Below are 43,433 nucleotides of genomic sequence, written 5' to 3' on the forward strand. Positions count from 1 at the left end.
AAACAATGGGTAGGTTTTTAAGGCTGGCCTTAAGCAGGCAATGTGTTGGCAATCAGCGTAGTGTTAATGGGCGGTGCAACACGCAAAAATGCATTTGAACACGTTACCACCCCTCTCACTAAAGTTTAATGCACGAGCTTGTTCCTGGCGCCGACGGTGAGGCCTTCTTATTTCTTACCGACAGAATTGTGCGTCTTCTGCTCAATGCCAGGCAGTCAGCGCATGAAACCGGAAAAATCGTACCTGCGCAACGTCACACGCCGCACGCGTGCTTTATTTTTGATTTTTTGAGGCAGAACCATTAAACGGCATGTACATCGAATTGGCGCTAACGCTATCCAAACAGATATGCATTCCTATCTGAAATGCATCTGTATCTCAAATACAAAATAGCAAAATAATGCATATTAATCATCTAGAAAAGATATCTATAGCCCTTTTCACCGCCCATAATATGAATTATATTGCCATTAAAAATAGAATGTGGGATTATATTTCAATACTGCAATGTTGACTCTGCCGAATCAATAATATGAAGCAGGCATCAAAGAGGAGTTGAACGCGATTGCGTCAGCGAGGAAGAATATTGACGAAAATCTCGGACAACTTGACAGATTGCTGTCGACACCGAAAAGCAAAGAGATATTTAATGCGATTCAGTCTGCGCGCGACAAGTATCGCGCAGGGCAAGAAGAATTCATCCGGTTGGTTGCTGACGGTAAAAAGCCGGAAGCGACAAGCGACGGCGCCGGCGCCGGCAGCAACGCTACACACGGTCACGGCTCGCGCCACGCCACAGCTGCACTGGCGAGCGTAGCGACGAATGGGAACAGTTCGAGTCGCTCCGATCACTCGCCACCAACCAGGATGCGGGCGTAGGGCACTCCCTAATCGCCTTGCTTGTGGCATGACGGACGTGATTGTGAGCCAGCGCCGTCGCAATAGCTTCACGGTGGATTATTGGATAGCCCGTTTCGTGGCTATTATAGACAGAGATTCGGCATGCGAAATCTAGATGAAACAGTTCAAGTCATTACCGAAAAAATCGGATTGACACAGGATGAAGTCGCACAGCGTAAGTCATTCCTGGAATTTAACCAAGACGATGCCGACCTGTTGCGCCACATCCATCCGCTAATCTCACAGCGGCATCATGGATATGCGGATAATTTTTACAGCCATCTGCTCACGTTTCCGGCGCTCAGGAAGCTCCTGCCAACCGCCGAGGCGGTCAGCCACTTGAGGCACGCACATGATCGCTATTTCAACCAGCTTACCGAAGGCAAGTACGATCAGGACTATATTCATGATCGCGTGCGGGTCGGGGTCGTGCATCGGCATATCGGACTCGAAGCGAAGTGGTATATCGGTGCCTATCGGAAGTACCTGTCCGCCATGGCGCCGGTAATATGGGAATTGCTGGAGCGGCACCCGGAAGAGTTTCTCTCGACATTTGACGCATTGCTGAAGATCGTGTTCCTGGATATGGGTTTGGCGCTCGAATCCTATTTCGAGATCGATCGCCAGACCATCTTGCAGCACAAGAATTTCGCCGAGCAGATCATCGCTACGATGCCGTCGGGAGTGATGGTACTCGATGCCGAGCAGCGTGTGCGTTCGATTAACGACGTCATGTGCCAAATATGCGGGATAGAGTCCGATGCAAGCACCGTGCTGGGTCAGCACTGGCATAACCTGGTGCAGTATCCACAACTGTTGAAAAACATTACACCGACATTCGTCGCGCAAAAGCTGATTCTGGCCTTGCCCATAGCGACAGGGTTGCGCCATATTGAATTTACCATTTCAGAGACTGTACTGGAAGGCGAAAGCCTGTGGTTGCTGGTTGCGCAAGACATCACGCAGCGCATGCGCGCGGAAGAAGAATGGAAGCAATTCCGACTTGGCATGGAGCGCTCCACCGACGCCGTATACGTGATTGACCGTGCCGATATGCGCATCGTGGATGTCAATGAAACCGCATGCGACATGCTCGGCTACAGCCGCGACGAAATGCTGAAGCTGAGCCCTCATGAAACCCGGATCGGGGTCAGCAAGAAGAGGTTGGCGGAATACTACGATGAGATCATCTGCAGCGTCGATAAGCGTGCGTTTACAAAGACTCTGCTAAGGCACAAGGATGGTTCCCATCTGTCGGTCGAAGTCAATCTGCAGGCATTGCAACCGGCGGGCCGACATACACTGGTCGTGCTTGCCAAGGACCTGACCGAGCGACTGCAGGCGCAGGCCGCCTTACGCGACAGTGAAGAGCGCTTCAGTGCCACATTTAATCTGGCGGCGGTCGGCTTGGCGCATGCCACGATCGACGGTCGCTGGACGCGCGCCAACCGTAAACTGTTGGAAATCACCGGATATGGCGAGGAAGAACTGTTACAGCTGACGGTATTCGAGATACTGCATCCGGATGATCTGGATGCGACGCGGGAGTCGATTGCGCGTACGGTGCGTGGAGAAATCAAAGATTACTCCAGCCACAAGCGGTATCGGTGCAAGGATGGAAATTATGTCTGGGTCGCAGTTTCGGTATCACTAGCATCCGACACACAGGGAAGATTAGGCTATTTCATTGTTGCGGTGGAAGACATATCACCGCGCAAGAGGATGGAAGAAGAGTTGCGGCATTCGGCGTGCCACGATGCACTAACTAACCTGCCTAACCGCATGTTGCTGCAGGATCGGTTGTCGCAGGCGATTGTGTATGCCCATCGAGCGGGAAGGCATGTCGCGGTAATGTTAATCGATCTGGATCACTTCAAGGATATCAACGATAGTCTGGGCCATGATGCCGGAGATCAAATGATCATTGAATGCGGCCGACGGCTAAGTCGCAATACCCGAGATGGCGATACCGTGGCGCGCCTGGGGGGCGATGAATTTGTGGTGATTCTGGCCGATGTCGGGCACGAGGAAGATGTTGCGCGCCTGGCTCAGCAAGCACTTCTGGCGCTGGCCGAGCCGATTGTCATCATGGGGCAGGAACTCTATCCGCACGGCAGCATCGGGATTAGCCTCTATCCGAAGGATGGGCAAGTTGGCTCCAGCTTGCTGCAAAACGCCGACATGGCCATGTATCAGGCGAAGAGGCACGGAGGCAATAATTTTCAGTTCTATGCAGACGAATTGAATGCGCGCATATGTGAGCGCTTGAAACTGGGTGCGCGCTTGCGCCATGCGATTAAGCAGAATGAGTTTGTCCTCCACTACCAGCCGCAAGTCGATATCGCCACCGGCAGGGTCGTCGGCGTCGAAGCGTTGATTCGCTGGCAGTTGCATGACGGATCGATGGTCCCGCCAAATGATTTCATCCCCGTGGCAGAAGAAACTGGTCTAATCGTGCCGATTGGAGAATGGGTGTTGCGTACCGCATGTCTCCAGAGCCGCATGTGGCAGCGCGCCGGGTTGCCTATCCGGATTGCAGTGAACCTGTCGGCCCGACAGTTCGGGCAACAGGATATCGTCAAAATGGTGTCGCAAGTCCTGCATGAGACCGGTTGCAGTGCGGCCTTGCTGGAGCTGGAGATTACCGAAAGCATAATTATGGAAAACGCCGAGGCGGCCATTGAAACCCTGTATCGGCTAAGCGAGATGGGTGTCAGTCTGTCGGTCGACGATTTCGGTACCGGCTATTCGAGTCTAAGTTACTTGAAGCGGTTCCCAATTCACACGCTCAAAATTGACCGCTCCTTTATTGTGGATGTCACCAGCAGCAAGGTCGATGCGGCGATCGCCAAGGCGGTGATCCTGCTGGCCCATAGCATGGATTTACAAGTGATTGCCGAAGGGGTCGAGACCAGCGAGCAATTAGCATTTCTGCGTGCACATGGCTGCGATCAGATGCAGGGATATTACTTCAGTCGTCCGCTTCCGGCTGAAGAGATCGAAAGCTTGCTTAATGCACGGTGAATTTGTTCTAACCGCGCCAAGAGCGCAGCCAGCTTATTTTTGTCGCGGCATGCATATAGAAATCAATTACTTACACGGAGCAGGGTCAGCGCCGGATTAGCGGCAGCGGAATGGTTCGAAGCCATCGTTGCCTTTCGCGGGCGATATTCGGTGTTTTGGGCGCTAGTTTTGGCGCGGGTTTCGCTATAGGGCAGGCTGCCCGATCTTGCGCTGCTGCCGGCTGCGATGCGCCTGCCACAAGCCTTCGGCCGAATACACGGCCAGCGCGGCCCAGATGGTGACGAAGCCGGCCAGGCGTGCGCCGCCGAAGGGCTCGCGGTACAGCCAGACGCCCAGCAGCAGTTGCAGCGTCGGCGCAATGTACTGCAGGAAGCCGAGGGTCGAGAGCGGAATCCGGCGCGCGCCGGCGGCAAACAGCAGCAAGGGGATGGCGGTGATCGGGCCGGACGCCGCCAGCAGCCAGCGGGTCGCGCTGGACGCGCCGTGGAAGGTGTTCTGATCCTGCGCATTCAGCAGCGCCAGATAGCCCAGCGCCAGCGGCACCAGCAGCAGGGTTTCCAGCGTCAAGCCTTCCAGCGGCCCCAGCGCGGCGGTCTTGCGCAGCAGGCCGTAGGTGCCGAAAGTGGCGGCCAGCAGCAGGCCGATCCACGGCAACTGGCCGCCCTGCCAGGTCAGCCAGCCGACGCCCGCCGCAGCCAGCGCGATGGAGGCCCACTGCAGCGGCCGCAGCTTTTCCTTCAGCAGCAGATAGCCCAGCAGCACGTTCACCAGCGGGGTGATGAAATACCCGAGGCTGGCATCGACCACCCGGCCGCCATTGACCGCCCAGATATACAGCAGCCAGTTGCTCGACAGCAGCAGCGCGCTGACGCCGAAACCCAGCAGCACCCGCGGCTGGCGCAGCACCTTCCGCAGCCACTGCCACTGGCGCCGCCAAGCCAGCGCCGCCAGCACGAAGGCGAGCGACCAGATAATCCGGTGCATCAGAATCTGCGGCGCGGCAACGCCTTGCAGCAACTTGAAATACAACGGAAACATGCCCCACAAAATGTAGGCAGTAGCGGCAAAAAACATGCCAGAGCGCATCGTGTGCAATCGCGTGAAGTGGATCGATTCTTTCCGTGCGATTGGCTGCAAACGCACGGAAGAGAGGAGTTACAGCAAGTCGTAATTATCGCAGCTTGCGCCAAAGCGTGCTGCGCAGCGGCCGGGGCGATGCGCTGGCAGGGCTTTTCGCATTAAATATACGGCGTAGTGTATTTTATATATGCGCAATAAAAATATAGGTAAATGCCATAGTTTATGCATATACCCGCTGTTTTTTTGATGTTGCCCGGGCCGCCAGCTACGGTTTTTCCGCTGATCGCGGGCGTTCATTGCGATCCGGGAAAATCTCAAGCCCCGCCCTCAATGACGCTTTCAGGCGCGTGCGGATGCCGGTACACGTGATAAATTCCGCCGCGAAATTCCATTTCCCGTTCCATCGCAGCACCCACCGCGATGGCCAACCTGATCGAAGCTTGATTCTCGCAGTGAATCAGGCTGATCAAGTGCAGTTCCGGCATATGGCGTGCCGCCATCGCCTGGACGGCGCGGGCAGCTTCCCCGGCATATCCGTTTCCCCAGTGTCTTCGGGCCAGGGCCCATTTGATCTCCGGCTCCGGCCACTCCTTCGGATACCAAAGGCCTGCGATCCCCAGCACGGACCCGGTTTCTTTTTCTTCGATGACGTAAGGCCCATAGCCATGCCGCTGCCAATGCCGGCTGAAGCTGCCCACGGTGCGCCGGCTTTCGTCCTCCGACAATGGATGCTGTGTAGTGTATTTGATGCATTCCGCATCGGAGTAATACTCGTACAAAGCGGACCAGTCGTCATCCTTGACCACTCTCAGGCAAAGGCGAGCCGACTCGAGCGACTCTGGTATCAGGAATTCCATAGGGTTTGTCTCCAGCGTTATTATTCATTGCATGATTATGCATCCGCTATTGCGGGGCGAACAGGGCCGCGCATCACCGGCATTGATCAGTGCATCCGCAACCGGAAAGGCAGGTCAGGAACATGAAATTCATCTTCGAAGTGCGCATGAAACCTGGTTATACGGTGGAACAGTATGCGGCGGCGTGGGTATGCGCCAGCGAGATCATCCAGCGCGCGCCCGGCGCGCGCGGCACCTATCTGCACCGGAAAATCGGCGCCCCCGATACGTTGCTGGCGATCGCCCACTGGGACTCGAAGGCGCAGCGGGATGCGAAGGACGACCGCAGCAACGAAACCGTGCGCGCGATTCTGGAAAAGCATGCGACCCATTGCGAAATCACGGTCATCGGGGAATTCGAGGAGCCGCAATGGGCGGTGCTGCCGGAGCCCCGTCATGACATCGAATAAGGCGGAGTATATTGACAACTCGCTTTATTTCATTGCGAAAATCGATATCAGCCGCATCAGTATATGAGAATTTCCGCTTAATTCCGATTGACCAGCAGGTCGCCTTCAACCGCCGCCGCGCCGGCCTTGGTCAGCTGCGCGACCGCCCATTGCGTCAGGGCCGGCAGCGGTTGCCGCAGGAAGCGCCGGTTGGCCTCCAGCACGATCGGCATCTGCGCCAGCAGGTGCGGCAGCTCGGCCAGCGCGATGCGCTGCCGCTCCAGCAGCAGGAATTTGAGCAGCACCTTGACCGCGTTTTGCGCATTGCGCAGCGGATCGGCGGCCAGGTAATCGAGCCGCGAAAACGCGCTGTCGAGCGCCTGCCGCACGCCGGCAAACGGGGCGCCGTGACCGGGAATCACCAGCCGGGCGTCGAGCGCGGCGATCAGTTCCAGCGTGGCGCGTACTTCGGCAAAGCCGGATTCGCCGGCCAGTTCAGGGAACACCACGCCGAAGCCGTTTTGCCACAGCGCGTCGGCCGAAATCAGAATCCGCTCGTCGGCGCAGAACAGGATCAGCGCATGCGGGTCGTGGCCGGGCGCGCCCAGCACTTGCCATTCCATGTCGCCCAGCGTCAGCGTGTCGCCGTGCGATAGCGTGTCGTCGAACGAGAAGCGCTGGCATTGCTGGCCGGTGGCGGCGAAACTCAGCGCATCCTCGTCCCAATCAGCGACTTTCTGCGCTTCCGAAGCCGGGATCGTGGTGCGGCAGCGATATGCCTGTTGCAGCACGGCGTTGCCGCCGCAATGGTCGGAATGCAAATGCGTGTTGATCAGCCGCTCCAGCGGCCGCCCCTGCAGGCCGGCTTGCACCAGCGCCAGGGTTTGCGCCGCATGCGTCTGGTAGCCGCTGTCGATCAGGGCGGCCGGGCTGCTGCCGCCGAACAGGATATTGTTGGACGACAGCCAGCCGCGCTCCAGCACTTGCATGGTGGCAGGCAGCCGCGCCGGCATTTGCCGGATATGCGCCGGCTGCGTCATTGGATGGCGGGGCCGGCTGGCGCGTGTTCGTGCTGGCAAAACTGGACGGTCATGGATTGTGGTCTCGTGGATAGCATGGATACGGGATTGTACGGCGCTGGATTTTCCGCCAGATCGCGCGCTTCTCGCTTTCGCCGGCCTGGCTCCAGGCGACGATCTCGGCAATGGTGCGGCGGCAGCCCTGGCACAGGCCGGAGGCTTGGTCCATCTGGCAGACGTTGATGCAGGGCGACGGCACCGGACCGATGTGGGTTTCAGGATCGAAATTCTGCATGGCGACTGAGGTGAAAGTAAGACCGGATTGCCGGCCGGGTCGGATGAAGAAGATTGTATTATGCACAGTTCTGCCGCGCGTCGGGCCCGCCTGCAGCCGGATATGCACATCGTGCGCTACCTGCTGGTCGCCGAAACAGCGCGCCGGGCATCGGGTTAGTGATAAAGTGCCAATCAGCGCTGGCGCACGCGTGCGCAATCGGTTGAATCAAGACGCCGGCGACGGCGTGAATGCGGAGGCCTATGGGCTGCAATTCTGGTATCGACGCGATGCTCCGTTTTGTCGGCATGGTCGGATTCTGCCTGCTGACCGCCGCCTGCGCGACGCTGCCCGAAGTGCGGTATCTGCGCAGTTCGCTGACAGCGCCGGCAAACCCGACGGTGACCAATGCGCAGGGCACCCTCAGCGCAACGAAATCGAAATCCCTGCTGGCCAGTCGCTGGCGCAATTCGCATGTGGATATTGCCGCACTGGCGGCGCTGGAAGAGGCCGCTACCGGCAGTCCCCTGATCGCCGGCAACAAGGTCACGTTGCTGTACGACGGCCCGCAGACCATGGCCGCGATGATAGCGGCGATCAGCACGGCCAGGGATCACATCAATCTGGAAACCTATATCTTCGACCAGGATGCGCTCGGCATCCGTTTTGCGGATGCACTGATCGAGCGCCAGCGCGCCGGGGTGCAAGTCAATGTGATCTACGATAGCGTCGGCACGATAGGCACGCCGCAAGCCTTCTTCGACAAAATGCGCGCTGCCGGCATCCGTCTGCTGGCGTTCAATCCGGTCAACCCGCTGCGGCTGCTCGGGCCGTGGCAGCCAAACAATCGCGATCACCGGAAAATCCTGGTGGTCGACGGCATGGTCGCCTTCACTGGCGGCGTGAATATCAGCAGCACTTATGCCAACAGCTCGCTGTTCCGCTCGAAAGCCAGGCGCAATGCCAAGGTCGGCTGGCGCGATACCCATATCAGGATCGAAGGGCCGGCGGTCGCCGCACTGCAGTGGGTATTCCTGGACAACTGGGCCAGTCAACAATCGCCCGATCTGCCTGACAGCAATTTCTTTCCGCCATTAAAGGAAGCCGGCAACAAGCTGGTGCGGGTTCTGGCCAGCGCACCCGGTGGCGATTACGATATTTACAAGGCGTATGTGCTGGCGATCCAGCAGGCCAAGAACAGCATCCACATTACCAGCGCCTACTTCGTGCCGGATGCACAGATGCTGCAAGCCCTGAACGATGCGGCGCGGCGTCGACGTCAAAATCATTTTGCCCGGAGTGACCGACAGCGGCCTGGTGTTCCATGCGGCGCAATCCTTTTACAGCGAAATGCTGGCCAGCGGCATCAGGATCCATCAGCTGCAAATCACGGTCCTGCACGCCAAGACCGCCGTGATCGACGGCGTGTGGGCGACGGTCGGGTCGACCAATATCGACACCCGCAGCTTCCTGCACAACTATGAAATCAACGCGGTGGTGCTGGGCGACGAATTCGGCGCTGCGATGGAAGATGCGTTTGCCGAAGACCTGCGCCATTCGGTGGAAATCACCCGGGAAATGTGGGAGCAGCGCCCGCTGGGCAACCGGTTCAAGGAATGGGCCGCCCGCAGGCTGGAGTACTGGCTATGAGGCGGCACGAGCTGCCTCGGAAGCGCCATCCTGCAATCCGGCGCGCCAGGCAGGCAAACGCTGCGCTGACCGATATCGATCGCGCAAGCCGCATCCGGCATCAGCGCCCGGGCAGCGCGATCGCCAGTTCGTCGGCCAGGGTTTGCACCAGTTGCGCCGCCGACAGCGTGCGCGCCAGGCCCGCGCCCTGTCCGGCCCAGAGCGACATCAGCTCCAGCTGTCCCTGTTTGGCCGCCGCCTGGCGGATGTCGGCGGTCAGCGCGTTCTGGATCGGGTACGGCGGCACGTCCTGCTCGAACGGGCGCAGCTGCTGCATGAAGTCGGTGACGATGCCGCGCGCGTATTTGCCCGAAAACACCCTTGTCAGGCGGGTGCCGTCGTCGCTGGTGTGCGCGATGCGCTGCTTCCAGCCCGGATGGATGCCGGCTTCCGGGCAGCACAGGAATGCGGTGCCGAGTTGCGCCGCCCGCGCGCCCAGGATCAGCGCGGCGGCGATGCCCTTGCCATCCATGATGCCGCCGGCCGCGATCAGCGGCACGTTTACTGCGCGTGCGACCTGCGGGATCAGCGCCATCAGGCCGATGCCGGATTGCTCGAAGTCGCCCAAGAAGGTGCCGCGGTGGCCGCCGGCCTCGATGCCCTGGATGCAGATCGCATCGGCGCCGACCGCCTCCCAGGCGCGGGCTTCGGCCACCGTGGTGGCGGTGCCGATCACCAGCGAGCCCTTTTGCCGGAATTGCGCCACCGTGTCGGCGTCGAGCAGGCCGAACGTGAAGCTGACCACCGGCGGCGCCAGTTCCAGCAGGGCGGCGATCTGGGCCTGGTTGTTTTCGCAGAATTTGGCCGGGCGCACTGCATCCGCCAGGCCGAGGGCGGCGCGGTACGGATGCAGGCGCGCCTGCGCCGCCGCCAGTCCGGCCTGGTCGACCACGGGCTCTGCCAGCACGAACAGATTGACATTGAACGGCCGCCCGGTCAGCGCGCGCACCTTTTGCACGCCCTCGATCATTGCCGCCGGCGACAGCGTGGCCGCTGCGAACGAACCCAAGGCGCCGGCATTGCTGACCGCCGCCACCAGTTCAGGCGTGGTGGCGCCGCCGGCCATCGGCGCCTGGATGATCGGATGCGCGATGCCGAACATCGACAGGAAATGCGACAGATAACGTGAATACATGATTGAGCGGCTCCCTGCGGTTGGATTAAATAGTCTGGGCTGAACGCAATATGCGCCGCTGCCATGCCGATGCGCGCGGCTGGTGCGGGCCAGGTTTTTCCACCGCACTGCAGTCTCATTATATTCATCTGCGCAATCCGCATCTGTCGGGCGCCAATGCGAGTATATTTATACTCATCCAACTGGCTGCATCTTTAATGTGACGAGAGCTAACCTGGAGAACGACATGCTAGTTCATGAATATACGCGCCGCAACGGACAGCGTCTGACCTATACCATCGTGTACGGCCAGGGTGAGTATTTTATCCAGCGCGACGGTCATATGAAAAAATCCGTGGCGGATGCCATCGTCGCCAGCGTCACTCCCCACGAAGCGAAACCTGAACTCATGCTGCGCATGGCGATAGCAGACATCGAAGGGTTGATCGGAATGGAAGAGTAGCCATAACGCCTGCCCGCCACCATTCCATTGCCGGGGAACCGCCATGCCATCCGAGACCGTGCGGGAATATGAAATCGCGTATTCCAGCGTCAAACTGCCCGACAGCGAACACTGGGGCGCGATGGTGACGATTTACGGCCCGTCTTCCAGTCCGATGCACAGAAACTGCGTATTCCCCGAGCAGCGGGTTTCCATCGACATGGTTTTCGACGATGCGGCCGCAGCCGAGACGGAAGCGCGTAAAGCGGCGTTGCGGATGATCGGGCAAGGCGAGCGGGATGCCTGAGCGTTCCGCTCACTTAGTCGGCCTAGCCGGATAGGGTTTGGTCGGCCAGTGCTTTTGTCAGCAGTTCGGCCACCACCTGGTTCATTCCGGTTGAGCGCGCCTGCGCCAGAGCCTGCAGTTGCGCCACCAGATCGCTGTGCAGCTTGACCGCAAACGGCACCAGGCCGAGCGCCTGATCCAGCTTGCGCTGGTCGCGCCGGTCCAGCGGTGCGGCGGCGTCCTGGCCGAACGGGGCGCTGGCGCCGGCTTGTTTCATCTTGCCGGTCAGTTTCATGGCTTTCTGCTTTTCCAGGCCGGATTTTTTCATGGCTGCATTCCTGTTGAGATTCAAGCAGCCCATTCTACGCAGGTGCAGCGGCGGCGCCGATTAGAACCCTGCGTTATCTCGAACGGCCCCTTCCGGCAGCTGCGGTATTTCAATGGATGCATGGGTATGCATAAAAACACTGCACTTTCCACAGAATTTATATGCGGGCATGAAAAATACACTGCAGTGTATTTTTCATGCCGTAGGGCTGACTCAGCCGGCCCGCTTGGCCGCCAGCGCATTGCCGGCGCGGCTGGCCGCCTTGCGGCCCAGATGCTGCGAGATGAACTGGCCGGCGTCGACCACCGCATCGAGGTCGATCCCGGTGGCGATGCCCAAACCCTGCAGCAGGAACAGCACGTCTTCGGTGGCGACGTTGCCGGTCGCGCCTTTGGCGTACGGGCAGCCGCCCAGCCCGGCCACCGAGGAATGGAAAATCGAGACCCCGACTTCGAGGCTGGCGTAAATATTCGCGATGCCCTGGCCGTAGGTATCGTGGAAGTGGCCCGACAGCTGCGCCAACGGGAATTCCTGCGCGGCGCGCTGCATGATCGCGTGCACGTGCAGCGGGGTGGCCACGCCGATGGTGTCGGCGATGTCGATCTCGTCGCAGCTGAGGTCGCGCATCCGGCGCACCACGTCGGCCACCGCATCGGCCGGCACTGCGCCCTGATACGGGCAGCCGAACGCGCAGCTGATGCTGCCGCGCAGACGCAGGCCGTGCTGCTTGGCGGCTTGCGCGACGTCGCGGAAACGTGCTATCGATTCGGCGATCGAGCAATTGATGTTCTTTTGCGAAAAGGCTTCCGAGGCCGAGCCGAAGATCACCACTTCGTCCGCTTTCGCCGCCAGCGCCGCCGCGAAGCCCTGCATGTTCGGCGTCAGCACCGAATACACCACGCCCCGCTGGCGCGCGATGCCGGCCATCACTTCGCTTGATGTCGCCATCTGCGGCACCCATTTGGGCGAGACGAAAGACGCCGCTTCGATGTTCTTGAAGCCGGCTTGCGTGAGGCGGTTGACCAGTTCGATCTTGACCGCGGCCGGGATGGTTTCCTGCTCGTTCTGCAGGCCGTCGCGCGGGCCGACTTCGACGATCTTGGCCTGTTTCGGCAAACTGCTGGATGGATTCATGGCAATACCCTTCTGGTGTATGGCTTTAGTAGCCTTTGCTTTGATCGACGATGCCGGCGATCGGTTCGCCGCGCTGCAGCGCCCGGATCTTGCCGGCGATCTGGTTAATGCTGTTTTCGCGCAGGGTCAGCGCAGAGATGTGCGGCGTGACGCTGATGCGCGGCTCCTGCCAGAACGGATGTTGCCGTGGCAGCGGCTCGTTGCGGAACACGTCAAGCGTCGCGCCGGCCAGATGCCCGGACTTGATCAGCGCCAGCAGGTCCGATTCAGCCACATGGGCGCCGCGTGCAATGTTGATCAGGTAAGCGCCCTTGGGCAGTTTTTCCAGCGTGCTGCGGTTGAGGATGTGCGTGGTTTCGGCGGTCAGCGGCAGCACGCAGACCAGAATCCGGGTGCCGCTTAAGAATTCGTCGAGCTCGCCGTCGCCGGCAAAACATGCGACCCCCGGCAAGTCCTTGCGGCTGCGGCTCCAGCCGCGCAGCGGAAAGCCGAAATGCTGCACCGCTGCGGCAATCCGGCTGCCGAGCACGCCCAGGCCGAGAATGCCGACGCTGAAATCGGCCTTGTCATTCGGTTTCAGAAAGCCCCATTGCTGCTGCTGCGCCTGCAGTTCGAAGTCGTCAAAGCGGCGGAAATGGCGCAGGATCGCATAGGTCGCGTATTCGGCCATCTGGACTGCCATGCCGGCGTCGTCGAGCCGCACCAGCGGCACGTTTGGCGGCAGCGCGTCGCCCAGCTGCAAAATCGCATCGACGCCGGCGCCGAGGTTGAAGATCGCCTTCAGTCCTGGATGGCCGGCCAGCATTGCGGCCGGCGGTTTCCAGGCCACGATGTAATCGGCCGGCTGCACGTCGGTTGCGGTCATGCCGTCCTGCCAGACCTGCAGGCTGGCTTCGGGTAAGGCTTGCGCCAGCCCGGCCAGCCAGGGTTCCGGCTTATTGTCGGGGCTGTAAAATAAAATTTGCATGAGAAAAATTAGAATGAAATTGAGTGCGGATTGCCAAGGAAATAATTATTGCCTCAAAGTAATATTCTAATGTCTTTTCAGTAACGCAGGCGCCCCTGCATTGATTATTTTATGCCTGCTTGAATGCCAGCAGCGGCGCCCCATCGGCGACCTGATCGCCGACCGCGTACAGCACGTCTTCAACCATGCCATCGCCCGGCGCGGCGATGGTGTGTTCCATCTTCATCGCTTCCATGATCACCAGCGGCTCGCCTTTTTTCACCTGCTGGCCCTTTTCGACCAGCACCGCCACCACTTTGCCCGGCATCGGCGCGGTCAGGCGGCCGCCATCGACTTCGGCGGCGCCGGCATGCGCGAGCGGATCGTTGTAATTGAGCGCGACATGGCTGCCGCCGCTGAAGACGTGGAACATGTCGGCGTCGCGCACCACCGAACCGCGCACCACGCGTCCGTCCAGCTTGAGCGTCAGATCATGCGCATCGTGCGCGCACAGGATCGCTGCCACCGATTCCGCGCCGAGCCGGATGTCCCAGCCGTCAGGCCGGTAGGCGACGGTGAGCGGCTGGGCCGGCGCGTTTTCCAGCGCGGCATCGGCAAACTGCAAGGTGCGCTGCAGCACGCCGTTCATGCGCCAGCCGCTGGTATCGGCGAACGGGTCGCTGGCGGCCGATTTTTCCGAGCTCACCAGAGCCACCGCGACCAGCGCCAGCGCCGGCAGGGTCACCGGTTGCGGCGGCGGGAACAGCGCGGCGGCGTTGCGCTCGATCAGGCCTGTGTCGAGATCGGCGCCGGCGAACGGCTGGCTTTCGATCAGGCGCTTCAGGAACGCGATATTGGTCGCCAGGCCGACGATCTGGTATTCGGACAGCGCTTGCGCCATGCGCGCCAGCGCCTCGGCGCGGTCTTCGCCCCAGACGATCAGCTTGGCGATCATCGGGTCGTAGAACGGCGAGATGGTGTCGCCGCCGCGCACGCCGCTGTCGATGCGCACCGCCGCCGGCACGCCGGCCGCGGCTTCACCTCCCAGCTCGAACGTGACCGCCGACGGCGTGCGCAGATGCCTGAGCGTGCCGATCGACGGCAGGAAGCCTTTTTCCGGGTTTTCCGCGTAAATCCGCGCCTCGATCGCATGACCGTGGATTTTCAGCTGGTGCTGCTGCAGCGGCAGCGGCTCGCCGGCGGCAACCCGCAATTGCCATTCGACCAGATCGGTGCCGGTGATCATCTCGGTCACCGGATGCTCGACCTGCAGCCGGGTATTCATCTCCATGAAGTAGAACGAGCCGTCTTGGTTGGCGATGAATTCGACGGTGCCGGCGCCGACGTAGCCGACCGCCCTGGCGGCAGCCACCGCGGCCTCGCCCATTGCGGCGCGGCGCTCGGCCGTCATGCCGGGCGCCGGCGCTTCTTCCAGCACTTTCTGGTGGCGCCGCTGCACCGAGCAGTCGCGCTCGAACAGGTAGACGCAGTTGCCGTGGGTATCGGCGAACACCTGGATCTCGATATGGCGCGGGCGCTGCAGGTATTTCTCGGCCAGCACGCGGTCGTCGCCGAAGGAGCTGATCGCTTCGCGCTTGCAGGACGCCAGCGCGGCCTTGAAAGCGCTTGATTTCTCGATCACGCGCATGCCCTTGCCGCCGCCGCCGGCGCTGGCTTTGAGCAGCACCGGATAGCCCATCTTGTCGGCCTCAAGCTGCAGGAAATCGGCATCCTGATTCTCGCCGTGGTAGCCCGGCACCAGCGGCACATCGGCTTTTTCCATCAGCGCCTTGGCGGCCGACTTGGAACCCATCGCGCGGATGCTGGACGCCGGCGGCCCGATGAAGACCAGCCCGGCCGCCACGCAGGCGTCGGCGAAATCGCTGTTTTCCGACAGGAAGCCGTAACCCGGATGGATCGCCTGCGCGCCGGTGGCCAGCGCGACCGCGATGATCTTGTCGGCGCACAGATAGCTTTCCTTGGCCGCCGCCGGTCCGATCAGCACCGCTTCGTCGCATACCGCGACATGCTTGGCGTCGGCATCGGCCTCCGAATACACGGCCACGGTCTTGATGCCCATCTTGCGGGCGGTGGCGGCAACGCGGCAGGCGATTTCGCCACGGTTGGCGATCAGGATTTTTGTGAACATGTGGATTCTTTCTGGTGGAGGCCGATTAATGGTGATTACCCAGCAGCGTCGTGAATGCTCCCCGATCCGAAGGGGAGAGGATCACGCGCGACTGAATAGGATTTTTTACCCGCCGCAACGCTCTTTCTGCGCTTCGGTCAGGGTCGAGGCATGGGTTTTCAAACCGAGTTTGGCCAGCAGTGCACGGTCGTCTTCCGCTTCCGGATTGCCGGTGGTGAGCAGCTTGTCGCCGTAAAAAATCGAGTTGGCGCCGGCCAGGAAGCACATCGCCTGCACTGCTTCGCCCATCTGGCGCCGTCCGGCCGACAGCCGCACCCGCGCCTGCGGCATCGTGATGCGGGCGACCGCGATGGTGCGCACGAATTCGAGCGGGTCGAGCGGGTCGAGGCCGTGCAAGGGCGTGCCTTCAACCTGCACCAGATGGTTGACCGGCACCGATTCCGGATACGGATTCAGGTTCGCCAGTTGCGCGATCAGGCCGGCGCGCTGCTGGCGCGATTCGCCCATGCCGACGATGCCGCCGCAGCAGACTTTCAGGCCTGCATTGCGTACCCGGCCCAGCGTATCCAGACGGTCCTGGTATTCGCGGGTCGAGATCACGTTGTCGTAGAACTCCGGCGCGGTATCGAGGTTGTGGTTGTAGTAATCGAGTCCGGCGTCCTTCAGGCGGTCGGCCTGGCCTTCTTCCAGCATGCCCAGCGTGGCGCAGGTTTCCAGGCCGATTTCCTTGACGCCGCGCACCATCGCCTCGACCTTGTCCATGTCGCGCTCCTTCGGCGAGCGCCAGGCGGCGCCCATGCAGAAGCGGGTCGCGCCGCTGGCCTTGGCTTCGCGCGCTGCGGTCAGTACTTCATCGATTTCCAGCAGTTTCTTGGCTTCGACGCCGGTGTCGTAGCGCGCCGCCTGCGGGCAATAGCCGCAATCTTCCTCGCAGCCGCCGGTCTTGATCGACAACAGCGTCGCCAGCTCGACATCGCCGTCGGGGAAATGCGCGCGGTGCACCTGCTGCGCCCGGTACATCAGGTCGTTGAACGGCAATTCGAACAGCGCCAGCACTTCATCGACCGGCCAGGTCGCGGAGGCGTCCGGAATCGCGATTCTGGTGGCGGAATGAAACGAAACAGCTTGCGTCATGATGGACAATCCTTTACTTCAAGATGGGATGTTGGAGCCGGAATCCAAATCGGAAGCCGGCCAGCCGGGCAGGCACGACAAATCCAGATAAGTCGCCGCCGCAGCCGCAGATGGTACCGCCAAACGCGGCACGCAGCCCAGCAGCGGCGCGCCGAATTGCGAGCACAGGCGGTCCGACAGGACCGCGACATTATCCTCTGCATAGGCCAGCGCCGGATCGATGCCGTTGGCGACCCAGCCGGCCAGCGTCAGGCCGCGCGCGGCAATCGCTTCCGCCGTCAGCAGGGCGGCGCTGATGCAGCCGAGCCGCAGGCCGACCACCAGGACCACCGGCAGCGCCAGTTGCCGCGCCAGGTCGGCGGTGTCGACATCGTCGGTCAGCGGCACCCGGAAGCCGCCCACGCCCTCGACCACCACCGCCTCCGCCAGTTGCGCGATCTGCCCAAAGCAGGCCAGGATGTGGGCCGGGTCGATGGCGACCCCGTCCAGCGCGGCGGCGATATGCGGCGCCGCCGGGGTGCGCAGCAGGTACGGCGTCGCCAGCTGCGGTGCCAATACGACACTGGCGGCCGCCGCCAGCGCATCGGCATCGTCGTTGTGCCAGACGCCATCAATCAGGCCGGCGCCGGCCGCGACCGGCTTCATGCCGGCGGCGCGCACGCCGCGCCGGCCCAGCGCATGCAGGATCGCGCTGGAGATCAGCGTCTTGCCGACCTCGGTATCGGTGCCGGTGACGAAACAGGCGAATTGCATTGTCATGCTTGCAGCACCTGTTCGAACACGGCGTGAGTGCGCAACGCCAGCAGGTCGATCTCGTCGTCGCTCAGGATGTAGGGCGGCATCAGGTACACGGTGTTGCCGATCGGACGCAGCAGCAATTCCCGCTCCAGCGCCGCGCTGAAGAAGCGGCGCGAGAATGTGGCCGAGGTCGTCGCCGCCGCGTCGTCGATCGCCGCATCGAAGGCCCAGATCATGCCGCGCTGGCGGAAGTTGCGCACCTTGTCATGCGCAGCCAGCGGCGCCAGCGCGGTTGTCAGGCGCTCGGCGCGCAAGCGGTTCCGGTTCAGCACGTCGTCCTGCTCGAAGATGTCCAGCGTCGCCAGCGCCGCGCGGCAGGCCAGCGGATTGCCGGTGTACGAATGCGAATGCAGGAAGCCGCGCGCGATATCGGTGCTGTAAAACGCCTGATAGATACTGTCGCGCGTCATCACCAGCGACAGCGGCAGGTAACCGCCGCTGATGCCTTTCGACAGGCACACAAAGTCGGGCCAGACGGCAGCCTGTTCGCAGGCGAAGAAAGTGCCGCTGCGGCCGCAGCCGACCGCGATTTCGTCGGCGATCATGTGGACCTGGTAGCGGTCGCACAGCGTGCGCACTTGTTGCAGGTAGGCCGGATCGTGCATCGCCATGCCGGTTGCGCATTGCACCAGCGGCTCGACGATGACGGCGGCGATCTGGCCGGAGCGCTGCTGCAGCAGCGTTTCCAGCTCGGCGGCGGCGCGGCGCGCGACGTCAAGCGCCGATTCGCCATCCTGCGCCTGCCGCGCATCGGGCGACGCCACCACGTGTGACTGCCGCAGCAGCGGGCCGTAGGCGTCGCGGAACAGCGCGACATCGGTCACCGCCAGCGCGCCGATGGTTTCGCCGTGGTAACTGCCCTTCAGGCAGACGAATTCCTGCTTGTCGGCCAGGCCGCTGTTGCGCCACGCATGGAAACTCATCTTCAGCGCGATTTCGACCGCCGAGGCGCCGTCCGACGCGTAAAAGCAGTGGCCGAGCACGCCGCCGGTCAGCTTCGACAGCCGCTCCGACAGCGCGATCACCGGTTCGTGCGTGAAGCCGGCCAGCATCGCGTGCTCCAGCTTGTCGAGCTGGTCCTTCAGCGCCGCGTTGATGCGCGGATTCGCATGGCCGAACAGGTTGACCCACCACGAGCTGATTGCGTCCAGATAGCGTTTGCCGTCGGCATCAAACAGCCACGCGCCGCGGCCGTGGCTGACCGCTATCAGCGGCACCGGGTCTGCTCCGGCATGGTGCTGCATCTGCGTGCACGGATGCCAGACGCTTTTCAGGCTGCGCTGGACCCAGTCGGATGGTGTGTTCGCTGTCAAAATCGCCCCAAAAATTGCTGTCCGGCACGATTTTCGCGCCTGAAATATACTGTCATGTGTATTTTATGTTCCGCAGTAAATGCATGTGGTAAATGCCTATTTAAACATATACCCCATTCTTTTCAGGCAATCACAGGAGCCAGTTCGGCTTGCGTTTTTCCAGGAAAGAACTCACTCCCTCGCGCCCTTGGTCCGACGCGCGGATCTGGGCGATGCCTTCCACCGTGTCGGCGATCAGCGCGTCGCTGATCGGCCGGCCGCCGACTTCGCGCACCAGCCGCTTCGCCTGCCGTACCGCGTTCGGGCTGTTCGATGCCAGCGCCTGGACGATGCCGTCGACGGTCGCATCCAGCGCGTGCAGGGCCACCACTTCCTGCACGAAGCCGATGCGCAGCGCTTCTTCGGCCACAAACCGTTCGGCGGTCAGGAAGTAGCGGCGCGCCGCGTTTTCGCCGATGGCCTTGATCACGTACGGCGAGATGGTGGCCGGGATCAGCCCGAGCCGGACTTCCGACAGGCAGAAATTGGCTTCGGTGACGGTCACCGCGATGTCGCAGGCGGCCACCAGCCCCATGCCGCCCGCGTAGCAGTCGCCCTGTACCTTGGCCACCACCGGCTGCGGGCAATGGTAAATCGCGCGCAGCATGGCGGCCAGCTGGGCCGCATCGGCGCGGTTTTCCTCAAACGTGTAGCCGGCCATCTTGCGCATCCAGTTCAGGTCGGCGCCGGCGCAAAAGGCCGGGCCGCGCGCCGCCAGCACGATGGCGCGAACGCTGGCGTCAGCGCCGAGTTCCAGGAAGGCGCGCGTGATCTCGGCGATCGTGGCCTCGTTGAAGGCGTTGCGCACCTCGGGGCGGTTCAGGATCACCGACGCGGCGTGGCCGTCGCGCTGCAGCTCTATGGTTTGATAGCTCATGGTTACATCCTGAACAGGCCGAATTTGGTATCGGGAATCGGCGCATTCAGCGCCGCCGACAGGCCGAGGCCCAGCACCATGCGGGTGTCGGCGGGGTCGATCACGCCGTCGTCCCAGAGCCGGGCGCTGGCGTAATACGGGTGGCCCTGATGCTCGTATTGCTCCTTGATCGGCTGCTTGAAGACGGCTTCCTCTTCCGCGCTCCAGGTGCCGCCCTTCTGCTCGATGCCGTCGCGCTTGACGGTGGACAGGACGCTGGCAGCCTGGTCGCCGCCCATCACCGAGATGCGCGCATTCGGCCACATCCACAGGAAACGCGGCGAGTATGCGCGGCCGCACATGCCGTAATTGCCGGCGCCGAAGCTGCCGCCGATGATCACGGTAAATTTCGGCACCGCGGCGGTCGCCACCGCGGTCACCATCTTGGCGCCGTTGCGGGCGATCCCTTCGTTCTCGTATTTGCGCCCGACCATGAAGCCGGTGATGTTTTGCAGGAACACCAGCGGGATCTTGCGCTGGCAGCACAGTTCGATGAAATGCGCGCCTTTCAGCGCCGACTCGGAAAACAGGATGCCGTTGTTGGCGATGATGCCGACCGGCATGCCGTGGATGTGCGCGAAACCGCACACCAGCGTGGTGCCGTAGCGCGCCTTGAATTCGTCGAAATCGCTGCCGTCGACGATGCGGGCGATCACTTCGCGCACGTCAAACGGTTTGCGGGTGTCGGTCGGGATCACGCCGTACAGTTCCCGGGCGTCGAACTTCGGCGCCACCGGTTCGCGCAGCGTCGTTGCATGCTTCTTCTGGCGGTTCAGGTTGGAGACGATGGTGCGCGCCAGCGACAGCGCATGCAGGTCGTTCTGCGCCAGATGATCGACCACTCCCGACAAGCGCGTGTGGACGTCGCCGCCGCCCAGGTCTTCGGCGCTCACAACTTCGCCGGTGGCGGCCTTCACCAGCGGCGGGCCGCCGAGAAAAATCGTGCCCTGGTTATTGACGATGATCGACTCATCGCTCATCGCCGGCACATACGCGCCGCCGGCGGTGCAGGAACCCATCACCACCGCGATCTGCGGTATGCCCTTGGCCGACAGGTTGGCCTGGTTGTAGAAGATGCGGCCGAAATGTTCGCGGTCGGGAAATACGTCGTCCTGGGTCGGCAGATTGGCGCCGCCGGAATCGACCAGATAGATGCAGGGCAAATTGTTCTGGTCGGCGATTTCCTGCGCGCGCAGATGCTTCTTGACCGTCAGCGGATAGTACGATCCGCCCTTGACGGTGGCATCGTTGCAGACGATCACGCATTCAACCCCGGCGACGCGGCCGATGCCGGTGATTACGCCGGCACACGGCGCGCCGTTGTGATACATGTCATAGGCGGCCAGTTGCGAGAACTCGAGGAACGGCGTGCCCGGGTCGAGCAGCATCTGGACCCGCTCGCGCGGCAGCAATTTGCCGCGCGCCACGTGCTTCTTGCAGGCCGCCTCGCCGCCGCCTTCGGCAATCTTGGCGACCTTGGCTTTCAGATCATCGACGATCAGCTGCATCGCCGCCGCATTGGCCTTGAAATCGTCCGAGCGGGTATTCAGTTTGCTAGTCAGTTCGGGCATTGCCGCATCCTTGGTTGTGTGTCGTGTCGTAACTATTCAGCAGGCAGGGCAGCTTGCGCCCGTCCTACGCCGAATCAAGCCGTTTTGGATTCGTCCAGTTTGAGCTCTTCCTTCATCACTTCGCGCATCTTGAATTTCTGCACCTTGCCGGTGACGGTCATCGGGAACGCATCGACGAAGCGCATGTAGCGCGGTATCTTGTAATGGGCGATCTGGCCTTCGCAGAAAGTCCGCAACGCCGCCGCGTCCAGGCTGGCGCCGGGGCGCAGCACGATCCAGGCGCACAGTTCCTCGCCGTATTTCGGGTCCGGCACGCCGACCACCTGCACGTCCTGGACCGCCGGATGGCGATACAGGAATTCCTCGATCTCGCGCGGGTAAATGTTTTCGCCGCCGCGGATCACCATGTCCTTGATGCGGCCGACGATATTGACAAAGCCCTGCGCATCCATGGTGGCCAGGTCGCCGGTATGCATCCAGCCGTCGGCGTCGATCGCTTCTGCGGTTTTTTCCGGGTCGCCCCAGTAGCCGTGCATCACCGAATAGCCGCGCGTGCACAGTTCGCCGGTGGCGCCGATGGCTACGGTGGCGCCTGCGGTGTTTCCTGAGTCGGGATCGGCGATCTTGACTTCCAGGTGCGGCTGCACCCGGCCGACGGTCGCCACGCGCTGTTCCAGCGGGGTATCGGCATCGCTCTGGCAGCTGACCGGGCTGGTCTCGGTCATGCCGTAGGCGATCGTCACCTCGGCCATGTGCATGTCGCGCACCACCCGCTTCATCACCTCGATCGGGCACGGCGAGCCGGCCATGATGCCGGTGCGCAGCGTCGACAGGTCGAACTCGGCAAAGCGCGGATGGTCGAGCAGCGCGATGAACATGGTCGGCACCCCGTGCAGGCCGGTGCAGCGCTCGTGCTGCACCGCCTGCAGCACCGACAAGGGCTCGAAGCCGTCGTTCGGATAGACGATGGTGGCGCCGTGCGTCAGGCAGGCCAGGTTGCCCAGCACCATGCCGAAGCAGTGGTACAGCGGCACCGGAATACACAGCCGGTCCTGTTCGGTCAGGCGCATCGCCTCGCCGACGAAGAAACCGTTATTCAGGATATTGCGGTGCGTTAGCGTCGCGCCCTTGGGAAAGCCGGTGGTGCCGCTGGTGAACTGGATGTTGATCGGATCGCGGGCATCGAGCGTGGCGGCGACCTGCGCCAGCCGCGCATCCTGCGCGTCGCCGGTGGCTATGAAGTCGGCGAAGCGCAGCATGCCGGGCACGCTCTGCTGGCCGAGGTGGATCACGGTTTTCAGGTCCGGCAGCCGGGCGCAGACAAGCGCGCCGGGCGTGCTGCCGGCCAGTTCCGGCGCCAGCGCCTGGATCATCTCGATGTAGTTGCTGTGCTTGAATTCCGGCATCGCGATCAGGGCCTTGCAGCCGACCTTGTTGAGCGCGTACTCCAGTTCCGCCAGCCGGTAGGCCGGATTGATGTTGACCAGCACCGCGCCGATTTGGGCGGTGGCGAGCTGGGTCAGCAGCCACTGCGCATTGTTGTGCGACCAGATGCCGATGCGGTCGCCGCGCTGCAGGCCCAGCTGCAGCAGCGCGCTGGCCAGCCGCCTGGTCTCGGTCTGCAGTTGGCGGTAGGTATACCGCAACTGTTGATGGCAGGAAACCAGCGCCTCGTGCTCCGGCAAGCGCGCCGCCATCGCGTCGAAAAAATCGCCGATGGTCTGTTCTATCAGGGGAATATCGCGGGCGCCCTGGTCCTGGCTGATGCTTAGATTTGTCATTGCGTTCGTCATTGCTGTTCAGTCACTCCGGAAAACTGCCATCAACATAAAACCAGCGCCCCTGCTCCCGCACGAAACGGCTGACCTCGTGCAGGCGATGGGCGCGGCCACCGCTCCTGTAGCGCGCGACGAATTCCACCGTATCGTTGTTCGCGCTGTCTGCGTCGGGATCACATTTTGCAGCATCTTTACGTTTACGTAAACGTAAAGATGATTTTATCTCGAGTCCGAGCCAAATCAAGCCGTCATCGTCATTGAACAAACCTGCGGCCGGCCGCGTGCCAGGGTGCCAGGTGGCAAGCAGATACGCTTCGTCGCGCAAGGCATAGGCGGTATACCGCGAGCGCATCAGCGCCTCGGCCGTGGGCGGCACCCGCGCGCCGCTCAGGAACGGCGCGCAGCAGTCGGCGAACGTGCCGCCGCCGCAGGGACAGGCGCCGGGCTTGGCGATGCGCTGTTTCACCGCTGTTTCACTTGAGGCGCGCGATTTCCGCTTTCCTTTTCTGCGGTCGGCGCGCCGGCCGCTTTCCATGCGGCAAAACCGCCGTCGATGTGCGCCACCGATTCCAGCCCCATGTCCTGCACGGTCTTGGTGGTCAGTGCGCTGCGCAAGCCGCCCGCGCAGAAGAAGATGAATTCCTTGGCCTCGCCGAACACCGGCTTGTAGTAGGGCGAGTCGGGATCGACCCAGAATTCGATCATCCCGCGCGGCGCATGGAAAGCGCCCGGAATGATCCCCTCGCGCTCCAGTTCCCGCACATCGCGCAGGTCGACCAGCTGCACGTTCGGATCGGTCAGTTTGGCTTGCGCCTGCTGCACCGTATACGTTCTGATCTCGGCCATTGCTTCATCGACCAGCGCCCGGTAGCCTGTTTTCATCGCGATTCCTTCCAGCGAAATGAGTTTCTATTGGAGTATATGTAAAAATACTGCTTTTTCCTCATATTATTCAGCGACATTGAAATATACAATGCCGTGTATATCTTTTTGACAATGCGCTGTGCCGCGCTTCAGATGGTGCCGTTTTTCAGCCATGCCTCGATCTGATCGAAGCGGTCGAAGCCCCAGAAGGATTCGCCATCGACGATGATGAACGGCGAGCCGAACACGCCGCGTGCCATTGCGGCATTGATGCTGTCCTTGAACTGCGCCTTGACGGCAGCGCTGCCGGCGGCATCGATCAGCGCCGCCGCATCGAGCCCGACCGCGGCAGCGATGCGGGCGACATTATCGGGCTCGCCGATGTGCACGCCATCGACGAACAGCGCGCGAAAAATCGCCCGGGCGAACGCAATCGCTTGCGCCTCGCCGTGCGTCGCCTGCACCCACAACATGCCGCGCGCAGCGATCTGCGTGGCGATCGGAAACGTCGGCGGGAAGCGATAGTCAATCCGGTGCAAGCGCGCAGTGCGTTCCATGTCGTGGATCGAATAGTCGCCCTTCATCGGCAGCGTGGTCAGCGGCGCGCTGCCGGTGGATTTGAAAATGACGCCGAGCGCCAGCGGGTGCCAATTCACGCTGCGGCCGTATTTGGCTGCCAGCGCGTCGATCCGCGTCGAGGCAAAGTAGCCGTAGGGCGAAGAAAAATCGAAATAAAAATCGATGGCGTCGGCCATGCCGGCCTCCTTTTGATGTGCGCGCCGCTTACGCCAGCGCGCGTCCGATCAGGATTTTCTGAATGTCGCTGGTACCTTCATAGATCTGGCATACCCGCACGTCGCGGTAAATCCGTTCGACCGGGAAATCGCTCACGTAACCGTAGCCGCCGTGGATCTGGATCGCGTCGGAACAGACCTTTTCCGCCATCTCGGAGGCGAACAGCTTGGCCATCGCCGCTTCCTTCAGGCACGGCAGGCCGGCATCCTTCATGCTGGCCGCGTGCTGGATCAGCTGACGCGCCGCTTCGATCTGCGTGGCCATGTCGGCCAGCCTGAACTGCACCGCCTGGTGGTTGAAGATCGGCTGGCCGAAGCTCTCGCGCTGCTTCGCGTACAGCAGCGCGGCCTCGAACGCGGCGCGCGCCATGCCGACCGCTTGCGAGGCGATGCCGATCCGCCCGCCTTCGAGCCCGGACAGCGCGATCTTGTAGCCCTGGCCTTCTGCGCCGATCAGGTTGGCGGCCGGCACCCGGCAGTTCTCGAACAGGATCTGCGCTGTATCCGACGAATGCTGGCCGAGTTTTTCTTCCAGCCGGGCCACGATGTAGCCGGGGGTGTCGGTCGGCACCCAGAACGCGCTGATGCCCTTCTTGCCGGCAGCCTTGTCGGTGACCGCCATCACGATCGCGACGTCGGCGTATTTGCCGCTGGTGATGAACTGCTTGACGCCGTTGAGCACGTAATAATCGTCGTCCGCCGTGGTGACCCGTTCGGCAGTGGTGCGCAGCGCGGCGGCGTCGCTGCCGGTATGCGGCTCGGTCAGGCAGAATGCGCCCAGCATCGCGCCGCTGGCCAGCGGCTTGAGAAATTGTTCTTTTTGCGCGTCGTTCGCGTACATCATCGCGATGCTGCACACCGGGCAGTTGTTGACCGAAATCACGGTCGAGGTGCCGCCGTCGCCGGCCGCGATTTCCTCCAACACCAGCGCCAGCGACACGTAATCGAGGCCGGCGCCGCCCAGATGCTCCGGCACCGCGACCCCGAACGCGCCGAGCGCGGCCAGTTCCTTCAGTTCTTCCTGCGGGAAATGATGCTCCTTGTCCCAGCGCGCGGCGTTGGGCAGCAGGCGTTCCTGTGAAAATGCGCGCAATGCGTCGCGGATCATTTGATGCTGTTCGGATAAGACCATGTCGGAAGCTGCCCTGTTAAATTCCTGAATTCTTGACGACTGCGCGCTCCCCGGCCGGCGGGAAGCGCGCTGTTCGGGTTGCCTTTGCCCTAATTTACGCCATTTCGATCGCCACCGCAGTCGCTTCGCCGCCGCCGATGCACAGGCTGGCGACGCCACGCTTGCCGCCGGTCTTTTTCAGCGCGCCCATCAGCGTGACGATGATGCGCGCGCCGGAGGCACCGATCGGGTGGCCGAGCGCGCAGGCGCCGCCGTGCACGTTGACCTTGTCGCGCGGAATGCCGTGTTCCTGCATCGCCGCCATCGGCACCACCGCGAACGCTTCGTTGATCTCGAACAAATCGACGTCGGCGGTGCTCCAGCCGACCTTCTTGTACAGTTTTGCGATCGCGCCCACCGGTGCGGTGGCGAATTGATTCGGCGCCTGGGCATGGGTCGCATGCGCCAGCACCCGCGCGATCACCGTGCAGCCGAGTTTTTTTGCGGTCGATTCGCGCATCATCACCAAGGCGGCTGCGCCGTCGTTGATCGACGACGACGAGGCGGCGGTGATGGTGCCGTCCTTCTTGAACGCGGGTTTCAGCGACGGAATTTTGTCGAGCTTGGCTTTCAGCGGACCTTCATCCTTTTCGACCACCACATCGCCGCCGCGCCCGGCCACCGTGACCGGCGCGATTTCCCACTGGAACGAGCCGTCGGCGGTGGCGGCCTGCGCGCGCCGCACCGATTCCATCGCAAACGCATCCTGCTGCTCGCGGCTGAACTGGTATTGCGCCGCGCATTCCTCGCCGAAAGTGCCCATCGAGCGGCCTCCGCCCTTTTCGTCCCTAGAGTACGCGTCTTCCAGGCCGTCGAGCATCATGTGATCAAAGATCATGCCGTGGCCGATGCGGTAGCCGCCGCGCGCCTTCGGGATCAGGTACGGCGCGTTGGTCATCGATTCCATGCCGCCGGCAACCACCACCTCGTTGCTGCCGGCGGTGATCGCGTCGAACGCGAAGATCGCGGCCTGCATCGCCGAGCCGCACATCTTGGACAGCGTCACCGCGCCGGCCGACAGCGGCAGGCCGGCCTTGATCGCGGCCTGGCGCGCCGGCGCCTGGCCTTGGCCGGCCATCAGGCAGTTGCCGAAATACACGTTTTCGACCAGTTCCGGATTGACGCCGGAACGCTCGACTGCGGCCTTGATGGCGACCGCGCCGAGTTCATTGGCGCTGACGGAGGAAAAGTCGCCCTGGAAGGCGCCCATCGGCGTACGTGCTGCACCGACGATTACGATTGGATCATGCATTTCAGACCTCTTTCTAAAAGTACGTTAAGACTGCTTTATACTAGACCGTGTGTTTTTCAACACCGCAATTGAATCGTGCTTAAATCGATATTTTTCAGGCATACTCCATGCATTTCAAAATATCATGAATAGCGGTTGATGAACCGGGCTTGGGCCGCATACGGAAAAACGTCGCTGTACTGGCCGGCCAGCAACTGGTCCTTGTAGCTCTGCCACATGGCCGGCTCGAAAAAATCCGGGTGGTGCTGCAGGAAGTACTTGCGCACCCGCGCGTCGCCCAGCAGGAAAGTGCGGTAGGTTTCCGGAAAAATGTCGTGCGGGCCGACCGTGTACCAGATTTCGCCGCTCATCTCCTCCTCTTCGTTGCGCGGCTGCGGCACCTGGCGGATCACGCAATCGGTCAGGTATTCGATCTCGTCGTAATCGTAAAACACCACGCGGCCGTGGCGCGTCACGCCGAAATTCTTGAACAGCATGTCGCCGGGGAAGATGTTGGCCGAAATCAATTCCTTGACTGCCTTGCCATACTCGATGATGCCATGCTCGACCTGCGCATCGGTGCCTTGCTGCAGCCAGATATTGAGCGGCGTCATGCGCCGTTCGATATAGCAGTGCTTGATGAAGACTTCCTGGTCGATGATTTCGATCTGCGACGGCGCATACGTTTGCAGTTCGCGGATCAGCGCGGGATCCATGCGCGCGAGCGGGAACGCGACATTCGAGAATTCCAGCGTATCGGCCATGCGGCCGCCGCGGTCATGCTCCTTGACCAGCTTGTACTTGGATTCGATCAGTTCGCGGGTGGTGTCTTTCGGCGGCGGGAAATAATCCTTGATCACCTTGAACACATACGGGAACGAGGCCTGGGTAAACACCAGCATGACCATGCCCTTGATGCCGGGCGCAATGATGAAATCGTCGCTGGAATGTTTCAGGTGGTGCAGGTAGTCGCGATAAAACAGGTTCTTGCCGTGTTTCTGCAAGCCCAGCGAGGTGTAGATCTCGGCCTTGGGCTTGCGCGGCATCAGGGTGCGCAGAAAATGCACGAAGGCCGAAGGGATTTCCATCTCGACCAGAAAATAGGCGTGGGTGTAGCTGAACACCACCGCCAGCTCCTGCTCGCGAAACAGCGCGGTATCGATGCGCAGCGTGCCGTTTTCACTGTGACGGATCGCCAGCGCCATCGGAATCACATTGTCGTCATTAATGATGCGGCCGATCACATAGGCGGTCTTGTTGCGGTAAAACAGTGAATTCAGCACATGGATCTGGAAATTCTGCGCCGCCGTGGTCGGCCCGAATTCATCTTCGAAGGCGCGCACCACCCAGCCGGCATCGCGCGCCAGGTCCTCGAACGGCGTGGTCAGCGCACAATTGTTGACGATGCGCTCAAAAGTTTTGGCAAAGCCGTCCTGGTTCGGGTAATAGGCGCGGTAGGTCGGGCGGCTGGCCGGCTCTTCGTTCTCGATGTATTCGGTGGCCACCGCCGGATGGAGGAAAATGAAATCGTTGTTGTAATACGAGCGGTGCATCATCCGGGTAAACACCGAATTGTAGAAAGTCTCGGCCAGTTCCGGCTTGAGATAGGAAGTCAGCAAGCCGATGTAATGCAGCTTGACTTGCTGCCAGATTTCGTCGTCCAGCGTGGCGGCGTCGTACTCGTCTTCCAGAATCACCACCGCTTCCTTGACGCGGGCATCGTAGAACGCGATGCGGTCGCGCTGCAGCTGGCGCATGCCGTGCCAGTCCTGCGCCGCGAAGCGCTGGCGCGCAGCCTGGCTGGCCTCCTGGAATAGCCGGTAATGCTTGTCGAAGCCGTCCAGCATGGTGCGCGCCATGTCGTAGCCAACCTGCGACGATAAAAGTTTGGGAAAGGTGGATGCGGTCATGGGCAATAATTCATGTGTAATGATTATGTGCTTGTATTGCTATCAATTTAGCACTATACGACACCATGAATGCTTGCGGCGAAAGACACGACAAGCGCGAAAGAGCTCTTCGCCCAATGCATGATTTCTCGGCTCTTTTGCGCTTCTCGTGGACCAAACCCTGCCCTTATTCTCAGGCTGTTTCGGCAAACAGTTCGCGGCCGATCAGCATGCGGCGGATTTCGCTGGTGCCGGCGCCGATTTCGTACAGCTTGGCGTCGCGCCACAGGCGGCCGACCGGATATTCGTTGATGTAGCCGTTGCCGCCCAGGGTCTGGATCGCCTCGCCGGCCATCCAGGTGGCTTTTTCGGCCGAATACAGGATCGCGCCGGCCGCATCCTTGCGCAGCGCGCGCACCGCTTCCGGATTCTTCGCCCGGTCGCAGGCCTGGCCGACCGCATACACATACGCCTTGCAGGCCATCATGGTCGAGTACATGTCGGCCAGCTTGCCCTGCATCAGCTGGAATTCGCCGATCGCCTGGCCGAACTGCTTGCGCTCGTGGACATACGGCACCACCACGTCCATGCAGGCCTGCATGATACCCAGCGGGCCGCCGGACAGCACGGTGCGCTCGAAATCGAGGCCCGACATCAGCACGTTGACGCCGCGCCCGAGGCCGCCGAGGATGTTTTCGACCGGCACTTCGCAATCCTGGAACACCAGTTCGCCGGTGTGCGAGCCGCGCATGCCGAGCTTGTCGAGCTTTTGCGCGATCGAGAAACCCTTATAGCCTTTTTCGATCAGGAAGGCGGTGATGCCGCGCGGGCCCGCTTCGAGATCGGTCTTCGCGTACACCACCAGGGTATCGGCGTCGGGACCGTTGGTGATCCACATCTTGTTGCCGTTCAATACGTAGCGGTCGCCCTTCAGGTCGGCGCGCAACTTCATGCTGACCACGTCGGAGCCGGCGCCCGGTTCCGACATCGCCAGCGCCCCGATATGCTGGCCGGAGATCAGCTTCGGCAGGTACTTCGCCTTCTGTTCTACCGAGCCGTTGCGCTTGATCTGGTTCACGCACAGGTTCGAATGCGCGCCGTACGACAGGCCGACCGAGGCCGAGGCGCGCGAGATTTCTTCCATCGCGATGATGTGCGCCAGGTAGCCCATGCCAATGCCGCCATCCTCTTCCGAGACGGTGATGCCGAGCAGGCCGAGCTCGCCCATTTTTTGCCACAGGTCCATCGGAAACTGGTCGCTCTTGTCGATTTCAGCGGCACGCGGCGCGATTTCCGCCTGGGCGAATTGGGCGATGGTGTCGCGCAGCGCGGCGATGTCTTCGCCATGATCAAAGCTCAAGCCGGGTAAGTGGAGCATGTCGTCCTCACGTATTTTCAAAAGTTACAGGAATTACAAACAGGGTTTGCTGCATGATCGCGCACAGTTTTTCCACGCCATCTTTCACCACGAAAACGTCGGCGGCAGTCACCACCAGCGTCTTGCCGGCCTTCAGCACACGGCCGCGCGCGATCAGCAGCTGGCCGATGCCGGGCGCGACGATATTGATCTTGTATTCGGCGGTCAGGCATTCGTTGTTTGGCATCAGCAGCGTATTGGCCGCATAGCCGCCGGCCACATCGGCCAGGGCGCCGATCACGCCGCCGTGAAAAAAGCCGTGCTGCTGGGTTACCGCCGCGCTCATCGGCAGCACCATTTCGCAGCTGCCTTCGGCAGCGCCGGCCAGGCGCGCACCCCACGCCGTCAGTGTGCCTTGCCGGGCGATGCTGGCCTCCAGCAGGGCATGGATAGGTTTGGGCGAAAGCGTTTGCGGCATTGCGTGCTCCTGCTGTGACGGGAAATTGGAACGCAAATGATACCTGCAATTGACGTTTACGTAAACGTCAACCTTAGTGCCTGATATTCTGGCTGGAATCCTACTCGAGTGCGGCGCCGGCTTCGCTTGCCGCTGCCGCGGTCTTTTTCAATCTGATTTTGCCCGGTTTTCCGCCGGCAAGAACGCGCCGGCATTCGGCTTCGTGGGCGGTGATTTCCACCAACGCGGCTTCGATGTCTTCGCGCTGCTGCTCCAGCATCGTGCGGTGCCGGGTCAGCACGTCGAGAAAGTGCTGGGTCTGGGCAACCGTGTCTTTCGGCGACTCGTACATGTCGACTAGATCCCTGATTTCCTGCAGGGTCAGGCCGAGGCGCTTGCCGCGCAGCGTGAGTTTCAGGCGGGTGCGGTCGCGCGGGGAGTAGATCCGGCTGCGTCCGCCGGCGCCTTCGCGCGCCGGGCTGATCAAGCCCTGGTCCTCATAAAAGCGGATCGCGCGCGGCGTAACGTCGAATTCGCGCGCCAGTTCGGTGATGGTATAGGTCGGCATGGGCGGCAATGGGAATTTGTGTTTAGAATCGCAGTTTACGTTAACGTAAAATGCATTGTATAGGCGAGAGTGCCGTCAGTGTTGCTGAATCTAAAAAGGAAAATTCCCGCCATGAATGCATTGGAAGCACAACTCGATTACCCGTTCGGCGATAGTTTGCCGGCCAGCAGCGCGCTGCTGGAAGTCGCGCCCGGCCTGCACTGGCTGCGCATGGGTTTGCCGTTCGCGCTGAACCACATCAACCTGTGGCTGCTGGAGGATAATTTTCAGGGCAGGGATGGCTGGACCGTCGTCGACTGCGGCATCGCCAACGACGCCACCCGCGCCGCCTGGGAGACCATCTTCGCGACCCAGCTGCGCGGCTTGCCGGTGCTGCGGGTGATCGCCACCCACTGCCACCCGGACCACGTCGGCCTGGCCGACTGGCTGTGCAGCCGCTGGGATGCGCCGCTCTGGATGACGGCCGGCGAATACGGCTTTGCGCGCATGATGTCGGCCGCGCTGCCGGGCGTGGATGGCAGCGCGGCGCTGCCGCACTTCCAGCAGCACGGCCTGACTGACTCGGTGATGCTGGAAACCCTGCAGGGGCGCAAGAGCTATTACCCGACGCTGGTGCCGTCGGTGCCCGCCGCCTACCACCGGCTGCAGGAAGGCCAGAGCGTGCGCATCGGACAGCGCGACTGGCGCGTGATCGCCGGCTTCGGCCATTCGCCCGAACACGCGGCGCTGGCCTGCTTTGATGATGCGCTGCTGATCTCGGGCGACATGGTGCTGCCGCGCATTTCGACCAATATCTCGGTGTTCGCGGTCGAGCCGGAATCGAATCCGGTGCGGCAATACCTGGATTCGTTGCAGAAGTATTTGCCGCTGCCGTTTGATACGCTGGTGCTGCCCAGCCACGGCAAGCCGTTTCGCGGCCTGGCCACGCGCATCGCCCAGCTTGACGCGCACCATGCGGAACGGCTGGCCGAAGTGCTGGCGGCCTGCGCCCGGCCGAAATCGGCGACCGAGATCGTGCCGCTCATGTTCCTGCGCCCGCTCGATTCGCACCAGTTTAGCTTCGCGCTGGGCGAGGCGCTGGCGCACCTGCACCTGCTGTGGTTCGATGGCAAGCTGGAACGGATTACCGGCGACGACGGCATTTACCGCTTCCAGCAAGCCGGGCGGAACGACATTGGCGGCACGCGATGAGCGACAGCTCTGCGGTGCTGCAGGCCGAGGCCCTGTGCTTTGGCTGGCCCGGGCATCCGTTGTTGAATGGCTGGTCGGCGCGCATCCGGCCCGGCGTAACGCTGGTGCGCGGCGCAGAGAGCAGCGGCAAAACCACGTTGCTGCGCCTGCTGGCGGGCGACCTGCCCGCGCAATCCGGCGTGCTGCAGGTAAACGGCGTGCGCCTCGACCAGCAACCGGAGCGTTACCGGGAACAGGTGTTCTGGACCGATCCGCGCAGCGCAGCCCTCGATGCGCACAGCGCCGCCGCCTGGTTCCAGACCCTGCCTCGCCTCCATCCGCGCTTTGGCACCGAAGCACTGGCTGAACTGGTGGACGGGTTTTCGCTCGCGCCGCATCTGGACAAGCCGCTCTACATGCTCTCCACCGGCTCCAAACGCAAAGTCTGGCTGACCGCCGCCTTTGCATCAGGCGCAGCCGTGACCGTGATCGACGAACCCTTCGTCGCGCTCGACCGGCGCTCCATCGGCTTTCTGCTCGGATTGCTGCAGGACGTGGCCGGCCACCCATCGCGCGCCTGGGTCGTGGCCGACTACGCAGCGCCGGAGGGCGTGCCGCTGACCGGGATGGTGGAATTGGCGGAATGACGCAAGCGGCGGCAGTACGCAGGTCGGGGCTGCCAAGAGCGTTTGAAGCGATATTTATACATAGCCGTGTATAAATTGATGCCGCAATGAAAATGCGCTGGAATTGGCTGTTTTATTGCATACCCAATGTTTTTGCGTGAAATGCATTACAGTCCCGCCAGCGCATCCAGATAGCGCAGGCCGGCAATCGCCCGGCTGCCGTACCAGGACAGCATTTCCCCATCCACCAGTTGCACCGGCACCCCGATCTGGCGCTCCAGCGCATCGACGTGCGCTGCGGTGAAGCGGTACGGCTCGGTTGACAGCAACACCATGTCGATCGCCCCGATCACTGCCGGCGACCAGTCGAACGCCGGATAGCGTTCGGGCTTCGGCGATTGCCAAGTTTGCCAGCCGATTTCGGCCAGCATGTTGGCGATATAGGTGTCCTTCGACACCGTCATCCACGGGTCTTGCCAGATGCAGTACAGCACGGTGCGCGGCGTTTTTCGGGGCCGCGCCGCCAGCGCCGCATAGGCGTGCTCGAACGCGCGGCACAGGCAATCGGCCTGCGACTCGGCGCCGAAGATGCCGCCCAAGAGCCGGTACAGCGCCAGGTTGTCGCGCGGCGTCTGCGGGTGGGTGACGATCAGGTGCGGAATGAAGGCGGCCAGCGCTTCGACCACGGGTTTTTCGTTTTCGTCGATATTGACGATCAGGTGGCTCGGCGCCAGCGCCCGGATTTTTTCAAGATTGACGTCCTTGGTGCCGCCGACCTTCGGCATCGCGCGCACCAGTTCGGCCGGATGGATGCAGAATCCGGTGCGCCCGACGACGTGCTGCGCCAGTCCCAGATCACATAGCAGCTCGGTGATCGACGGCACCAGGCTGACGATGCGCGGCTGCGCACCGGCGGCCAGCGCCGCATGGACATTACCGACGGCGTCAATCAGCATGCCGGGCTCCGGTTGCCGGGGGCGCCGGGGTCAGATTCGCGGCGCGCGCCTTGTGCGGCGCCCCGGCAAAGATGCGGTCGTACAGCCAGTTCGGCAGCAGCCGCAGCAGCTTGGCGACCGCCCCCATTTGCCATGGAATCACCCGGTAGCTGGCGCCGGCCGCAATGCTGGCCCGCGCAGCGGCCGCGAAGCCGGCGGCCGGCATCAGGAACGGCATCCGGTAGCGGTTGGCTTGCGTCATCGGGGTGTCGACGTAGCCGGGCGCGATGGTCACGACCCGGATTCCGCTCGGCTTGAGTTCCAGCCGCAGCGATTCGCAGTAGCTGAGCACGGCCGCCTTCGATGCGCTGTACGCTTCCGCGCCCGGCAAGCCGCGGATCCCGGCCACGCTGCCGATTCCGACCAGCCGGCAGCCGCGCCGGCCGGCCTGCGCCTGGGCCCGCATGCCGGCAATGAACGGCGCGAAGGTGGCTACCGTGGCATTGAGGTTGACCGCCATGATGCGCTCGAATACCGCGAAATCCTCGGCAAATTCAGTCAGCGTGCCTTGCGAGATGCCGGCGCTGGCGATCACCACCTCGACCCCGTCTGCGCCGGCGCAGGCGATGAAATCCTGCGCCGCAGCCTGCAAGGCCGGATAGTCGGTCACATCCAGCGCATAGCTGCGGTGCAGTTCAGGATGGGGCAGGCCGGCAATCAGTTGCGCCAGCGCCGGCCCGCGCCGCGCCACCAGCCCCAGCACCGCGCCCTGCGCCGCATATTCGCGCGCCAGCGCAGCCCCGATGCCGCTCGATGCGCCGGTAATGAAGACATGTGTCACACTAATTCCTTGAAAAAATCGGTTGCAGGTACATCCTGTGAATATTAGAGCACAGGCTGCTGTACTGCATCGGCCCAGGCCGGCTGGCGGCTTCGGATATCCGGCAGGCCAAGGTTCGCGCTGGCGTGCTGGAAATTTCGAATTTACCACTACATGTAGTTGCAAAAATAAAATTTTGACTGCATATTGAAGTTGGTGGATAATTCATCCCAGCAAAACCCGCATCGCGAAATTTTCTCAAAGCTGGAAATCCGGCTGCAGCAGAGTCCCTTTTCCGCTGGCGATCGTTGCCTCAGACCGCAGCACTAACACCGCATTACCCTATTTAGATTAACCTCCGGCGCTGCGGCGCCGGCTCCAAGGAGTCCAAGCATGCAAAAACTCGAAAGCACCGCCATCGCGCTGGCGGAACCGCAGGATATTTCGACCGAAGTGCTGATCGAAAAATACGCGAAGGGCGGCGAAACCGGCATCGACGAAGTGCGCTCGCGGGTAGCGAAGGCGCTGGCGCAGGTCGAGGACCCGAAGCAGCGCAAGAAGCACGCGGACGAATTCCTGTGGGCAATGCAGCACGGCTTCATCCCGGCCGGGCGCGTCAACAGCGCCGCCGGCACCGATCTGCAGAGCACGCTGATCAACTGCTTCGTGCAGCCGGTCGGCGACTCGATCACCGAGCGCGTCGGCGGCAAACCCGGCATCTATACCGCGCTGGCGCAGGCGGCCGAAACCATGCGGCGCGGCGGCGGCGTCGGCTATAATTTTTCCGCGATCCGGCCCAAAGGCGCGATGGTCAAGGGCACCGGCAGCAGCGCATCCGGCCCGATTTCCTACATGAAAGTGTTCGACCGCTCGTGCGAAACGGTGGAATCGGCCGGCGCCCGCCGCGGCGCGCAAATGGCGGTGGTCAACGTGGCTCATCCGGACGTGCTCGACTTCATCACCGTCAAGCAGGAACGCGGCCAGCTCAACAACTTCAACATCTCGGTCGGCGTCACCGACGCCTTCATGCAGGCAGTGGTTGACGACCTGCCGTTCGAGCTGACGCACGCAACCGAGCCGAACGCCGAACTCAAGCGCAACGGCGCCTACCTGCGCGCCGACGGCCTGTGGGTATACCGCACCGTGCAGGCGCGCGATGTGTGGGACCTGATCATGCAGAGCACCTACGCGGCGGCCGAGCCGGGCGTGCTGTACATGGACCGCATCAATGCCGAAAACAACCTGGCCTATTGCGAAACCATCGAAGCCACCAACCCGTGCGGCGAGCAGCCGCTGCCCGACTACGGCTGCTGCTGCCTCGGCAGCCTGAACCTGACCGAGTACGTGACCGCGCCGTTCACGCCCGAGGCGGCGTTCGATTTCGCGCTGATGGCGCGCGTGACCAAGATCGCGGTGCGCATGCTCGACAACGTGCTGATCGCCACCAAGTGGCCGCTGGAAGAGCAGGCCCGCGAAGCCGACGCCAAACGCCGCCTCGGTCTCGGCTTTACCGGCCTGGGCGATGCCCTGATCATGCTCGGGCTGCGCTACGACTCCGAGCAGGGCCGTGCACTGTCCGGCGACATCGCGCGCGAAATGCGCGACGCTGCCTATTTCGGCTCGGTCGATCTGGCCAAGGAACGCGGCCCGTTCCCGCTGCTCGATGCCGAAAAATACCTGCAAGGCGGCTTCGCGGCGCGCCTGCCGGACGCGCTGAAAGACGCGATTCGCAGCCACGGCATCCGCAACTCGCACCTGACCTCGATCGCGCCGACCGGCACCATTTCGCTGGCGTTCGCCGACAATGCGTCGAACGGCATCGAGCCGGCATTCTCGTGGTTCTACAACCGCATGAAGCGCATGGCCGACGGTTCCAAGAAGGATTACACGGTGGAAGACCATGCGTACCGGGTCTATCGCGCGCTCGGCCATGACGTCAACCAGCTGCCGCCGGCGTTCGTTTCGGCGCTGGAAATTTCCGCCACCGACCACATGCTGATGGTGGCCGAAGTCGCGCCCTACGTCGATGCGGCGATCTCGAAGACGGTCAACGTCCCGGCCGACTACCCATACGACGATTTCAAGAACCTGTACATGGAAGCCTGGCGCAAGGGTCTGAAAGGCATCACCACCTACCGTCCCAACAGCGTGCTGGGCGCGGTGCTGTCGGTCACTGCAACCACTGCAGAGCAAGCCAGCACGCCGCAGCCGATCACGCTGTCGGAGCAGGACAAGCGGCTGGTGCTGACCGAAGTCGCGATGTCGCCGCCGCTGGCGTCGCTGCGCTGGCCGTCGCGCCCCGGCTTGCCGGCCGGCGCTTCCGGCTGGGTCAGCGAGACCATCCGCACGCCGCAAGGCGATTTCGCGGTGGTGGTGTCGGACCAGGCCAATGTGCCGTTTGAAGTCTGGGTGCTGGGCGGCCAGCCGCCGCGCGGCCTGGATGCGATCGCCAAAACCCTGTCGGCCGACATGCGCGCCAATGATCGCGGCTGGCTGCGCACTAAACTGTCGGTGCTGGCGCACGCCTACGGCGACGGCTTCGAAATGGCGATGCCGCCGAACGGCGCGCCGGTACAGGTGCCGAGCGCTACCGCCGCACTGGCCAAGCTGGTCGAATGGCGCTACCATCAGCTGGGCGCGCTCGACGCCCGGGCCAACGACCCCAGCCCGGTACTGAATGCGCTGTTCGCACCGCACGAGCCGAAGACCGGTACCGACGGCACGCTGGCCTGGGTGGCCGACGTCAGGAACCCGTCCACCGAAGACGATTTCGTGCTGATGCTCAAAGAGCTGCAAATGCCGGACGGTACCCGCCGCCCGTACAGCATGTGGCTGACCGGCGCCTATCCGCGCGCGCTGGACGGCCTGTGCAAGCTGCTCAGCCTCGACATGCGGGTAATCGATCCGGCCTGGATCGGCATGAAGCTGCGCAAGCTGCTCAACTACGCGGAACCGCGCGGCGACTTTCTGGCCCGCATCCCCGGCAGCGAAAAACAGTCCAGCTATCCGTCCACCGTGGCCTACGTCGCGCAACTGGTGATCCACCGCTACGCGATGCTGGGCATCCTGACCGAAGCCGGCACCCCGGTCAACGCGATGGGCGTGGTCACCGACGAGCCGACCCACCAGCCCAAGGCCGCCGCCACGATGGCCGGCCGCTTGTGCGGCGAATGCGGCAACAGTGCCGTGATCAAGAAGGATGGCTGCGATTTCTGCACCGCCTGCGGCGCGATCGGCAGCTGCGGTTGAGTGCGCGTTACACCATGACGTGAAATTTTGACGCATCAGTGAAAGTCGGCGCCGAGCGCGGGCTTCCATGACATGCGTATCAAGCTGCGCCGTTTTGATTAGATGGCTGAAGGCAGTTCCTCTCGCGGGGAACTGCCTTTTTGTTTGCAAACAAAATTACTTCACCAGCTTCTTCTCGAACTGCGCAGATACCTGCCCGCCAGTTTTCGGTTGGTCCGAACCGAAGGTGCCGGCATCGAGGGCATCAATGCAGCGCGTCAGATCCCCCGACAGCACCGCCTACGTGCGCTATCCGCGATTGATAAAAACTATGGCATCGATGCATTTACCAAATAATCAAAGTCTCGTTTTTTTAATCATTTGATAAACCGTTATAAATCAATATGTTGCAGTGCATTAAAATAAAAATCAATGCATTCAAGCAGTTAGCCTCTGGCACGATTCATGCACATAATTCTGGCGCAACACAGAGAAAACGATATCGGCAAGAGTCCTTGCAAGGTATTCAACCAGGAGACAAATTCATGAGGCAAAAGACGTTTTTCCGGCTTTGCATCGGCATTCCGGCCATGCTTGTTGCCAGTATTGCCATGGCTGATGGCAACGGTCAGTGGCTGAGCGGTCAGGAGGCTTACAGCAAGGTTTGCAGTTATTGCCACGATCGGGGCATCGGTCCGGTCATCAAAGGGCTGAACAAGAGTCCCGATCTGGTCCGGCTGGTGGTGCGTGCGGGCAATCGGGCGATGCCGGCGTTTCGTCAGGGCGAGATCGACGACGCGACGCTGACCAAAATCGCCGAGTACATTAAGTGAGGATGCCCGCCATGCAGATTTCTCGTCGCAGCATCCTAAAAAGCATGATGGCGGGCAGCACATTGGCAGCCTATGGCTTGCCCCGGTTCGCGTTTGCCGCGTCGGCAGGGCCGGCGGCGCCGATTGCGCCGCGCGAAATCATGCTGCTCACGGCCGGCACCACGGACCGGTTCGGACTGGGGGTGCAGGCAGCCGGTGCCGCCGACAGTATTGCATTCGGAAATAGCCTGCCCGACGCCGGGGCACTGCTCCGCATGTTTTCAAGCGTGCGTGGCAAGCGCCTGGTGGGGCTAATGTCGGATGCGGCCTATGTGCTGTTTTCCGAGTTGGCGCGCGATGCCGGCGTGGTCCAGATGATCGAAGGCCGCCACATGGTTAGCGCAGATGGCAGCAGCGGCACCCATGCGCTGCATTCGGTGCCGGGTTTCCACGGTACGGCCCAGTCGCTGGCTACCGCGCTGGCGCCGGGCCACGCCGCTTTTGCCATTACCGAAGTGCCGCTGGGCGGCAGTGGCCGTGCGCTACGCGGCGTTGACTGGTCGTCGCTCGGATTTGCTTCATTTCGGGTCGCGGGCGCCGCGCCGCAAGACGAAACCTGGCTGCATTTGTCCGGACTGGATATCTGGCAAGGCTGCGATGCGCTCGGCGTCGACCCCGCTCAGGCGGAAGCCTTGCGCTGCTGGCGCACTGTCGCAGCGCCCGACAGCAGCGCCAGCCTGGGATGGGAGCAGACGCTGGGGCAGGCGCTGGCCGGGCTGGCTGCAGGCGGCATCAGCAACAGTGCGCCTTGCGTCAATCAGGCTTTCATCCATCAGTTGCTGTCGCATGAAGATGGTGCGAGACACAACAGCTACGTTTCATTCGTGATGGAAGCGTAATGCCGTTACATCATCAACCGCGTCGTCTGCCGGTGCCTGCCGCTTGCGGTGCCTGCGTACTCAATGATTTCTGAGGAATTCCATGTCCAAATACATCGCATTGCCCAAAAGCGTGACCGAAGCCACCTTCGACAAGGCCATCGCCGCTTTTCAACGCATCCTGGGCGCAGACAATGTGCTCATCAGTGCCATGCAACTCACCCCCTATCGCAAGACCATGATGGCCGTGGCCGACGATAGTCACGCACCGTCGGCGGCCATCGTCGCCCATTCAGTCGAGCAAATCCAGGAAATATTGACTGTATGCAATAAATACAAGGTGCCGGTATGGACCATCTCCACTGGCAAGAACCTGGGCTACGGCTCCGCAGCGCCGGGCGAACGCGGGCAAGTGGTGCTGGATCTGAAGCGCATGAACAAGATTATCGAGGTCAATGCCGAACTCGGCTATGCACTGGTGGAACCGGGCGTGACTTACCAGCAACTATACGATTACATTCAGGAACACAAGCTGCCGCTGTGGATGTCGTGTCCGGCGCCATCAGCGATTGCCGGGCCGCTAGGCAATACGGTAGATCGCGGCGTCGGTTATACCCCGTACGGCGAACATTTCCTGTTTTCCTGCGGCATGGAAGTGATCCTCGCCACCGGCGAGGTGCTGCGTACCGGCATGGGCGGGGTGCAAAACTCGAATACCTGGCAAGTCTTCAAATGGGGTTACGGCCCTTCGCTGGATGGCATTTTCACCCAATCCAATTACGGCATCGTGACCAAGCTTGGCATCTGGCTGATGCCGGAACCGCCAGCCTACAAGCCATTTTGCATCCGCTTTCCGGATGAAACCGACATTGTCGATATCGTCGAGACCATCCGTCCGCTGCGTATTGCAAATGTCATCCCGAACGCGATCGTGATTGCCAGCACCATCTGGGAAGCGGCGGTCACGATCAAACGCAGCAGCGTGTATCAGGGCACAGGGCAGATCCCGGACGATGTATTGAAGGAAGTCGCCAAGAACAACAACCTCGGCGCCTGGAATGTATACGCCGCTTTGTATGGTTCGCCCGAACAGATCGAAGTGAACTGGCAGATCATCAACCACTTCTTCAAGAAGCATCCGAAGGCCCGCATCGTGACCGCAGAGGAAGAGGGCAACAATCCGGTGTTCCAGTACCGCGCCGACCTGATGCGCGGCAAGCCCAACCTGACCGAATTCGGCCTGTACAACTGGCGTGGCGGCGGTGGCTCGATGTGGTTCGCTCCGGTGTCGCAGGCGATGGGCGGCGAGACCCTGAAACAGATGGAGATGGCCAAGCGGATTCTGGCCAAGCATGGCCTTGATTATGTTGCTGAATTCATTGTCGGCTGGCGCGACATGCACCACATCATTGACGTGCTGTTTGATAAATCCAATCCGGAAGAGGTCAAGGCCGCCAACGCCTGCTTCAGCGAACTGCTGGATGAGTTTACCAAGGCCGGTTACGGCACCTATCGCACCAATACCGAATTCATGGACAAGGTGGCCGAAACCTACGGACCGGTGCAACGCAAGGTGTTCCAGAAGCTCAAGCGCGCACTTGACCCGAACGGCATTCTGTCGCCGGGCAAGTCGGGCATCCGCATCTAACTGATATTCATGATCAAGAAAGAGAGAGACAACATGCAAGTTGCAAAAGAATACAAGCTGTTCATTGACGGCGAGTGGGTTGCATCCGGCAACGGAACCGTAGCCAACGACATGAATCCCGCCACCGGCGAAGTCTTTGCCCGCGTGCATCAGGCCTCGCGCGACGATATCGAACTGGCGATTGCCGCAGCTTACCGGGCCAAGGACGAGTGGGGCAACATGCTGGCCAACCAGCGCGAGGCGATCCTGCTCAAGGCCGCCACTGTGCTGGAGTCGCGCATGCAGGAAATGGCCGAAGTGCTGATGGACGAGGCCGGTTCCGGCTACGGCAAGGCGATGTTCGAATCCTCGTTCGTGGTGAATCTGTTGCGCAGCGCCGCCGGCGAATGCCGCCGCATCTACGGCGAGACCATTCCGTCCGATTCTCCGGGACTGTTCTCGATGAGCGTGCGGCGTCCGCTGGGGGTAATCGCCGGCATTGCACCATTCAATTTCCCGTTCCTGCTTGCAATGAAAAAGGTGGCGATGGCGCTTGCCGCCGGCAACACTTTCGTGTTGAAACCGGCCAGCTACACGCCGGTGATCGGCCTGAAAATCGGCGAGCTTTTCGAAGCTGCAGGATTGCCGAAAGGAGTGCTCAATATCATTCCGTGTCAAGGCGCGACCCTCGGCGACACGCTGGTGGCCGACCCGCGCATCCGCATGGTGACATTCACCGGGTCAACCGAAGTCGGCAAGCAACTGGGGGCCGAAGCCGGCAAGCATCTGAAGAAGATCTCGCTGGAAATGGGCGGCAAGAGCCCGATGATCGTCCTCAACGATGCAGACCTCGACTATGCGGTTAATGCTGCGGCCTTCGGCGTGTTCCTGCACCAGGGACAGGTGTGCATGGCGAACTCCCGCCTGATTGTCGAGGCCGGGGTGTTCGACGCCTTTTGCGAAAAATTCACGGCCAAGGCACGCAGCTACCAGGTCGGCGATCCGCATGATCCGCGCACGGTGATCGGCCCTCTGATCGACCGCAAGCAATGCAGCTTCATTGATGGGCATGTCAGCGATGCGCTGGCCAAGGGAGCGAAATTGCTGTGCGGAGGCACTTCGGAAGGCAACTTCTACCAGCCCACCATCCTGGCCGGCGTCACCACCGACATGCGCGTGTTCCGTGAAGAGAGCTTCGGCCCGGTGGTGTCGGTGATCCTCGCCACCGATAGCGAGGATGCGCTGCGACTGGCCAATGACAGCAGTTTCGGCCTGTCGGCCGCACTGATAACCAACGATCTGCAGAAAGCGTTTGATCTGTCGCTGCGGCTCGAAAGCGGAATGGTGCACGTTAACAATTGCACCGCCTACGACGAGCCGAACGTACCGTTTGGCGGCATCAAGGATAGCGGCTTCGGGCGCGAAGGCGGTCATTACTCGATGGATGAAATGACCGAGTTGAAGTGGATCACGGTGCAGATGGGGCAGCGCAAGTTTCCTTTCTGATTCCATTCCTAAATCAATCGTGCACTTTGTCGGCTTCGCTTGCCGTACTTTACGTACGGCCTGCATTCCACCTTCGCATTCACGGTTGATGTAAAAAAGGAATGCGATACGCAAAGGTGTCTTCTCTCCCGGGTTCCCGGGTTTGCGGGGCGCAAGCCCTTTTGTGCCCCGCATTTTTTCGACGGCTCAGTGCGTACGACAAGCGAAAAATAATAAGGAAACGTCATGGAACAATTGACCAATGCCGCTGCCTGCCTGTTCGAAACAGGAGCAGAGGAACG

At 61.7% G+C, this 43,433-nt stretch carries 40 protein-coding genes and 1 pseudogene; 15 read left to right on the forward strand and 26 right to left on the reverse strand.

The window, feature by feature from the left end:
* Positions 1 to 555: 555 nt before the first annotated feature.
* Both HMCN_RS20090 and HMCN_RS18260 read left to right on the forward strand, forming a co-directional pair.
* On the forward strand, positions 556 to 879 hold the full coding sequence (locus HMCN_RS20090; protein ID WP_035626184.1) for an MCP four helix bundle domain-containing protein: 324 nt from the start codon (positions 556 to 558) through the stop codon (positions 877 to 879).
* Positions 880 to 1,002: 123 nt separating this feature from the next.
* On the forward strand, positions 1,003 to 3,924 hold the full coding sequence (locus tag HMCN_RS18260; protein ID WP_081801440.1) for an EAL domain-containing protein: 2,922 nt from the start codon (positions 1,003 to 1,005) through the stop codon (positions 3,922 to 3,924).
* Positions 3,925 to 4,107: 183 nt separating this feature from the next.
* Here the strand turns inward: HMCN_RS18260 and rarD are convergent, their stop codons facing one another.
* Positions 4,108 to 5,010, reverse strand: coding sequence for an EamA family transporter RarD (gene rarD, locus HMCN_RS0106880; protein WP_025916691.1), 903 nt, complete (start codon positions 5,008 to 5,010; stop codon positions 4,108 to 4,110).
* Between the two features lie 308 nt (positions 5,011 to 5,318).
* Positions 5,319 to 5,861, reverse strand: coding sequence for a GNAT family N-acetyltransferase (locus HMCN_RS0106885; protein WP_025916692.1), 543 nt, complete (start codon positions 5,859 to 5,861; stop codon positions 5,319 to 5,321).
* A 122-nt stretch (positions 5,862 to 5,983) separates the two neighbouring features.
* On the opposite strand from HMCN_RS0106885, the gene HMCN_RS0106890 reads away from it, so the two are divergent.
* The gene (locus HMCN_RS0106890; protein WP_025916693.1) at positions 5,984 to 6,310 is read left to right on the forward strand and encodes an antibiotic biosynthesis monooxygenase; all 327 of its coding nucleotides are present in this window, start codon (positions 5,984 to 5,986) and stop codon (positions 6,308 to 6,310) included.
* A gap of 77 nt (positions 6,311 to 6,387) precedes the next feature.
* Here the strand turns inward: HMCN_RS0106890 and HMCN_RS0106895 are convergent, their stop codons facing one another.
* Together HMCN_RS0106895 and HMCN_RS0106900 are read right to left on the reverse strand one after the other, a co-directional pair.
* Entirely contained in the window at positions 6,388 to 7,329 is a 942-nt protein-coding gene (locus tag HMCN_RS0106895) for an MBL fold metallo-hydrolase (protein ID WP_238552011.1), read from the reverse strand.
* A gap of 49 nt (positions 7,330 to 7,378) precedes the next feature.
* Positions 7,379 to 7,603 (reverse strand): DUF1289 domain-containing protein, encoded by a 225-nt coding sequence (locus tag HMCN_RS0106900; protein WP_025916695.1) that lies wholly within the window; start codon positions 7,601 to 7,603, stop codon positions 7,379 to 7,381.
* A gap of 563 nt (positions 7,604 to 8,166) precedes the next feature.
* Here HMCN_RS0106900 and HMCN_RS20095 point away from each other — a divergent pair.
* Positions 8,167 to 8,469, forward strand: a pseudogene (locus HMCN_RS20095) (phospholipase D-like domain-containing protein); the annotation flags it as partial.
* A gap of 373 nt (positions 8,470 to 8,842) precedes the next feature.
* Positions 8,843 to 9,232, forward strand: a complete 390-nt coding sequence (locus HMCN_RS20100) for a phospholipase D-like domain-containing protein (RefSeq protein WP_369792140.1) — start codon at positions 8,843 to 8,845, stop codon at positions 9,230 to 9,232.
* 100 nt (positions 9,233 to 9,332) lie between these two features.
* Here HMCN_RS20100 and HMCN_RS0106915 read toward each other — a convergent pair whose 3' ends face one another.
* Positions 9,333 to 10,406 (reverse strand): nitronate monooxygenase family protein, encoded by a 1,074-nt coding sequence (locus HMCN_RS0106915; protein WP_025916696.1) that lies wholly within the window; start codon positions 10,404 to 10,406, stop codon positions 9,333 to 9,335.
* A 226-nt stretch (positions 10,407 to 10,632) separates the two neighbouring features.
* Between HMCN_RS0106915 and HMCN_RS0106925 the strand changes: the two genes are divergently transcribed.
* Both HMCN_RS0106925 and HMCN_RS0106930 read left to right on the forward strand, forming a co-directional pair.
* Positions 10,633 to 10,848, forward strand: a complete 216-nt coding sequence (locus HMCN_RS0106925) for a hypothetical protein (RefSeq protein ID WP_155837447.1) — start codon at positions 10,633 to 10,635, stop codon at positions 10,846 to 10,848.
* 43 nt (positions 10,849 to 10,891) lie between these two features.
* Positions 10,892 to 11,134, forward strand: coding sequence for a hypothetical protein (locus HMCN_RS0106930; RefSeq protein ID WP_025916698.1), 243 nt, complete (start codon positions 10,892 to 10,894; stop codon positions 11,132 to 11,134).
* Positions 11,135 to 11,156: 22 nt separating this feature from the next.
* Here the strand turns inward: HMCN_RS0106930 and HMCN_RS0106935 are convergent, their stop codons facing one another.
* The 19 genes from HMCN_RS0106935 to HMCN_RS0107025 form a co-directional block, all read right to left on the reverse strand.
* Entirely contained in the window at positions 11,157 to 11,441 is a 285-nt protein-coding gene (locus HMCN_RS0106935; RefSeq protein WP_025916699.1) for a hypothetical protein, read from the reverse strand.
* Between the two features lie 213 nt (positions 11,442 to 11,654).
* A complete protein-coding gene (locus tag HMCN_RS0106940; protein ID WP_025916700.1) occupies positions 11,655 to 12,575 on the reverse strand; it encodes a hydroxymethylglutaryl-CoA lyase in 921 nt (306 codons plus the stop codon).
* A 25-nt stretch (positions 12,576 to 12,600) separates the two neighbouring features.
* A complete protein-coding gene (locus HMCN_RS0106945) occupies positions 12,601 to 13,542 on the reverse strand; it encodes a glyoxylate/hydroxypyruvate reductase A (protein ID WP_025916701.1) in 942 nt (313 codons plus the stop codon).
* A 109-nt stretch (positions 13,543 to 13,651) separates the two neighbouring features.
* Positions 13,652 to 15,670 (reverse strand): acetyl/propionyl/methylcrotonyl-CoA carboxylase subunit alpha, encoded by a 2,019-nt coding sequence (locus tag HMCN_RS0106950; protein ID WP_025916702.1) that lies wholly within the window; start codon positions 15,668 to 15,670, stop codon positions 13,652 to 13,654.
* A gap of 105 nt (positions 15,671 to 15,775) precedes the next feature.
* Positions 15,776 to 16,804, reverse strand: a complete 1,029-nt coding sequence (gene bioB / locus HMCN_RS0106955; RefSeq protein WP_025916703.1) for a biotin synthase BioB — start codon at positions 16,802 to 16,804, stop codon at positions 15,776 to 15,778.
* A gap of 18 nt (positions 16,805 to 16,822) precedes the next feature.
* Positions 16,823 to 17,563, reverse strand: a complete 741-nt coding sequence (gene bioD / locus HMCN_RS0106960) for a dethiobiotin synthase (protein ID WP_025916704.1) — start codon at positions 17,561 to 17,563, stop codon at positions 16,823 to 16,825.
* On the reverse strand, positions 17,560 to 18,915 hold the full coding sequence (gene bioA / locus HMCN_RS0106965) for an adenosylmethionine--8-amino-7-oxononanoate transaminase (protein ID WP_025916705.1): 1,356 nt from the start codon (positions 18,913 to 18,915) through the stop codon (positions 17,560 to 17,562). The genes bioD and bioA overlap by 4 nt, the downstream gene beginning before the upstream one ends.
* Before the next feature lie 130 nt (positions 18,916 to 19,045).
* A complete protein-coding gene (locus HMCN_RS0106970) occupies positions 19,046 to 19,831 on the reverse strand; it encodes an enoyl-CoA hydratase/isomerase family protein (protein WP_025916706.1) in 786 nt (261 codons plus the stop codon).
* A gap of 2 nt (positions 19,832 to 19,833) precedes the next feature.
* Positions 19,834 to 21,441, reverse strand: coding sequence for a carboxyl transferase domain-containing protein (locus HMCN_RS0106975; RefSeq protein ID WP_025916707.1), 1,608 nt, complete (start codon positions 21,439 to 21,441; stop codon positions 19,834 to 19,836).
* Positions 21,442 to 21,515: 74 nt separating this feature from the next.
* Positions 21,516 to 23,222, reverse strand: a complete 1,707-nt coding sequence (locus tag HMCN_RS0106980; RefSeq protein WP_369792141.1) for an AMP-binding protein — start codon at positions 23,220 to 23,222, stop codon at positions 21,516 to 21,518.
* A 22-nt stretch (positions 23,223 to 23,244) separates the two neighbouring features.
* A complete protein-coding gene (locus HMCN_RS0106985) occupies positions 23,245 to 23,685 on the reverse strand; it encodes a YchJ family protein (RefSeq protein ID WP_025916709.1) in 441 nt (146 codons plus the stop codon).
* Positions 23,682 to 24,107, reverse strand: coding sequence for a rhodanese-like domain-containing protein (locus HMCN_RS0106990; protein ID WP_025916710.1), 426 nt, complete (start codon positions 24,105 to 24,107; stop codon positions 23,682 to 23,684). Before HMCN_RS0106990 ends, HMCN_RS0106985 begins: the two co-directional genes overlap by 4 nt.
* 125 nt (positions 24,108 to 24,232) lie before the next feature.
* Complete coding sequence (locus HMCN_RS0106995; RefSeq protein ID WP_025916711.1) at positions 24,233 to 24,838, reverse strand: 2-hydroxychromene-2-carboxylate isomerase; 606 nt, start codon at positions 24,836 to 24,838, stop codon at positions 24,233 to 24,235.
* 28 nt (positions 24,839 to 24,866) lie between these two features.
* The gene (locus HMCN_RS0107000) at positions 24,867 to 26,009 is read right to left on the reverse strand and encodes an acyl-CoA dehydrogenase family protein (protein ID WP_025916712.1); all 1,143 of its coding nucleotides are present in this window, start codon (positions 26,007 to 26,009) and stop codon (positions 24,867 to 24,869) included.
* Between the two features lie 94 nt (positions 26,010 to 26,103).
* Positions 26,104 to 27,300: an acetyl-CoA C-acetyltransferase gene (locus tag HMCN_RS0107005; RefSeq protein ID WP_025916713.1), complete on the reverse strand. Its 1,197-nt coding sequence runs from the start codon at positions 27,298 to 27,300 to the stop codon at positions 26,104 to 26,106.
* A gap of 122 nt (positions 27,301 to 27,422) precedes the next feature.
* Complete coding sequence (aceK, locus tag HMCN_RS0107010; protein WP_025916714.1) at positions 27,423 to 29,189, reverse strand: bifunctional isocitrate dehydrogenase kinase/phosphatase; 1,767 nt, start codon at positions 29,187 to 29,189, stop codon at positions 27,423 to 27,425.
* Between the two features lie 172 nt (positions 29,190 to 29,361).
* Positions 29,362 to 30,546 carry an isovaleryl-CoA dehydrogenase gene (locus HMCN_RS0107015; RefSeq protein WP_025916715.1) on the reverse strand — a complete coding sequence of 395 codons (1,185 nt, stop codon included), beginning with the start codon at positions 30,544 to 30,546 and terminating at the stop codon, positions 29,362 to 29,364.
* Positions 30,547 to 30,553: 7 nt separating this feature from the next.
* On the reverse strand, positions 30,554 to 31,003 hold the full coding sequence (locus tag HMCN_RS0107020; protein WP_025916716.1) for a PaaI family thioesterase: 450 nt from the start codon (positions 31,001 to 31,003) through the stop codon (positions 30,554 to 30,556).
* A gap of 100 nt (positions 31,004 to 31,103) precedes the next feature.
* Complete coding sequence (locus HMCN_RS0107025; protein ID WP_025916717.1) at positions 31,104 to 31,550, reverse strand: MerR family DNA-binding transcriptional regulator; 447 nt, start codon at positions 31,548 to 31,550, stop codon at positions 31,104 to 31,106.
* Positions 31,551 to 31,661: 111 nt separating this feature from the next.
* On the opposite strand from HMCN_RS0107025, the gene HMCN_RS0107030 reads away from it, so the two are divergent.
* Complete coding sequence (locus HMCN_RS0107030; RefSeq protein WP_025916718.1) at positions 31,662 to 32,741, forward strand: MBL fold metallo-hydrolase; 1,080 nt, start codon at positions 31,662 to 31,664, stop codon at positions 32,739 to 32,741.
* A complete protein-coding gene (locus tag HMCN_RS0107035) occupies positions 32,738 to 33,367 on the forward strand; it encodes an ATP-binding cassette domain-containing protein (RefSeq protein ID WP_025916719.1) in 630 nt (209 codons plus the stop codon). Before HMCN_RS0107030 ends, HMCN_RS0107035 begins: the two co-directional genes overlap by 4 nt.
* A 146-nt stretch (positions 33,368 to 33,513) precedes the next feature.
* Here the strand turns inward: HMCN_RS0107035 and HMCN_RS0107040 are convergent, their stop codons facing one another.
* The gene (locus HMCN_RS0107040) at positions 33,514 to 34,302 is read right to left on the reverse strand and encodes a helical backbone metal receptor (RefSeq protein ID WP_025916720.1); all 789 of its coding nucleotides are present in this window, start codon (positions 34,300 to 34,302) and stop codon (positions 33,514 to 33,516) included.
* Positions 34,292 to 35,122: an SDR family oxidoreductase gene (locus HMCN_RS0107045; RefSeq protein WP_025916721.1), complete on the reverse strand. Its 831-nt coding sequence runs from the start codon at positions 35,120 to 35,122 to the stop codon at positions 34,292 to 34,294. Before HMCN_RS0107045 ends, HMCN_RS0107040 begins: the two co-directional genes overlap by 11 nt.
* A gap of 372 nt (positions 35,123 to 35,494) precedes the next feature.
* Here HMCN_RS0107045 and HMCN_RS0107050 point away from each other — a divergent pair, with 372 nt between their 5' ends.
* From HMCN_RS0107050 to HMCN_RS0107075, 6 genes are all read left to right on the forward strand, one after another.
* Positions 35,495 to 38,350, forward strand: coding sequence for an adenosylcobalamin-dependent ribonucleoside-diphosphate reductase (locus tag HMCN_RS0107050; protein ID WP_025916722.1), 2,856 nt, complete (start codon positions 35,495 to 35,497; stop codon positions 38,348 to 38,350).
* Positions 38,351 to 38,452: 102 nt separating this feature from the next.
* Positions 38,453 to 38,686, forward strand: a complete 234-nt coding sequence (locus tag HMCN_RS19180; RefSeq protein ID WP_155837449.1) for a hypothetical protein — start codon at positions 38,453 to 38,455, stop codon at positions 38,684 to 38,686.
* A gap of 188 nt (positions 38,687 to 38,874) precedes the next feature.
* Positions 38,875 to 39,162 (forward strand): cytochrome c, encoded by a 288-nt coding sequence (locus HMCN_RS0107060; RefSeq protein WP_025916723.1) that lies wholly within the window; start codon positions 38,875 to 38,877, stop codon positions 39,160 to 39,162.
* Positions 39,163 to 39,173: 11 nt separating this feature from the next.
* Positions 39,174 to 40,040 carry a hypothetical protein gene (locus HMCN_RS0107065; RefSeq protein WP_155837451.1) on the forward strand — a complete coding sequence of 289 codons (867 nt, stop codon included), beginning with the start codon at positions 39,174 to 39,176 and terminating at the stop codon, positions 40,038 to 40,040.
* Positions 40,041 to 40,122: 82 nt separating this feature from the next.
* Complete coding sequence (locus HMCN_RS0107070; RefSeq protein ID WP_025916725.1) at positions 40,123 to 41,667, forward strand: FAD-binding oxidoreductase; 1,545 nt, start codon at positions 40,123 to 40,125, stop codon at positions 41,665 to 41,667.
* A 33-nt stretch (positions 41,668 to 41,700) separates the two neighbouring features.
* Positions 41,701 to 43,152, forward strand: a complete 1,452-nt coding sequence (locus tag HMCN_RS0107075; protein WP_035626189.1) for an aldehyde dehydrogenase family protein — start codon at positions 41,701 to 41,703, stop codon at positions 43,150 to 43,152.
* Positions 43,153 to 43,433 lie beyond the last annotated feature (281 nt).

It is taken from the genome of Herminiimonas sp. CN, from assembly GCF_000622895.1.
Lineage (GTDB): Bacteria > Pseudomonadota > Gammaproteobacteria > Burkholderiales > Burkholderiaceae_D > AVCC01.

Excerpts from the sequence above, each read along its gene's own strand:
- HMCN_RS0107070 (WP_025916725.1), top strand. The coding sequence starts at position 40,123 with ATGTCCAAATACATCGCATTGCCCAAAAGCGTGACCGAAGCCACCTTC.
- HMCN_RS0107005 (WP_025916713.1), bottom strand. The coding sequence starts at position 27,300 with ATGCATGATCCAATCGTAATCGTCGGTGCAGCACGTACGCCGATGGGC.
- HMCN_RS0107050 (WP_025916722.1), top strand. The coding sequence starts at position 35,495 with ATGCAAAAACTCGAAAGCACCGCCATCGCGCTGGCGGAACCGCAGGAT.
- bioD (WP_025916704.1), bottom strand. The coding sequence starts at position 17,563 with ATGACAATGCAATTCGCCTGTTTCGTCACCGGCACCGATACCGAGGTC.
- HMCN_RS0106980 (WP_369792141.1), bottom strand. The coding sequence starts at position 23,222 with ATGACAAATCTAAGCATCAGCCAGGACCAGGGCGCCCGCGATATTCCC.
- HMCN_RS0107040 (WP_025916720.1), bottom strand. The coding sequence starts at position 34,302 with ATGCTGATTGACGCCGTCGGTAATGTCCATGCGGCGCTGGCCGCCGGT.
- HMCN_RS0107025 (WP_025916717.1), bottom strand. The coding sequence starts at position 31,550 with ATGCCGACCTATACCATCACCGAACTGGCGCGCGAATTCGACGTTACG.
- HMCN_RS0107030 (WP_025916718.1), top strand. The coding sequence starts at position 31,662 with ATGAATGCATTGGAAGCACAACTCGATTACCCGTTCGGCGATAGTTTG.
- HMCN_RS0106930 (WP_025916698.1), top strand. The coding sequence starts at position 10,892 with ATGCCATCCGAGACCGTGCGGGAATATGAAATCGCGTATTCCAGCGTC.
- bioB (WP_025916703.1), bottom strand. The coding sequence starts at position 16,804 with ATGACGCAAGCTGTTTCGTTTCATTCCGCCACCAGAATCGCGATTCCG.
- HMCN_RS0106950 (WP_025916702.1), bottom strand. The coding sequence starts at position 15,670 with ATGTTCACAAAAATCCTGATCGCCAACCGTGGCGAAATCGCCTGCCGC.
- HMCN_RS0106885 (WP_025916692.1), bottom strand. The coding sequence starts at position 5,861 with ATGGAATTCCTGATACCAGAGTCGCTCGAGTCGGCTCGCCTTTGCCTG.
- HMCN_RS0106945 (WP_025916701.1), bottom strand. The coding sequence starts at position 13,542 with ATGCAAATTTTATTTTACAGCCCCGACAATAAGCCGGAACCCTGGCTG.
- HMCN_RS0107065 (WP_155837451.1), top strand. The coding sequence starts at position 39,174 with ATGCAGATTTCTCGTCGCAGCATCCTAAAAAGCATGATGGCGGGCAGC.
- HMCN_RS0107060 (WP_025916723.1), top strand. The coding sequence starts at position 38,875 with ATGAGGCAAAAGACGTTTTTCCGGCTTTGCATCGGCATTCCGGCCATG.
- rarD (WP_025916691.1), bottom strand. The coding sequence starts at position 5,010 with ATGCGCTCTGGCATGTTTTTTGCCGCTACTGCCTACATTTTGTGGGGC.
- HMCN_RS0107015 (WP_025916715.1), bottom strand. The coding sequence starts at position 30,546 with ATGCTCCACTTACCCGGCTTGAGCTTTGATCATGGCGAAGACATCGCC.
- HMCN_RS0106935 (WP_025916699.1), bottom strand. The coding sequence starts at position 11,441 with ATGAAAAAATCCGGCCTGGAAAAGCAGAAAGCCATGAAACTGACCGGC.
- HMCN_RS0106940 (WP_025916700.1), bottom strand. The coding sequence starts at position 12,575 with ATGAATCCATCCAGCAGTTTGCCGAAACAGGCCAAGATCGTCGAAGTC.
- HMCN_RS0107000 (WP_025916712.1), bottom strand. The coding sequence starts at position 26,009 with ATGGTCTTATCCGAACAGCATCAAATGATCCGCGACGCATTGCGCGCA.
- HMCN_RS0106915 (WP_025916696.1), bottom strand. The coding sequence starts at position 10,406 with ATGTATTCACGTTATCTGTCGCATTTCCTGTCGATGTTCGGCATCGCG.
- HMCN_RS0106895 (WP_238552011.1), bottom strand. The coding sequence starts at position 7,329 with ATGACGCAGCCGGCGCATATCCGGCAAATGCCGGCGCGGCTGCCTGCC.
- HMCN_RS0107020 (WP_025916716.1), bottom strand. The coding sequence starts at position 31,003 with ATGCCGCAAACGCTTTCGCCCAAACCTATCCATGCCCTGCTGGAGGCC.
- HMCN_RS0106890 (WP_025916693.1), top strand. The coding sequence starts at position 5,984 with ATGAAATTCATCTTCGAAGTGCGCATGAAACCTGGTTATACGGTGGAA.
- HMCN_RS0106900 (WP_025916695.1), bottom strand. The coding sequence starts at position 7,603 with ATGCAGAATTTCGATCCTGAAACCCACATCGGTCCGGTGCCGTCGCCC.
- HMCN_RS0106975 (WP_025916707.1), bottom strand. The coding sequence starts at position 21,441 with ATGCCCGAACTGACTAGCAAACTGAATACCCGCTCGGACGATTTCAAG.
- HMCN_RS0106925 (WP_155837447.1), top strand. The coding sequence starts at position 10,633 with ATGCTAGTTCATGAATATACGCGCCGCAACGGACAGCGTCTGACCTAT.
- HMCN_RS20100 (WP_369792140.1), top strand. The coding sequence starts at position 8,843 with ATGCGGCGCGGCGTCGACGTCAAAATCATTTTGCCCGGAGTGACCGAC.
- HMCN_RS0106995 (WP_025916711.1), bottom strand. The coding sequence starts at position 24,838 with ATGGCCGACGCCATCGATTTTTATTTCGATTTTTCTTCGCCCTACGGC.
- HMCN_RS0106970 (WP_025916706.1), bottom strand. The coding sequence starts at position 19,831 with ATGAGCTATCAAACCATAGAGCTGCAGCGCGACGGCCACGCCGCGTCG.
- HMCN_RS18260 (WP_081801440.1), top strand. The coding sequence starts at position 1,003 with ATGCGAAATCTAGATGAAACAGTTCAAGTCATTACCGAAAAAATCGGA.
- HMCN_RS0107035 (WP_025916719.1), top strand. The coding sequence starts at position 32,738 with ATGAGCGACAGCTCTGCGGTGCTGCAGGCCGAGGCCCTGTGCTTTGGC.
- HMCN_RS0107075 (WP_035626189.1), top strand. The coding sequence starts at position 41,701 with ATGCAAGTTGCAAAAGAATACAAGCTGTTCATTGACGGCGAGTGGGTT.
- aceK (WP_025916714.1), bottom strand. The coding sequence starts at position 29,189 with ATGACCGCATCCACCTTTCCCAAACTTTTATCGTCGCAGGTTGGCTAC.
- HMCN_RS19180 (WP_155837449.1), top strand. The coding sequence starts at position 38,453 with ATGGCTGAAGGCAGTTCCTCTCGCGGGGAACTGCCTTTTTGTTTGCAA.